Origin of the sequence: Clostridium sp. chh4-2, assembly GCF_002899675.1 — a bacterium.
In the GTDB taxonomy this organism is placed as follows: Bacteria; Bacillota; Clostridia; order Lachnospirales; family Lachnospiraceae; genus CHH4-2.
On sequence record NZ_PKUU01000034.1, the window covers coordinates 1 to 52,591 of the forward strand.

The following is a 52,591-nucleotide window of genomic DNA, read 5'->3' on the forward strand; positions in this document are numbered from 1 at the left end:
ACATAATTTAGATTATGTGGTTATTTTTGTGCCGCAGGCCCCGTAATTTTGTGATGGACCGGCCGGGGCAAATGCGGATACAGAAAAATGGGGGTTCAGGGGATGGCAGATTTAAAGAAATGCACGAGTTTCGGGGTAAGGGTCAAAATCGCTCTGATCGAGCGGAACATGTCAAATAAGGAGCTGGCAAAGAAGCTGGGATATTCCAATTCCACTATCAGCGATGTGATCTTTGGAAGGAACTGCAGCAGCAGGACCATGGAACTGATCGCAAAGGAGCTGGGGATCGAAGTGGAAGAACTGGTTTAGAGCCTGCTTCTCTTTTTGCGTGGGAATTTTTAGTTGTTCAGAAGGTCGCTGTTCGGAAGGTCGTTGTTCAGAAGGTCGCGTGTTTCCGGCGCTGAGTGTAAGGAAAAGGAATGGCAGATAAAATGTGTCGCGGTGCACTGTGAGAGGGTTGGCATGGATGATTATACGTGACTGTTCCGTTTGTGTCCGGCCTGGAATATCTGGAACAAAGAGTTTGGAGGGAAAGGAATATGGGAAAACGGAATATGGGAGAAATTATCGATGTCCATTCCCATATCCTGCCCGGCATCGATGACGGGTCGAGGCGTATGTGGGAGACAAGGGAATTACTGAAGCAGGCATATAGCCAGGGAATCCGCGGGGTGATAGCGACTCCGCATTACCACAGAGGAAAGCATTATATGGACCCGGACGGAATTCTGGAACTGGCGGGGAAGGTGCAGGCGGAGGCGGACAGGCTGTTTCCGGATATGAAGATCTATGCGGGGCAGGAGCTTATTTACTATCACGGGATATTTGATGCGGTAGCTGCGGGAAAGACGGTGCCGCTGGCCGGCTCTGACTGCCTGCTGATGGAATTTCAGCCGGACGTGACCTATGAAATCATCTATCTGGCGGTCCGCCAGATGGCACTGATGCGTTACCGGCCGGTGCTGGCTCATATTGAACGCTATCCGTGCCTGAGGGCGCCTGGGAGAATTGAGGAGTTAAAGAAGTCCGGGGCTTATATGCAGATGAATTTCAGCAGCCTGTGCGCGGGAAGCCTGCAGGTGCAGAAGGTGAAGGAAAGCCTTTGGTGCAGGAAGATGGTGCAGGAGGGGAAGATCCAGTTTTTTGGGACGGATATGCACCGGGTGAACTTCCGGCCGCCGGAGATTAAGAAGGCTGTGGAATGGATGAATAGGAAGTGCGGGGAGGAACAGGCGGAGCGGATGATGTATGGGAATCCGATGGGGATTCTGATTGGGGAAATGGCTGGGACGGGTTGATGAAAGCCAGAATACGTAAAGCGGAATATGGGAAGAGAAATATTTGAGATCGGTGAAAACGTTAAAGGGAACGAATCCTACCGGTACTAATTAAAGGGTTTTTCAGGGGAAGGAATGGAAAGGATGCGTTGGAATGAATCACGGAAGAATAAAGACGGCGGGCAGGAATGAAGGTTGGGAACAAAGTATAGAAATGAAGGCTGCGAACAAAGCATAGAGGTGAAGGCTGGAGATAAAGGCACAAAGATACAGGTACAAAGATAAAGACATAAAGACAAAGGCTGGATACCTGAGCTGGAATATAGATTAACTGGTACTGAATACAGAACGTTAGGTAAAGAAACGTTTAAAATACAGAACGATAGAAATTAAGTAAAGGAACTGGATCACTTATGGAAAAGAGATTTGACGAAGGTCAGGATGAGATTGAAATTGATTTACGGGAACTGTTGTTTGAATTCCGGCGGAAGTGGTGGGCGCTTCTGGCGGCGCTTGTGCTGGGCGGAGGTCTTGTGGGCGCTTACAGCTATTTTGTGATAACGCCCCAGTACACGTCCAGTGCCAGCTTATATGTGCTGTCGAAGGAAACCACCCTGACTTCTTTGGCAGACCTGCAGATCGGGAGCCAGCTGACCCAGGATTATAAGGTAATGATCAACAGCCGCCCGGTACTTCAGAGTGTGATCAGCAAAATGAACCTGGACATGAATTATAAGGAACTGCGTGAGAAAATCAACATCGATAATCCGAACAATACACGAATCCTCACCATCTCGGTACAAGATCCGGACCCTTATCTGGCAAAGGAGATCGTGGACAATGTTTCCGCAGAAGCTTCTGATTACATTGGGGAGATCATGGAAATGGTTCCGCCGAAACTGATTGAGGACGGCGTGGTGGCACTGGAAAAGACCAGCCCCAGCGTGAAGAAGAATGCGGCGATCGGCGGCCTGGCGGCCCTGTTTCTGGTGTGTGCGGCCATTACGCTGAGCGTGGTGCTGAATGATACGGTGAAGACCGAAGACGATATCAGGAAATATCTGGAGCTTCCTGTGCTGGCAGTGATCCCATCCAAGGAATCCGTCAGCGACAGTGGGGAGGTCCAGGGACAGAAGAAGAGAAAAACTTCAAGAAGAAAGGCAGGTAGTTCCAATGGAAAATAAAATCCGTCTCTCCCAGTATGAGGTGGCAGATTATAACTATGTGGAAGCGATCAAGACACTGCGGACCAATCTCCAGTTTTCCGGAAGCAATATCAAAGTTATCATGTTTACCAGTTCGATCCCCAATGAAGGGAAGAGTGAAACGTCCTTCCAGCTGGCAGCGTCATTGGCACAGCTTGGAAAAAATGTGCTGCTGATTGATGCGGACATCCGGAAATCGGTGACCGTGTCCAGATACCAGTTAGATAAGGAAGTTAACGGTTTGTCCCAGTACCTGAGCAGCCAGGTATCCAAGGAAGAAGCAATCTATGAGACCAATGTCAATGGACTGGAAGTAATGTTTGCAGGCCCGTATTCCCCGAATCCGGCAGAGCTTTTGGAAGAGGACATGTTCACAAAGCTGATCAAATGGGCCCGGGAATCTTACGATTACGTGGTGATTGATACGCCTCCGATGGGGAACCTGATCGATGGAGCGATTGTTGCACGTCAATGTGATGGGGCCGTACTGGTGATCGAGAGCGGCGCCATCAGCTTCCGTCTGCTTCAGAAGGTGAAAGCCCAGCTGGAGAAGAGCGGCTGCCGTATCTTGGGAACGGTGCTGAATAAGGTGACGGTGGACCACAGCGGGTATTACCGGTATTACGGGAAATATGGAAGATATGGGAAGTATGGGAAGCAGTATGAATATGTGAAGGAAACTTGAAAAGGATAAATGTACCTGTGCAGATCAGGTATAAAATGAAAAGCCCGGGAGAAATAAACGTGAATAAGCCGATATAAAAGGGAAAAGAAACAGCATGAGAATAGAAAACGGCCATGAGAAAACGAAAAGACAGAAGAAACATAGGATCACCTTAATCGTGATAGCGGCTGTGGCAGCAATTGGGCTACTGTACTGGTTTGGGAGCTTCAGCTACCGATCCTATCAGGTCAGCAGAGAGGCAAAACAAAAGCTGTTGGCACATCAGGAACAAAGTGAGGTTGGAGGGGCTGATACGGCACTGGCGGGAGAAGAAGGCCGGGATAACAGAAACGGGGAGATCCGTTACCAGGGAAAAAACTACCGGAGGAATACGGCGATGCGTGCCATCCTCTTAATCGGCGTGGATACCAAGGGAAAGATGGAATTCCATACGGTATCCGGCCAGGGAGGGCAGGCGGATGGAGTGTTCCTGGTTGCCCAGGACGCGGCCAGGGACCGGGTAAAGATCCTGATGATCCCAAGGGACAGCATGACGGAGATCACGTTGTTTGACCTGTCCGGCAATGAGTTGGGAAAGGACGTCCAGCATTTAACACTGGCTTATGCTTACGGGGACGGAAAAGAGAAAAGCTGTGAACTGATGACAGAGGCGGTTTCCAATTTACTTGGGAACTTAAAGATAGATGGGTATGCGGCAGTCAATATCAGCGCAATCCCGATTTTGAATGATGCGGTGGGAGGAGTAACCGTGACAGTCCGGGATGAAGGATTGGAAAAGCGGGATCCGGCGTTAAAGATGGGGGAAACGGTTACCCTTTGTGGAACCCAGGCGGAGACCTTTATCCGATACCGTGACATTACAAAATCCCAGACGGCAATCGGCCGTATGGAGAGACAGAAACAGTATATGCAGGGATATATGCAGGCGACAAAAGCGGCGGCAGCGAAGGACGACCGCCTGATTCCGGATCTGATGAACCAGTTACAGAGCTATATGGTGACAAATATGGCGAAGGATCAATACCTGGATATGGCGTTATCGGTGCTGAACAGCCAGGACAGCCTTGGGGACGGGGATATTTTAACGGTTCCGGGAGAGGCGGTGGAGACGGATCTGTATGATGAATACCATGTGGATCGGGAGGCATTGATGCCTATGGTGCTGGACCTGTTTTATGTGGAAAAGCACTAAGATGAGGGCAATAATCAGCAAACCAGCTGTTTATTGATAAAAAAGAAAAGAAAGGATAGGTGATGTAACATGAAAAAGAGATGGATCGGTATTCTTCTGACAGCAGCCCTGGTGGCAGCCCAGCCGGCAAGCGCATTTGCGGCCCAGAGCCCAAGTACGAATGTCAGCATTAGCGGAAGCGACAGTAACGGTTACTATGATGATTCCAAGTCCGGCAGTACAACAACTGGGAACAGTGCGGCAGCCAACACGAACACAGTCAGCACAGCCGGAACTACATCGGCAAACTCAGTGTCCGTAGAAGGTGCATCCGCATCAGGAACTGCAACGGTCGGGGATACCCAGGTAGGCTTTGCAACCGGAGCAGCTGCAACGGCAGGACTTCCGGAACAGACCGTAGCGGTGATCAATGCGATCAATGCAGGGAACACGTTGGCAGATGTGGTTAAGGATGTGGATCTGAGCGGATATTCCGCACTGACATCCGTGCAGGCGATTGTTACAAAGGATGTTAACACGAACCAGGCAAAAACTGGTGAAGTAACAGTATCTTTGTACGTGCCAAACCTGATTCAGGGTCTGAACAATGTTCAGGTGCTGTTCTATGACAATTCGACAGGATTGTGGAAGCTGATTAATCCGGCCAATGTGGATGCTGCAAACAAGAAGATTACTGTGAATATCAGTGGATCAGGATCATTCAGCGTTGTTTATAAGAAGTAATTCTGGAGTGAAGCAGATAAGAACCGGAATGTAAGCAAGAAATAGTTTGAAGAGGCCAGAGGAGGAGACAGTGAAATAGCCCCCTCTGGCTGATATAGAAGTATATGGAGTTGAATCCTTTTATGAGATTTTTGTTGGTTGCCCCAATAAAAGATATAAAAATCTGATAAGAAGGTTTAACTTGATTTTTTAGGGGGGAGAGGCTAAAAGCGATGAATGCGGATGAAAGAAAAGAAAATGATTTAAAAGCAGCCGCGGAAAACAGCAGGAAAGCTCCTGGAAAAAAGGGAGTGGAGCATTGGAAAATAATTGCATGTTATTTGTTTATCTTTGATGTGGCCGCAGTAAATGCATCATATTTTCTTGGACTATGGTTACGATTTGATTTACATTTTTCAAGTATTCCACGAGTGTATTTATATGCATTCCTTAAATTTGCACCGTTTTATACGGTGTTCACGGTCGCAGTGTTTTTCGCATTTCGTTTGTATAACAGTATATGGAGATTTGCAAGTTTTAATGAATTAAACCGTATATTGTGGGCATCAGTTTTGGCTACATTGTTTCAAATTGCGGGCATTACGGTATTTGTGCGGAGAATGCCGGTTTCCTATTATATTTTCGGTGCAATTGCACAATTCTGCCTGGTTACTGCCGTGAGATTTGCTTATCGCTATATTACGCTGCTGAGGTCACGGAGGGAAAGAAATCTTCAAGGGATACATAATGCAATGGTGATTGGCGCCGGTTCTGCGGGACAGATAATTCTAAAGGAATTGAAAAATTCTAAAGAATCAACTGCAAGACCGATGTGTGTCATAGATGACAACTCAAACAAATGGGGAAGAATGATGGAGGGCATCCCGATTGTGGGGGGCAGGGAGAGCATTCTGGAAGCGGTGAGGAAATATAATATTGATCAGATTATGTTTGCTATCCCGACAGCTTCCGCAGAAGCAAAAAGGGAGATTCTGAACATCTGCAAGGAGGCGAATTGCGACCTGACGAGTGTTCCGGGAATCTATCAGCTTGCCAATGGGGAAGTGTCTCTAAGCAAAATGAGACCTGTCGATTTAGAAGATTTGCTTGGCAGGGAGACTATTAAAGTCAACATGGAAGAAATCTTTCAGCAATTAAGAGGAAAGTCAATTCTGGTAACCGGGGGAGGCGGGTCTATTGGCAGTGAGCTTTGCAGACAGATTGCCCGGCACGAACCCAAGCAGCTTATTATTTTCGACATTTATGAGAATAATGCCTATGATATAGAACAGGAACTGAAAAGAAATTATCCGGATTTGAATTTAGTGGTATTGATCGGGTCAGTCAGGGACAGCAGGAGAATTAACTGGGTATTTGAACATTATAAACCGGATATCGTGTACCATGCAGCCGCCCATAAACATGTGCCGCTGATGGAAACAAGCCCGAATGAAGCAATTAAAAACAATGTTGTGGGCACCTATAAGACTGCATATGCCGCATTGAAATATGGAACAAAACGATTTGTTCTCATTAGTACGGATAAAGCAGTTAATCCTACAAATATTATGGGAGCCAGCAAGCGGCTTTGTGAGATGGTGATTCAAAGCATGGATGCCATTAGCAGGGAAGGCAGAATGGATTTACTTCCTTTCCTCCATGCACATATGGATAAAACGATAGACGGCCAGGCGGTATTTGATCCGGTGGATCACATGTCGGTAGAGGGAACAGGAAAAGAAGAAAAAAGTATCCAGATTGAGAGCGTGAAAAACAGGGAACGGAAAAGGACACAGTTTGTTGCAGTACGTTTTGGCAATGTGTTGGGAAGCAATGGTTCGGTTGTTCCTTTGTTTAGAAAACAGATTGAAGCGGGCGGGCCGGTTACAGTCACCCATCCGGATATCATCCGTTATTTTATGACGATACCTGAGGCGGTCAGCTTGGTACTGCAGGCAGGGACATATGCCCGGGGTGGGGAAATCTTTGTCTTTGATATGGGTGAACCGGTCAAAATCGATACATTGGCGAGAAATCTGATCAAGTTGTCCGGTTATAAACCTGATGTGGATATTAAAATCGAATATACGGGGCTACGGCCAGGTGAAAAGCTTTTTGAGGAAAAACTTATGCTTGAGGAAGGTATGAAGAAAACAGATAACAAGCTGATTCATATTGGCAAGCCAATACCATTTGATACAGAGGTATTTCTCAAACAGTTAGAAGAATTGGCACAGGCAAGTTATGGAAACTCTGAAAATATAGTTGAAATGGTTGCGCAGATTGTGACAACGTTTCATCCATCGGGAGCGAGAATGTTAGAAAACAGAACAGAGGAGGGTGGCAGGTTTTATATGAGGGAGGCATCCAATACATCACTTGGAATATGAATTCGGTTGCACACCGACGTTTCAGTAAAGTTTTAATCGAACCACTTACGGTGATGTAAACATTACGGCATTTTAGAAAACATATTGATTAACAACAGTGCAGCATCCACACATATTTATAGGAAGCAACTGTGGTTCAAATTTAGGATATATCAGGGAGAGGAACAGACAATGATCACGAAAGAGTTTACAGCGTTTCAAAATAAAGTATGGCTCAGTTCACCCACTATGCACGGGGATGAAATGAAATATATGACAGAAGCTTTTGAGACGAACTGGATGTCCACAGTCGGCAAAAACATTAAAGAAGTGGAACAGATTACAGCAGAAAAAATCGGTCGTAAATATGCAGTGGCTCTCTCTTGCGGAACAGCTGCGCTACATCTTGCCATGAAGCTGGTAGGCATCAAACAGGGCGATAAAGTATTCTGTTCTGATATGACGTTTGCTGCAACTGTTAATCCGGTTGTGTATGAGGGCGGCGTTCCTGTGTTTATTGATACAGAGTACGACACCTGGAATATGGATCCCGTTGCACTGGAAAAGGCATTTGAAATCTATCCCGATGTGAAAGTCGTGGTGGTGGCGCACCTCTATGGTACACCCGGTAAGATTGATGAGATCGGAGCAATCTGTGATAAATATGGTGCTGTGATCGTCGAGGACGCTGCGGAATCCTTCGGTGCTACATATAAAGGAAGACAGACCGGAACGTTCGGAAAATACAGTATAATTTCGTTCAATGGAAATAAAGTGATTACTGGATCGTCCGGTGGAATACTGCTGACGGATGATTTAGAAACAGCTAATAAAGTGCGCAAGTGGTCCACACAGAGCCGTGAGAATGCACCTTGGTATCAGCACGAGGAACTTGGCTACAACTACCGCATGAGTAATGTAATTGCAGGTGTCGTCCGTGGCCAATTGCCGTATTTGGAAGAACATATTGCTCAGAAAAAAGCAATCTACGAGCGGTATTGTGAGGGCTTCAAAGGTCTGCCGGTTAAGATGAATCCGCTGAACAAAGATGGAGTTGCCAATTACTGGCTAAGTTGTTTGATTATCGATGAGGATGCGATGTGTAAGCAGGCAAGGTCAGAGAACGAAGCCTTGTATATTGGAGAACACGGTAAGTCTTGCCCGACAGAGATTTTGGAGACGCTTGCAAAGTACAATGCGGAAGGGCGTCCGATTTGGAAGCCGATGCACATGCAGCCGATCTATCGGATGAATGGGTTTGTTACTAGGGAGGGTAATGGGCGCGGGAAGACGGATGCATATATAACTGGAAAAGGTCTTGATATAGGCATGGACATCTTTGAAAGAGGAGTATGTCTGCCATCGGATAATAAGATGACCGTCGAAGAACAGGAGAAGGCTATTGAGATTGTTAGGGGGTGTTTTGAGTGATGATGAGAAATAACTGGACAAACAATTTTGATCAACCGATTTACGAGGACAGAGAATATAAGGTTTTTAAGTTTCTTTCAACAAACACGAAGTTGTTTTATCAGAACTTAGAACCCCTCATGCTAAAAAAGGGTTCAGTTTCAGACTGAGCGATTGAAGTGATATACTGTGTACTATCTTACGGTCTCAAATGAGATTGTGGGGGCGTGAGTTGTATCACATGGAGGGAGGGCATTACTCCTTTGCTACGAAAGATGATATTGTTATTGGTCTATATTTTATTTGTGAAAGATACCGAGGAGAGGGAGATGCGAGGCTAATATAGTGGAAATTACCAGAAGGATAGTGCTGGCAGGTAAAGATCAAGGTGGATGCTATATCAACAAATATAGAAAGCAACCATGCGCACTAGTCGATGGTGATGATAGAATTTGCAAATTACATAAATTTAAAGATGCGAGTTTAAAGAAGGGGGTTCTATGAGAGATATAACGATTTTGATGTCGGCTTGCGGTTCTCCAACGATGCCAGGAGGATTATCGTGCTTCAGAAATAATGGAGAGCGATTAATAAGAGTCATTGGTGTTGACATGGTAGATGAACCGACGGCAAGACACATGCTTGATGGTTTTTATAAAGTGCCACCTGTGACAAGTCCTGATTATTTCGACATTATCCTAAATATATGCAAGAAGGAAAATGTGGATATTTATTTTCCAAATATTTCAGCCGAAGTTGGAGCAATGAAGATATATAAAGATAAATTTGAGACCATTGGTGTAAAGGTTTCCATTTCAAATTTGGATTCCATTGAAATTGGGAACGATAAGTTGCGCACGTATCAGACACTCCAAAAGGCAGGTATAGCTGTTCCTGAATTTTACGCTGTGAACTGTGTTGCGGATTTTGCCGAAGGTTGTAAAGTGCTAGGCTTTCCTGACAAGGCGGTATGTTTGAAAATTGTTAGCGGAAGCGGTAGCCGTGGTGTACGGATTATCGATAATAAGAAGTCAAGATATGATATTTTTGCGAATAGTAAGCCGAATACCTTTTTTACCTCATACGAGGACATGTTGCGTGTTTTGAACAGTGTGGAGACCATTGCTCCCATGATGTTAATGCCGTATCTGCCGGGCAATGAATATACCGTGGATTTGTTGGCTGAAAACGGAAAAGTGCTTTACATGGTTGGAAGAGATAATGTCAAGAGCTTGATGAGTATTGCTCAGGAAAGCATCTTGTTAAAGGATGATATCGCATATGATGTTGCTGAAAAACTGATAGCTCTTTTGAAGTACGATGGCAATATGGGCATTGACTTTATGAAGGATGAACAGGGAATTCCTGTTATTACGGATATTAACCCGCGTATTACAGCAACAATTGCACTTCCAGCTGCCGGTGGACTCAACTTGCCATATTTTAGAATAAAGCAGTTATTAGGTGAGAAATTGCCACCTGTAGATATTAGGTATGGTACAAAGATAAAACGGTATTACCTTGAAACCTTCTGTGACAAAGAAGGTAATCCGGTTAAGTACACTTGTACTGGAAGTCATACATAGTTAGATGCCGTTTTGACGTGAAAAGGAGAAGTAATGAGTACTACTAAAACAACGGTTAAGCCTCGGGTTAGTTTTTACACGCGCTTTGTGAAAAGATTTTTTGATATTTTTCTCTGTACATTGGCCTTGGTTGCACTGAGTCCGTTGCTTCTTTTCGTGAGTGTATTAGAGCTTATTTGTCATGGTAGACCCATTTTTTATGTTACCAAAAGACCAGGTCTAAACGGGAAGATCATAAAATTATTTAAATTTAGGAGTATGACAAACAAGAAGGGAGAAGATGGTCTTTTATTGCCGGAAGAGCAAAGGCTGACCAGATTTGGTTATTACCTCAGAAAATTATCGATAGATGAATTGCCGGAGTTGATTTCTATCATCAAGGGCGATATGAGCATTATTGGACCCAGACCGTTGTTGGTTGAATATTTGGATTTATATTCACCGCGCCACATGATGCGTCATGCTGTAAGACCGGGCTTAGCTTGTCCAAAGGTATTTAAAAAGGGTGAGCCACATGTGCATACAGGAACATGGCGAGAGCAGTTTGAGTCGGATATTTATTATGTAGAGCATGTAAGTTTTCTTTATGATTTAAAAGTCTTTTTAGCAGTAATACAAGAAATTTTTGCCCACGACGAATATAGAGCAGCAGATACAAGAGTACCTTTCGATGGCACTAACCTAGATGAGACAAGAAGTAAAAATGAAGTGGAGAATGCAGTTCGATACAATAGCGTAGCGAGGTAAAGCGTATGAATATATTAGTTTTTGCACCACACCCGGATGATGAGATTTTGGGCGTTGGTGGAACAATGGCAAGAGAAGTTGCAGCAGGAAATAAGGTATATGTTTGTATTATCACCAGAGGGAAAGCCCCTTTATATATTGAGGACGAGGAGACAAAAAAACTACCTCATAGTTTATATTATGAAATTAAAGCTGCACACGAGGCAATTGGTGTCACAAAGACCTTTTATCTGCAACACCCTGTAGTGATGTTAGAAACGGTGCCTCGTTACGAATTGAATAAAAGTATCGTGGATGTAATCAACGAGGTACATCCCGACACAGTTTATATACCGCATTTCGGCGATATGCAGAAAGATCATGAAGTAGCTGCCGAGGCGGTTATGGTGGCGGTTCGTCCAAGAGGCAAGCACATGGTTCGGGTTGTGTATGCGTATGAGACACTATCTGAAACGGAGTGGAACATTCCACACAGCAAAAATGCGTTTATACCAAATACCTTTGTGGAAATAAGCGATTATCTCGGAAAGAAGTTAGGCGCAATGGGATGTTTCAAGTCTCAGCTTAGTGACTTCCCGAACCCACGGTCTTTGGAGGCCGTGGAAAGCTTGGCCAAACTACGAGGTTCTACTGCAGGATTTAAAGCTGCAGAGGCATTTGCATTGGTGAGAGAATATAGAGATCTGAGTCGGTGGGGACTTCCTAACCCAAAACATCAGGAAAATTGACGGCAGTAGCTTGCACTCCTACCTCTTTTGTACGGATTGTGCTTGCTATCCCACTTCTTATCATAGACTTGCCTGTATTGATAGATGTTGGTTCTCCTGTGTTGTTCAAGCAGAAGAGGATAGCATTTAATAACAAGGAATTTTCGCTACTAAAGTTCTGCTCTATGAATAACAAATGTGGTGAGAATGGTGTTTGCCTTCCGGATGGCGAGCGTATTACGAAACTTGGCAATTTCCTGAGGAGGAGTTCCAGTGATGAATTTCCAAGTCTTCTGAGTATCAAAAAAGGAATGAAAATAGAGAACCAGACAGTACCTGAGAAATTGGCAGAGAACTTCTGGGAGCAGTTTTATAAGAATAGATAACTAGGAAAAATAGACAATTAGGAGTATGAAATGAAAAAAATAATTATTGTAGGAGCGGGTGGCTTTGGCCGTGAGCTTTTACAGTGGATTAAGGACATCAATGAAGAAAAACCTACATGGGAAATTTCCGGTTTTATCGATGATAATACCAGTGCCCTAGATGGCGTGGAGATTGATTATCCGATTATCGGAACAATTGAGGATTGGCAGCCGAAAGAGGATGAAGAGTTTGCTCTTGCATTAGGCTCTCCTGAATTGAAGAGAAAGATTGTAAGCGATTTTAAAGCGAAAGGTGCAAAATTCGCCACTGTGATTCATCCTACGGCAATTCTAACCCCTTTCAGTAAATATGGTGAAGGACTGATCATGTTTCCTTATTCAAAGCTTTCAGTCAATTCAGAGGTTGGTGATTTCGTGACCATTCTTGCCACACCGATTGGACATGACACTTATGTGGGGGATTATACGGTAATTAGCGGTGGTTGTAACATTGTCAGAAACGTGCATATCGGTAACGATGTATTCTTGGCGGCCGGTGTCTGTATCGCACAGGATGTAAAAATCGGTGACGGTGCCTACCTTGGACTTGGTGCCGTGATTTTGAGGGATGTTGATCCGGGAGCGACCATGTTCGGAAATCCGGCAAGGGTATTGCCGCAGAAATCGAATTAGTTGATAGTAGAAAAAAGCAGAAAAAAGCAGAAACATAGCTGTGAATAAGAAGTGTATAATCAGTCACTCATACACACGGTCTTTGTGTAGCTGGCTGTAAAAATAAAGAATCAATACAAAGAAAAATACAAACCTAACCGATGAAAGAATTATGTGGGAGGTATATTAATGAGAAGTAAACTGGCAGAAGCCTTTTATAAGAATGCCGCAAAGATGCCGGAAAAGATGGCGATTTGGTGCGATGGTGAATCTATGACATATGCAGAGATGGCAAACCTTGTGAGCCGCTATTCCAATCTTCTTCTGAAGAATGGCGTAGTATATGGTGATCATATTGCCATTCCTATGAACAACAGCATAGAGTCGGTGGCACTGCTCTTTTCCGCAGCAGATCTTGGAGTATGCCTTGTGCCGCTGAATCCTACGCTTCCTCTGGAGGCAATTGTTTCGGCTATGCGTTCAGGTGATATGAAGCATCTGATTGCAAGAAAAGCCTTTTTTGTAGAATGCGACAAGAAGGGCGGCATTCAGGTGGAAGGTGTATCCGTTTGCCTGGATGGTGAATATGGGGACACGGTTCCCTTTGCGCAGATTGAAACAATGCCGGATAGCCGTCCCGCCTGTGAGAAAATCACAGGTGACGAGAGCCTCATCCTGACTATGACATCTGGATCTACGGGTAAGCCGAAGCCGATTGATATTAGCCAGAACAATAAGTACGACCGGGCGATGGCGCATATCCGTGTGTACGGAATTACAAAGGATGACCGTATCCTTGCCGCCACGCCACTTTACCATTCTTTGGCAGAGCGCCTGGTGATTTTGCCGATGGTTCTAGGTGCTACATCCATTTTGTTGCCTCGATTTACACCGGCTCTTTGGCTGAACTGTGCCAAGGAGCAGAAGGCTACATTTACCATTGCTGTGTCTGCACAACTGGCACAGATTCTGGATGCGCTTTCCAAGCCGGATGCTCCTTCCATTGATAATTTTCACTGCATCGTATCCTCTTCGGCTCTGCTCGAGGAGAGTGTGAAGTATAAATTGATTGAGAAACTCAACTGTGAGTTCCACGAGATGTATGGAACATCCGAGACATCAACAATCACCAATATTTGCTTCCAGAAGACTGCGAACAAGCAGAAGTCCGTGGGACTTCCTTTTGATGAGGCATCTGTCCGTATCTGGGATGAGGATGATGCGAGGGACTGCATACCGGGAGTGGTAGGAGAGATTCTTTGCAAGTCCACATTGGCCTGCAAGGGATATTATAAGCAGGAGGCTCTGTTTGCGGCTTCTATCTATGACGGATATTTCAGAACTGGAGATCTTGGTTACATGGATGAGGACGGTTATTTGTACTTTGCTGGCCGTAAGAAGGAACTCATCATCACAGGTGCGGTTAATGTTTATCCGAACGATATTGACGAGATAGTCCGCCGTATTCCTGAGATCGAGGAGTGCGCCGCATTCCCATATCCGGATGACAAGCTGGGTGAAATCGTTGCATTGGCTATTGTGCCAAAGGAGCAGGAAGAGGTCAGAATCAGAAGTGTAAAAGCATACTGCGCAAGACATTTAGCCGATTTCCAACAGCCTCACAAAATTTTTATCGTGGACGCCCTGCCGAAGAATGCATTAGGTAAGCTCCTGCGAATGAATATCCTTGAGCATATCGGTGCTTTAGGTTTGGATAACTGATAGCATTTCAAATACTGAGAATTGAAATCAAATGATAGGAGCATACGAGCTGATGAGAGAATTTATTATTGACTATTTACAAAGAGAATACACCCTTCCTGATGGGATTGAGTTGGACACTTTTAACTACATTGAATCCGGCTATGTGGATTCTTTTGGGCTGATTCAGTTTATTGCAACCATTGAAGATGAGTATAACATTGAATTTACAGATGAGGATTTGCAGAACCCCGAATTGAAAACCGTTGGTGGTCTTATCAAAATCATGGAATCAAAACAGTAAATAGTTCAGGAGAGTAAAGGAGGCGAGATATGGAAGGAGAGATTTGTATCGGCATGACAGGTGCTGGAAGAGCAACAGAATTACATATGAATGCGCTGCTGCGGTTTAGTGAATTTCCGGTGCGTTATAAGAGAATCATCGCAAGGCGTGAAGAACAGGTAGAGGCGATGAGAAAACGTTATGGCTTTGAAATCAGCTCTACAGATTTTGAAGACCTTTTGAATGATGAAGAGATTGATGTGATTGACATCTGCACGCCGCCGTATGTGCATGAGGAAATGATTGAAAAAGCACTGAAGGCGGGTAAGCATGTTATCTGCGAGAAGCCGCTGACCGGTTATTTCGGTATGCCGGGGGATGTTGCACCAATTGGGGATATGGTTTCCAAAGCGTTTATGTATGAGAATATTCTGAAATCCCTGGAACGTCTGCGTACCATTGTGAACGAATCTGGAAAGAAATTTATGTATGCCGAGAACTTTATTTACGCTCCAGCGATTGTAAAAGCAGCAGAGATTATCAAGGCGAAAAAGAGCAGGATACTATTTGCCAAAGGTGAAGAGAGCCTAAAGGGTTCAAGTTCTCCAGTTGCAGGTGAGTGGTGCAAAACAGGCGGCGGCACATTTATCCGTACCGGTGCACATCCGTTGAGTGCGATCCTTTGGCTGAAGCAGCAGGAAGCAGAGGCTTTCGGCAAGAAAATCCGGGTTACTTCTGTCCTTGCAGATATGGGGCGTGTGACGCCTACTCTAACCGATTACGAACACAGACACATTGCCGCTAGACCGCGAGATGTTGAAGATTTAGGGACTGTTATACTTACATTTTCGGACAAATCCAAGGCAGTTATTATGGCCAATGATACACTTCTTGGTGGCAGTAAAAATTATGTAGAGCTTTATTGCAATGATACTGCCATCAACTGTACCCTGACGATGGCGGATATGATGGAGACATATTTTCTGGATGAGCATGGATTGGATGATGTTTATATTTCCGAAATGTTGCCCAGCAAGACAGGATGGAATAAACCTTTCCTTATGGATGAGATTATGCGTGGCTACACGGACGAGATTAAGGATTTTATGGAATGCATCCAGTACGATCGTGAACCGAAATCCGGTTTTGATATGGCATATCTTACTGCAAAGGTCATTTATGCGGCATATATGTCCGCTGAGGTGGGACATATTGTTGAACTGTAAATACTTAAATTTAGAGAGGAACACGATATGAGAAACATTGACGGGATTCGCCTTATAGATGCGACCCTCCGAGATGGAGGGATTGTAAACGATTTCTATTTCACGGATGAATGCGCTCGGGCAATCTACGAAGCAAATGTCGCGACGGGCATTGACTATATGGAGTTTGGATATCGGGCAGATAAGAAGATGTTCGATGTAAACGAATTTGGAAAGTGGAAGTTTACGACAGATGAGGATATACGTTCTATCGTAGACGAAAACAATACACGGATGAAAATCTCAATTATGTGTGATGTGGGACGCTGTGACTATAAGAACGACTTTCATAAAAAGAACGAAAGCCCCGTGGATTTAATTCGTGTGGCAACCTATATTGACACAATCTCCGAGTGTATTGAAATGATCGAGTTTGCAGTAAAGCAGGGGTATGAGGCTACCTGTAACCTGATGGCGGTCTCCAAGTGCAGCACTTCACAGTTGGTTAAGGCACTAGATATGCTTGCCGCTTCTCCTGCAATGGGTGTGTATGTGGTAGACAGTTATGGCGCACTTTATCCCGAGCAGATAAGACGTCTGACTACATTGTTTTACGATATGCTGACTCCCGCTGGGAAACTCGTGGGTATTCACGCTCATAACAACCAGCAGTGTGGCTTTGCCAACACGCTGGAGGCATACAACAATGGGGCAAAACTTCTGGATGCCACAGCCTATGGCATGGGTCGAGGCGCTGGCAATGCCCATATGGAGGCATTGGTAGGTTATTTCAATGGCAGGAAGTACCATATAGGGCCACTGCTTGATTTAGTTGAGAAACATATGCTTGACCTTAATAAGCAGACGGTCTGGGGGTATAACACATCTTATATGCTCACTGGGCTTACGGATAACCACCCGAGAAGTGCAATTGCTGCGACCAAGAAGAAGGAAGTCAACTTCAGAGAGCAGTTTGATGCGCTGGAGTATAAGTAAACAGTGTGTATAAATAAGAGGACAGAAAGAAATAGGAAGTATATTTAAAATGGATGCAACGATAAGAAAAAGATGCCCAATGATTGATATATGTAAGTTCTTTTTTTAGACGGATGTTGTTACGGAGGATGAAACTGTTGTAGGCATTCGGATGATTCTGCTTTCCGAGATTTGGAAAGCGGAGAGTGTAATGATGGGGAAACAAGAACTGTTGGAGACATGATATCTTCTTAATGTGAGTGTGTAAATTCAAGAAGGAAAGGGGTGGAGGAAGTATATGAGAATTTTAGTATATGGAATGGTAGGTTCTCAAAGAGGCGGAATTGAATCCTTTCTCTTAAACATGAACGCATATATGAGTAAAGAAACGATATTCGATTATGTGATTGAAGAAGACCATTGTATTCATGAGAAAGAAATACGAGCACGTGGTGGTAATATTTATTATATAATGGCTCGTGCCAAAAATCCAATCAAAAACATTTCTGACAATAAGAAGCTTCTGAAAAAATTGAGGGGAACAACGGATGCAATATATTTCAATTTATCGTCGTTAAGTTGGATTGAACCGATTAGATTGGCTTTATCAGAAAAATACAGGGTGTATGTACATGCACACAATTCACAGTTTATTTCACAAAATTCAACATTAGCTTATCGAATTGTGAACTATATCAATAAATATCGACTTGGAAATTATCAGATTCAACGATTGACATGCTCAAAACCCTGTTCGGAATTTCTTTATCGAACTTGTGATAAAGTGCAAATGATTTATAATGCGGTTGATATGGAGCGATTTATCTACAATGAAGAAAAAAGGGTATACTATCGAAAACTTCTTAATGCTGATGAGAATGTTGCTTTGTTGGGATTTGTTGGAAGAATCCAGGGTGAAAAAAATCCGAGCTATCTTCTGAAAATAATAAAGGCTATCTCCAAACAGGGAGAGAAGGTTAAAATGATTATTGTTGGTGAAGGTGATTTGAAGAAAGCACTTGAGGAGGAAGTTGATAAAGAACATTTGCAAGAATGTGTCGAGTTTCTTGGGAAAAGAGATGATGTCAATTGTTTAATGCAAGCCATGGATGTTCTCCTTCTTCCATCTTTTCATGAGGGACTTCCTTATGTTGTTGTCGAAGCTCAGGCAGCAGGTTTAAGATGTTTGGTGTCAGAAAATGTAACAAGAGAGGTTGATTATACTGGTACTGTCCATTTTTTAAAATTAGAGCCAAATGCAGAAAACTGGACAGAAGCGTTTGCGGAGAAACACAGCACAGATTATGACAGATTAGCTATATCTAAGATGGCAGCGGAATCGAATTTTAATATAAATGTTGAGGCACACAGATTGGAACAGATATTACGGAATTAGGTTAAGTACCAAAGCTGAATTCTGTTGTGTCCCTAAGGTCGGTGGTAGAGTATACCGATGGATATATCTTAAAGATTTTGACCTGGGTTTGATACATATGAGGGGGCATCTGGGAGAAGCTAAAGTATAGCTGCCTGACTTGCCAATAAATTGTAGGGTAGCACCGAAATATTAGATGAATATTTTTGTGAGATGGGAGTTTGGAATGCTTGGAGGAATACGAATGAGAAAATCCTTGACATATAAAATAACAGTTATTGAGCTTATGATTGCCATAGGATTGCTGTCTTTTTTCAGACCGCCAATTTTTGAAAAATATAGCATAACAAATTTACTATTCAATCTGATGCTTGTTGCGTCATTTACATATGTCTCTCTTTTTTCGTTTGCTTCCATAAAAATTCAAAAAAACAGAGGCAAATTCACTTTCCTGTCGATTGCCTTTTATACAATCATGTGCTATTCAACCATTTGGAACGGTGCATCGCTCACACGAATGCTAATGTATGTAGGTATTGGCATTCTGACAGTTTTGTTTGTAAACCACATTGCCAGATATGAGTTGGATTTTACATGTGCTTTTGTTAGAAAGATGTTTCTAATCTTTTTGATTATTAATATACTCAGCATGGTCTTCTTCACGGGTGGAATAACGACGACTGGGCGCAGTATGGCGCCGGTTTGGTTTCTTGGGCAAAGTACGAGATTTGCATATTTTTATGTACCCTGTGTGTTGCTCTGCTTTATAGAGGATGTAAAAGTGTATGGAAAGATTCAGAAAAGAACGATTATACCTTACTGTATATGTGTCATTACGTTGATTATAAAGTGGGCAGTAGGAGCGACATTGGCGATGCTGCTCTTTATCCCATTCTTCTTTTTTAATCGTATTAAAAAAATATTTAATAATATTGTGTATTTTGTGATACAAGTGGTGGGATTTTTTGGTCTTACGTTTTTTTCTGTTCAGGAGTACTTTGCTGTATTGATTGAGAATTATTTGCATAAGGATATGACTTTAAGCTCCAGAACTTTGATTTGGAGGTATGCAATCGAGGCAATTGAAAGCAGTCCGTGGTGGGGGTGCGGTATTTTTGATAATACAGCAATGCAAAATATGTTGGGCTTTGTTCATTGCCATAATCATTTACTCCAGGTGATGTTGACTACTGGATACATTGGATTTGTAATTTTTTTACTGATGATCTGTGTGGTGTATTTGTTGCTTGCCAGAGAGAAGGATTTTTTTCCGGCCAAGGTGATTGCTTTTGCAGTATTTGTAATGGGGATTATGCTCTTAGTGGATACGATAGATGGAGTTAGAAATTATTATCTTTTTGTATTAGCTTTTGGTGCTAATATAGGAGCGATAAGAAGAACTATGGAGGGATATAAGGCATGAAGGTTGGGCTAATAACGTTACAGAATTCATATAGTTACGGTGCAAGTCTGCAAGCACTTGCAACATACGAGGTGTATAAGCGGTTGGGATGTGATGTAACATTTGTGAATTATGTGAATTGTCATGAGCAAAATCAAAATCATCTGATATCAAGGCGTTCGGATATAAGCCCGATAAAAAATATTATATACACTATCGAAAATATTTTTATGGGGCAGTTAAGGAATCGGAAGAGAGCATTTGATGATTTCCATGAAACCCTTGTTAAGACAAGACCCTATACGAATATAAATGAAATGTCAGAATTAGAGTATGATGTGATGGTATCTGGGAGTGATCAGTTGTGGAATCCTGCTATTTTTGGAGAAATCGATACAGCATATTTTTTAAATTTTGGCCATGCGGGACTTAGGATGGCATATGCGGCCAGTTGTGGAAGCCATGTCTACAGTGAAGAAGAGTGGGGAAAGATTTTGCCTTTATTGGAAAGATATGATGCTATAAGTACACGGGAAGACTTTTTGCGTGGGCAATTGCAGAAAAGATTTCCAGAGAAGAGAATCATGAAGGTTCTGGATCCAACATTACTCCTTTCAAAAGATGAATGGATAAGTGAATTTGGTAAAGTTGGTTGCTCAGCATCCAACCTGCGAGAGCATTATATTCTAGTGTATATGATAAATGTTCCATATAAGGAATATAAAAGGCGGTATGCACACATTGTTAAATACTGCAAGGAAAAACTTGGCTTAAAGGCTTATGCAATTTCCTTTAATTCGATGTTTATATTTTATGGTTGTGACAGAAATATTACGTGTGCAACTCCATATGATCTCATACAGTTGATAAACAATGCAGATTTGGTTATAACCAGTTCGTTTCATGGGGTGGCATTTTCTATTAATTTGAATACAAAATTCATTGCGCTGCAAACAAGCAATCCTAAAAGAGTTGAGGAGTTGCTGGACGTTACCGGTCTGTTAAATAGGCTAGTGGACAAGTTTGATGCACGTCAATGCAAGGAATTATTGGAAAACATTGATTTTACTTTTGCAAATTTAAGCTTGAAAAGAAAAAGACATGGGAGTTTGCAGTGGATAATGGATCAGATTTCCACTAAAGCAAATATGACAATATGATGACTTTTAGGATTGCTGAATCTCTCTTTGGGATATTGCTGAAGTAAGAGCGACGAAAGAGGAGCATAAGAAGATGAATATTATGGATGACGTTTCGGAACATTGTATTGGCTGTGGTGCTTGCGCATGCAGTTGCCCAAAACAAGCAATAAATATGGTTTTTAAAGATGGTTTTTTATATCCGACAGTTGATAAGAATAAATGTGTTGAATGTGGCATCTGCTTGAAGGAATGTCCGGCTGTGAATAGAAATGAGTGTTATGAAATATCTGAAGCATATGTTGCCGTCACGAAGAATGACAAAGTATATGAGTCTAGCACATCGGGGGGAGTCTTTGCAGAAATTGCCATTTATTTTCTCCGGAAGTATAGTGCTGTGATATGCGGTGCGGCATGGACTAGCGACTATATGGTGGAACATATTCTGATTGACAAGGAGGAAGAACTTAATAAAATTCAAGGCTCGAAATATGTCCAAAGTAGAACAGACAAGGTGTTTCCTGAAATTAAGGAACTGTTAAAATTCGGAAAGCATGTCTTGTTTTCTGGAACACCATGCCAGATAGCCGCTCTAAAAGATTTTTTAAAGGAAAGCTATTGCAACCTGTTATGCGTTGATATAGTTTGCCACGGAGTTCCAAGCCCTCAAATGCTGCAGAACCATATTAAAAAATTGACAAAGTCAGAAGGGGGTTATAATGTTACGTTTAGAACCAAAGACAAGTATGACAGATATGGCTTTAATTTGGTTTTGTCACAGGGGACGAAAGAAAAAATGTTAATTTCCGGCAATATAGATCCCTATTTTCGCCTTTTCATTAATAATTACATCTTTAGAGAGGCGTGCTACTCCTGTAAATATGCTTGTTCTATGCGTATCGGTGATATTACTATAGGGGACTGTGGAAATTCAGAAATATACATAGAGCGATTACCTTATCGTACATTGTCAACGGTTTATCCCATTACTGATAGAGGGAAAAAAGTTTGGGAGGAGATAAAGGTTAGTTTTGATTTCCTAACAGTTAACAAAGATATAGAGATTGCAGCGAATAGCCAATTGACAAGGCCATCGGTTAGGCCCAAAGAACGTGATTTTATTTATTCAAGTAATGAAGACATTAGTTTACTTGCACAAAGGTGTTTGGGTAAGGTAACTAACAGAATTAAAATGAAAGAGCGGGTAAAGAGAATCATACCGGAGAAAAAGAGAAAGAGATTGGTTCGCACGTTAAAGCGTGTCATAGGAAAATAAATGTTTAATCTGTTTTTTGAAAGATTATGCATTCGGCTAGTGGGATGTAGGGGTTGAAATATTATGGCAAGTAGTGAAAAAACAAAGTATCTGATGAAAAACACAGGCATATTGACCGTAACGAATTTTTCTTCCAAAATTCTGATATTTCTTTTGGTGCCGTTATATACGAGCGTATTGTCTACGGAAGATTATGGGATATATGAACTTGTAATTGCAACGATTCATCTTCTGTTTCCGGTATTGACATTGAATATCTGCGATGCAACTATGCGCTTTGCAATGGACAAAGGGGAAGATAAGGAAAGTATAGTAAGCTGTTCTTTCAAAATTATTGTATGCGGTTCTGCTGTCATGGGGTTGTTACTCCTTGGAAACCATTATCTGGGACTTTGGCGGGACATATTAAACTATGAGATATTTATATTTTTATATTATGTGTCCTATGTATTTAACCAGTTTACTGTTCAACTTGCAAAAGGATTAGAAAAAGTTAAGCAGATGGGAATTGCCGGGGTAGTTGGAACTATTGCAACGATTGTCTTTAATGTTCTTTTTTTATTAGTGTTTGATTTTGAGCTGCCCGGTTTTTTTCTTGCCTACACTATTGGACAAATGATTCCAACAATCTATTTAGCAATAGTAACGCGGGTCTGGAAAAACATCTCGTTTACGGTAAGCAAAGAAACTCAGCATAAAATGGTTGTGTATGCTGTGCCGTTAATCGCCACCTATTTAGGATGGTGGGTGAATAGTGGTTCAGATAAGTATGTGGTTGCGTTAATTTGCGGTGTGGCATCCAGTGGATTGCTTTCTGTTGCATATAAGATTCCTCAAATAATAAATACTTTACATCAAATATTTATTCAGGCATGGCAGTTATCAGCGATAAAAGAAATGGATAGCAAGGATTCAGACAAGTTCTATCAGAAAACTTTTATTTATCTGAATGCTATTATGTGCGGAGTATGCAGTTTGCTGATTCTTGGGAACAGAATGATAGCCCATTTTCTGTTTGCCAAAGGCTTTTTTGAAGCGTGGCAATATGTTCCCTTTCTATTAGTTAGCAGCGTCATTAACTCTTCCGCAGGACATATTGGTGCTATACTAATAGCTAAGAAAGATTCCAAATCATTAGGAAAGTCTGCGTTAATCGGTGCCGTATGTAATATTGTGCTGAATGTATTTCTGGTTTATTTGATTGGAATTCAAGGGGCAACAATTGCTACTGTGATTTCAAGCGTAATTATATATGTATCAAGAAGACGATCTATAGGGGAGGTAATTATCTCAGTAGAATATCCTTATGTAATATTTTCGTGGTTGATACTTTTTGCTGAAGCAATAATAGATATATACTTTGGATCGTATTTATTCACAGGAATTTGTGTAATTGGTATCATAATAGTATATAGGAAAAGTTTTGTTGTACTATGTAAGAAGTGTATTGTATTTGCTTTGGAATTTTTAAAGCATCCACAATAAAACGAGACCATCTATATAACTGTGTATTGTCGTAGCGTGGTATGTATCCAGTTCCGTTTTTCGACATTTTATGACTTGTTTTTAGTTATGTTAGCATGACAATTTTTTCAAAATACGACGTTTGCCTATATGAATAGTATTGCCATCTTCCGGCAAGTACGAATATTCATAGTATCAGAAATTTACATATAATTTATTAAAGAAACAGAAAAACCATTAATACGATGTAATTTGTCAGGATATGACGGATATTCTGCCCATCAAGAAATATGGCACAGAGTCTGCTATGACAGATTTATGAGAGTTTACTATGTTGGAGCCGGGCATGCTTGAACCGTTCCCCGTCAAGTAGACAATTGAAAGAATATTAAGTTTTTTTGCCAGCGGGGAATTCCACTGGCAGTTTTTATGCTGCTTGTAAATATAGTTCGTGTTTTTTTCTATAGGCGCAAATACTCCAAGATTTCTTTGCAGTCTTTGCTTATTATAATACTCTATATAATTCTCTATCATTTCAACAATAGCTTCCCTGCTGGTAAACCGTTTTCCATAGTACCATTCACGCTTGATGATTCCCCACAACCCTTCCATTGGACCATTATCGATGCATTTTGCCACTTTGGACATGCTTTGTGTCATTCCGGTTGCTTCAAGCTTAGCACGAAAAACTCGGTTCGTATATTGGAATCCCCTGTCACTATGAAAAATCAGATGTGCATTGGGACTCGCTTCTAATGCTGCATCGAAGGTGTCAAATACCAGGGCATTGTTGTTATGGTCACGAATGACATAGGATACAATCCTTCTGTCATATAAATCCAGTATGGCACTCATAGAAATCTTGTGTTTTTCAATTCCCGCATAATAATGGAACTCGGTTACATCTGTTAGCCACTTCTTATTGGGGGTACCGGCGATGAATTCACGGTTGAGGATATTTTTAGCTATATACTGCGGATTGGCAGACTGCCTCGTACATCCGTTATTCGCATATTTAATCGTTGATTTAATATTTAACTTACGGCACAGGCGCAGCACTCTTTTATCATTTACATCCATTCCGTGATAACGTTCCAGCTCGTCCCTGATACGGCGGTACCCCTTGTCGGGGGAAGAGGCATGGATCCGCTCAATCTTTTCCGCGATTTTCTTATTCCTGCGTTCATTTTCCGGAATCTCCCTGTTCAGCTATTTATAGTATGCAGCCCTTGAAACACCTCCAAGACTGCAAAATGCACTGACAGGATAAAGATGCCTCCATTTCAGCATGTTCTTTTTCTGCCCTTAAAATTTTCACTTCGGCACGAAATTTCACCAGTTCACTCATCTCATCGGGGGCCTTTCGTTTCCCACGCTTGTCCCTTAAAGCATCCACTCTACCGGCCCTATATTTGATGGTATAATTCCATGCCTGTTGATAAGACACCTTATATTTTACAGATGCCTGCGTATAATTGCAGTCATTTGCAATACAATCCTGTACGATCTCTACTCTTTCTTCAAAAGTAGTTTTCTTTCCCTTGGTCATGATGATATGCCCTCCTGCTACAGAAGATTTCAGTTCCTCATGACCATTATACTTCTTTATCTACTTTTGTAGCTTACTTTTTGAACGGATGCCATACTTTTTGTAGATATCAATCTGAGAGCCTTTGTCCGACAGATAATCCAAAATCGCCTGCATTTTAAAATCAGCAGGATAACTTTTATAACAAACCATCAAGAAAGCGTCTTCGCCCATACTTTCATAATTAGTAATCCATTGTTGAACGGAAGTTTATGATATGCCAAACTCATTTGCAAGTATCCGCTGACTTGTCAGACCATCCAGATACCTTTTTACTGCAACTATCTTATCTTGTGCGGATATATTTCTTTTAGACATAAAATATGCCCCCTTCCAAGTAGCAAGTTTGTATTATTTTACTTGTCTACCTAGAAGGGAGCATATCACTTACTAATTAAAAAGCCACCCAATCTAAATATAATTCACAAACCCCAAATCCCCAGAAATCCTCTTCACCAACTCCATAAGCCGAAGCATCCATTCCGCCTGTACCTTCCTGTCGCTAAGCCTTTGCGAATGCAGACTGACCACATAAACCACATTCTTAGAAAAATTAAACACCGGAGCTGCGATAGCCGGCAGCCCATCTAAATCCTCACTGCTTTCCGCATACCCCTGCAACGCAATCTGCTTCATCTCATGCCTGAGCGCAGCATCTTCCCTGAATGAATTCGCATAGAGCATATTTCGCCCTTGCTGCCACAGCGCGGCGTTTGCCAAAAAAGTTTTTTGAATAATCTGCCCTTCTGATAAAATCTCACCCTCGTGCATAGCCGGCCCATGAGCCTGTCCCATGCAGATCCGATCCACAATCATGTATTCCTGATCCAATTCTTTAGTCACTAAAATAGTTCCCTCAAAATTTTCCAGCAGTTCGGAAACATATTTGCGCACAATTGCCCGTATATCCAGCTTTTCATACAGTGCGCTGGCAATGCTCAGGATCTTTAAGCCCAGCGAATATTTGCCGGAAGCATCATCCTGTTCCACAAATTCTTTTTCCATCAAAGAGGTCAACATGCGGTATACAGTTGTCTTATTCATTCCAACCTGGCTGCTGATATCAATTAATCCCATTCCATTGGGCTCTTTACTTAACTCTTCTAAAATTGTAAGCGCTTTGCTGACAGAAGCGACTTTATCTTCAAATCTATTGGCCACCTTTTTCACCTGCATTTATTCCATAATATCTTTAATCATACCCTAGACGCTTTATTATTGCAACTGCTAAATAGGAGGCGGACAGACTCCAGAGTATCAGTTCTGCCTTCCGATACCTGCGCCTGCTCCGGCAGTTTCCATGGGTGTTCCTATTCCGGTTTCGGGCATAAGCGATTCTGAATGTGCAGGATTTTTCTAAAAACCAAGGAAAATGTCCAAACTCGTTATACTCAAACAAGTAGACATTTTCCTTAAACGAAAAATTCTGCGCATTAAAAAACGCTAATACCCAGCAATGTCATAGGAACATTCATGGAAACTGCCGGAGCAGGCGCAGGTATCGGAAGACTGAACCGATACTCTCTGTATGACTGTTTAACGGCTCCTCCATCATCCTATAAATATCCAATATCTCTTCCTTCCATCCCTCACTTTCTCCTCATTATTGTAAAAACTCCACAATATATAAAAATACTATTGACATTATTTGTGCAGTATTGTATCCTGAGAATATAGAGTTTCGTAATACGAAACTAAGTTCCGAAAAAAGTTCAAAACACGAAAGGAGAAGGAGATGGCTATTTATTCAGGAGAAATTAAAAAGGTCAGCCAGGCCGATGTTGTCATCTGCGGCGGAGGAGTTGCAGGGGTTACGGCCGCTATCGCCAGCAGCCGCAACGGCGCAAGAACCATTTTGCTGGAGAAGACCTCAATTGTGGGAGGAACGGCGACCAACGGTCTTGTGGGGCCATTCATGAGTTGTTTCGATCCAAAAGGAGAGCGCCAGATTGTAAAAGGAATTTTTGACGAGATGATTCGGCGGATGGAAGAAAAAGGGGGTGCCATTCATCCGTCTAAAACAGGTCAGGTCAGTTCCTATGGCTGTTATATCAGGCTGCGTCACAATAATCTGACGCCATTTCATCCGGAGACGCTTAAAATGGTGATGATGGAGATGCTCTTGGAGGCTGGGGTTGAGGTCCATCTGGGAATCAGTATTCTGGATGTTGTGAAAGAGGGGAATTCGATTCGCTCTATCATCGCATTTGACGGAAATCAGCTGGTGCAGTTTGACGGAGCGGTTATAATCGACTGTACCGGAGATGCATTTGTCAGTATGAAGGCTGGAGTTCCATGCGATATGGAGGATCCTGATGAAGCATTGCAGCCCATGACCCTGTTTTTCTGGATTTATAATGCAGATGACAAGAAGATTGAGGAGTATTTAAGCCAGGATCCGGAAAATCAGTACCTTCCCTACCATACTCTGATCGAAGAAGCCAGAAAAAGAGGGGAATTTCCGGTAAACCGTAACAAAATCGGCCTTTATCACATGGTAAATGAAGGTGAATGGCGGCTGAATACCACCAGAATCCAGGGACTCAGTCCGGTCGAGGAAACTGATATGAGCCGTGCTTATGTGGAGGGATTAAAGCAGGTGGAATTCCTGATGGACTTTTTTAAAACACTGCCGGGCCTAGAGAATGCTCGGATTGCACAGAGCGGAGCCTGCGTGGGAATCAGGGAGTCCAGGAGAATCAAAGGTATTTATACGCTGACCGAACAGGATTTAGTCGAATGCACCAGATTTGAAGACGCCATCGCTCTTTGCAGTTATCCGGTAGATCTGCATCCGGCCAAAGGCGCTCTCACAGGAACCAGCCATAAGAAAGAAATGACCAATGTGGCTGAGGTTTATCCCATCCCTTACCGCATCCTTGTGCCGCAGAATGTGGATAATCTTCTGGTCGCAGGAAGATGTGTTTCCGCCACTCATGAGGCATTAGGAGCGATTCGTGTGATGCCTCCGGTATTTGCCATGGCCCAGGCGGCCGGAACAGCTGCGGCGCTTTGCATACAGAACGGATGGAAACCGGACACTGTAGATATGGAAGAATTACAGGAGACTTTAAGAAAGCAGGGCCAGTGCATAGACTTATAGGAAAAACAGGATAATAGCAGGTTAATATAATAGAAAAGCAATATAGCATCAAAATAATATAGCATCAAAATAATATAGCAGCAAAATAATATAGCAGTAAAGTAATATAATAGGAAAAAATAATAGAAAAACATTAAATAAAAAACAGTAAATAGTAAAAAAACAGAAAAAGAAAACCAGCACAATAAGAAGAATAGGAGAATGGGTATGAATCTGACAACAATTTTAATTATAGCGGCATTTATAATAATCGTCGGTTTAATGGTAAGCGACAAGATTAACGCAGTTGCAGCATTGCCGCTGATGGCGGTAGTCTTGTGTATTATTGTAAGAATTCCTGTTAAGACAATCATGAACGACGTGGTTGGAGGCGGTATTTCGGGACTTTCGGGGGCGATTTTTTCCACTTTAATAGCGGCTATCTTAGGTGAAGTGATCAGAAAGACGGGAATCGCAGAAAAACTGATCCGAAGCGCTGCGGAGCTGGGGGGAGATAATCCGTATATCATGGCGGTCATCTGTTTTTTGGCCTGCGCCTTCTGTTTCATCGGTTTAAGCGGAGTCGGTTCTAAAATTATGCTGGGACTGATTGTATTTCCAATTATGCTTTCCGTGGGAGTGCCCAAGGTAATCGCCGCATTTGTTATGCTGGCCGGAACTTCCGTAGGATATTTCATGAATGTGGCACGATGGACTTTTATCGGCAGCCTGGTAGGTTTGGAAGCGACCGATCCACTGGTGAAAAATACGGCGATTATGGTGATCATACCCGCAGTTATCATCAGTATTATTCTGATAGTAATCGGCATTAAGGTGAAGGGACCAGTATTTTCCTGGGCAGCTAAACGGGAACATACGGCAAAGGCAAATGACGTGCCGCTGTATGCCATTTTAGCTCCGGTTATCCCTTTGCTTCTGGTGTTATGCTTTAAATGGAATGTAAATGCAGCTCTGATAATCGGCATCATTTATGCGGTTTTAAGCACACAGTGGAAGAATAAGTTCCGCGGCGTTCTGGATTTGGTGAATAAATCCGCTTATGACGGCTTTGCTAATGTTTCAGTAACCGTAGTTTTGATGATGGGAATCGGTATGGTTTTGGCGGCTGCAAAGCAGGAAGCCCTGCTGGAACCGATTAAGGCCCTTCTCATGGGCATTGTCCCCGTTTCGCCTCTTCCGGTTATTCTGCTGTTCGGAGTTGTGGGACCGTTTTTGACCATGTACCGCGGACCGTTAAACCCATGGGGCTTGGGTGCGGCGCTGATTGGAATTTTGCTCACAACCAGCCTTCCGCTGGGACTGATCGTAACCTTGGCATGGCTGTATGACTATTATGTTGCTGTCAACGATCCTACCGCTTCTCAGGTCACATGGGCTTGCGGATATCTTCAGATCAGCGTAGGCAAATATACGAGAGGCACATTCCTTATCGATGCGCTGTACGTTCTGGTGGGCGTGATTATGGCCGTAGTATTTTTTATGATTTAACGGGTTTTGGAATATTTAAAAAGAGTTAAAAAATGCCGTTTATACGGCGGAATTGAGGTTAAAATGGCAGGAAAAATAAGGATTGGAATTGATGTGGGCGGAACCTTTACCGATGCCATCGCACTGGATAATGACACATACGAAATAATCGGAACGAAAAAAGTGCATACCACTCATGAGGCAAAAGAAGGGGTGACCCGGGGAGTTATCGATATCTTAAATCTTTTGCTGGAGGAGATCAAATGCGATGCTGACGATGTGGTGTTTATCGCCCACGGCACCACACAGGCTACCAATGCATTATTGGAAGGCGATGTGGCGGATATTGGTGTGATCGGCATGGGAAGCGGGATAGGAACGGCCAAGATTAAAGCGGACACGGATGTGGGAGACGTTTCCTTAGAAGATGGAAAAGCGATCAAAACCTCCTATCGCTTTTTAAATACTGCGGACGGAGTGCATGAGGAAAACGTGAACCGGATATTGGATGAATTTGATGCAGAGGGAAAGCGTGTGATTGTGGTCAGCGAGGCATTTTCGGTGGATGATCCGGCAAATGAAAAAGCAGTTGTGAAGACTGCGTCCGACCGGAATTTTATCACAACCGCCACCCATGAACTTTCCAAACTCTACGGGCTGCGCGCCAGAACGAAAACTGCGGTGATCAATGCATCTATTCTGCCTAAGATGATGCAGACCGCGTCTATGACGGAACAGGCGGTGAAAGATGCCAGAGTCCGGGCACCTCTTATGATCATGAGGAGCGACGGCGGCGTGATGCAGGTGGATGAAGTGAAGAAACGGCCGATTCTGACCGTTCTTTCCGGTCCGGCTGCCGGGGTGGCGGGAGCGCTGATGTATGAGAAGATATCGGACGGCATTTTCCTGGAGGTTGGAGGGACAAGCACCGACATTTCCGCAGTCCAAAATGGAAAGGTAATCACCAAATACTCGAAAATCGGCGGCCATAATACTTATGTCAGTTCTCTGGATATCCATACCATAGGGATCGGCGGCGGAAGCATGGTCCGGTTCAAAAACAGGAACATTATCGATGTGGGCCCGAGAAGCTCTCATATCGCCGGGCTGGGATATGCGTGTTTTGCAGACCCGGAAGAGTTAAAAGGGTCAAAAGTGGTCAGTGTGACAACGCCTAAGGATAAGACGGCGGACTTTCTGGCCTTAGAAACTCCGTGCGGAACCAGGTATGCCGTCACTCTGACCTGCGCGGCCAATTGCCTGGGCTATATGCCGGAAGGGGATTATGCGAGAGGAAATCAGGACAGTGTCAGAATCGCATTCGAAGCATTGGAACAAGAATTTGGAAAGCCGGCAAAAACCATTGCCCGGAACATTGTGGATATCGCAGTCAGCAAAGTGGCGCCTGCGGTGGATGAATTCATCAAGGAATATAACCTGTCACAGAATTATCTCAGCCTGACAGGCGGAGGCGGAGGCGCCAGCAGTGTGGTTCCGGCCGTGGCGGAAAAGATGAACCTAAAATTCAGGATTGCTAAAAATGCCCCCGTAATCGCCACCATCGGCGCTGCACTAGCCATGGTTCGGGACTCGGTGGAACGGACGATTGTAAACCCCACCCAGGAGGATATCTTAGAGATCAGAAATGAAGCAGAACTGGCCGTCATCCGGGCGGGCGCTTCCCCGGCCACCATTGAGGTAACCATTGATATTGACACGGCGAAAAACATTGTAAGAGCCGTGGCGGTAGGCGCCACTGATCTCAGTGCTAAAACCTCCATAGGCGAAGAGATGACAGGAGAACAGCTAAAGCAGGTGGTAAAAGATGCGTTCAGCCAGTATGAAAGCTGCCGTATTGAACCGGTATTTGATTCCAGCGTGCTTCACGCCTATCATGTGGAAGCCGGTAAAAAATCAAAGATCCCATTTTTAAAAAAGAAAATAAGCCTGATCTGCGTGGTGGACAGCAATGGAGTGATTAAACTGAGCGTGGACGGAGCCGACAGCTATGAGTTTTTAGGAAGAGAGAAAGATCTTTTAGAGCAGCGGATTGAAGAACATATGAAATTTGATGAATCGGGAAAGACGGCTCCCATGATCTATCTTCTGGTCAATGGAAAGATCGCCGATTTATCCGGTTTGGACAGTCTGGAACAGATCTCCTCGCTGGCAGAGCTGGAATTAAAACGGTTGGGGGAACAGGATTCATATCTGGCAGTGATTAAAAAAAGGTAGGGAACGCTTATGGCAGAGAACAGAACGGAAATGGAAGCAGGAATAGAACTCTTCCGGCAGTTTGTATTCGACAACAGGCTGACAAAAGAGGAAAAGGAAAAAATCACGGAAGAGGCTATTCTACTTGGCAGAAAACGGGCAAAAGAGATCGAAAATGAATTTGGCGGTAAAGGGCCGGAAGAGATTCTGGCTCGGATGGGCGTCAGGATTATCAGAGAACAGGCCGGAAAGAAGATAAATTCCGACTACGTCAAGTTTGCCGAATTCTACGCCAAATCCGGCGAGATCCATCTGAATGAAGATGTGGTCAGAGAGCTGGATAAAAAGATGAAGCCGGGTTTGGCAAAAGACATCATCCTATGTCACGAACTGTATCACTGTCTGGAGATTTCGCGCTGGGGAAAAACCGCCGATCTGTTTGTCAGGACGGTAAAACTGTTCGGCTGGATTCCGGCAAAGCGCAGAATGCTGCCGGCAGCGGAGATCGCTGCCGACAGCTTCACAAAAGCATATTTAAAGCTGGATTTTAATCCCAGAGAGATTGAATCCTATTATTTTGAATCCGGGAAATAGGAAGTGTCTTCCGTTGTGCCGTTTATATAAAGGTAATAAAGGCAGGAAATGTCTTTGCCTGCCTGGCGGAGGATGCGGCCAAGGCGCTGGCCGCTGGTAGACGCGGAGGACATGACGATGCCAATGTTGGCGGATGGAACATCAAAACCTTCATCCAGAGCCCGGCAGCACACCAGAATCCGAATTTCTCCTTGTACGATCCGCTCACTAAAAATAAGAATCCGATTCTTAGAGTCTAAAAGGCGGGGAGCGGAGGTTTTCCCGGTACTGGCTTGGAGATATCAGCTCATATTTTTTAAATACTTTACAAAAGTATTTTTCGTCGTTATAGCCAATAGCCGCTGCCACCTCATTTATTTTCGCATTGGGGAGCATCAGAAGCTGTTTGGCTTTTTCTATTCGCAGAAGGTTTAAGTAATGAATCATTCCCATGCCGGTTTCTTCTTTGAATTTATGTGAAAGATAATCCTTGCTGATAAAAAAACGGTCTGCCAGCAGGGACTGGTTGATTTCTTCCTTATAATGTTCCCTGATATACAGAATGATTTCTTGTATAACTGATGCTTCTTTTCTTTGATTTAGCTGGAACTGGTTCGCTAAATCCGTCAGGTCATCCTCCAGAAGCTGAGATAGAAGCTCGGGCTTAAACCATCCGTATGAATTGAATGGAAGCGTAATTTTATCTGTGCTTTTCCAATGATTTTGAAGGTTTCTGGAAAAATCGCTTCGGATGTCATTTAAAACCGAGAGTTTTATCGCCTCGTAACGTCTGAGCAGCAGCGTAATATCAGACAGTACACATGCTTCTTCGGACAAAAGAGCGGTCCATTTGCAGGCATGCTCCTGTATCATATGAGTGCTGCCTGAAAGAATGGCCGAAAACATTTCTTGGCGAAAGGATGCCGGAATTTTTAACTCTGCTCTTTTAGTACTTTTCGTCCATCTGGCCTGGCCGGCTTTGAACGCGATTCCTTCCGTGAGTGCAGTAAGAGGGGTCATATGCAGAAATTGAACCGCCTGTTCGTAGGCAGATGGCAGCCCTGTTGGAAAATCCGGGCAGGGGAAGAGGGCAAAGGGCAGGCAGCAGCCGATCTCTTGAATGAGCTGCTCACGGATTGATTCGCACAGGTGGGCGGCATTAAAATGAAATGGCAGCAAAATTACGCATTCGGTGAATGCTTTTTGATTAGCGTAGGTGATTCCCTGCACTTCTTGGCTTTTTAACAGTTCACGGATCACTTCTTCCACAGAAGTCTGGGTCAGAAGAGGAATCTGTCCGGTCTGATGCTGCAGGTGCGAAAAGGAGAGGAGAAGGAGCTGGCATCCGTTTTTAAACGAAACCATTTCCGCTCCACGCATCAGTTTTTCCAGTTCTTCCTGTCTGACCGAACCATAGAGCATACGGGAAAGTAAAACTCTTTGGTAGACAGCAGACAGCTGATCGACTTCGCGAGTATTAGCAATTACCTGTTCTCGCATCTTTGCCTCTTCGTTCCATGTGCGCACTGCCTTTGTTACTGCAGCCGCAATCTGTTCCCGTCCCAAAGGTTTTAACAGATAATCGATACTGCCCGCTCTTAAAGCGCTGCGTACATAGTGAAAATCGTTATGGCCGGATACAATGATTGTTTTCGTATACGGATGCGAGGCTTTTAACTGTTCAATGAGCTGAATTCCAGTCATTTCCGGCATAACCACATCAGAAATGATGATCTGTGGGTCTTCCCGTTCAATCAGCTCCAAAGCACGTCCGGCATCTGCAGCTTCGTAAAGCTGCGTGATGCCAAGATCTGCCTTTTCTATAATGAGATGAAGTGCTTTCCGTACATGTGCCTCGTCGTCAATGATTAAGAGTTTCATCTGTCTGTTCACCTCCCTGTCATAGATCAAGATAAGGAATTACCAGTTGAACCTGGACCCCGCCCAGGGGACTGAGGCCGATTTTAAGACTGCCTCCGCCATTGTAATACAGATGGACACGGGACAGTACATTAACCAGCCCGATGGTGTCACTGCCCGGCGGCGTTTCCTTGCAGCATTGCAGGTTCCTACGTATTTCTTCAAGCTTTTTTTCTGTAATCCCCTTTCCGCTGTCATCTACCAAAATTGTCAGTTGTTTTTCCTTTATGAATACTTCAATATGAATAAATGCCTCTGCCATAGAAAGAATAGCTCCATGTTTAAAACAATTTTCAATGATGGGCTGCAGAATCATTTTTGGCACTTTTATATCCAGCGCTTCCGGCGTAACATGGTAGCTGATATGAAGCTTTCCGGAACCCTCAAAACGGATCTGCTGAAGCCTCAAGTAGCTGTCCGTGTGATTCATCTCGCTGCGAAAGGGAACCAGTGTGACACCCGTTGTCATACTGTACTGCATCATCTGCCCAAGCATGGCGATTTCGTCATACACCTGAGGAGCGTCTGCTTCCAGGGCGGAGGTTGCGATACACTGCAGTGTGTTGTAGAGAAAATGTGGGTTGATTTGGGCCTGCAGCGCCTTCAGTTCATTCGTTTTATTGGTAATTTCTATTTTATACTGCTGAAGAATCATGTGATTAATCCGGTCTACCATGTTATGAATGCTGGATACAAGAATGCCGATTTCATCCGGATTTTTATAGTTAATATAGCTGTCCATAGGGATATCGAGGCCCTCTTTGTCTACGGCCTGAGCGTATTTTGTCAGCTTTTTCAGCGGGGTCATAATCTGAAGGACAGCCAGTATGACAAATGCCACCATGATTAAGGTACAGACACTGAACAGGAGAAAGTTGATTTGCAGAAGCTTTGTATCTGCGTTAATATAAGAATCCGGTGAGTATTTGATCAGATACCAATCCATGTATTTTGTCTGCATGGGAAGAGAAAATAAAATTCCCTGTTTAAAGCTGAATGCCGCCGCTTCTGCGGGGAAATCCGGGCCGTTCGCAAGAAGGGTTCCGATCTCATCCTGATTGGAGGAATAGATGATCCACCGGTCTTTGTCCACAATGTAGAAATCCTCCTCTTGGGAATATAGCGAACTGCACATTCGTTCAAATACATGAACGGGGATATCTAAGGAAATCTCTCCGAGCAGCCGGTCGACGGACGGAGGCTGGTAAATAGTCCAGTGAAAGGTAACAACAGGCTCCTCATCCGGATGACTTCTGGCGGAAACACCGTAGGTATGGGGAGGATGGGGCGGTTCCAAATAGGCGCTGTAAGGTTTTATATTTTGGGGAAGTTCGGAATTTTTTATGCCGGAACCACTGTAGGGAGCGGTCAGCTGTTCCACGGAGTTGACCAGAAAGCTGGTTTTTAAACGATAAGAATTTAAATAAATCTGCCGCGCACCTTTGCTGGTGGACAGAATGCTTCCAAGAAAGGACAGCATAGATGCCTCATCCTGATAGGAAAGGGAATCACCGGAGAGAATACGGGCGGTGTCCCGGTTTAAATACACATTTCTCAAGGAAAAGTTCAAGGTATCCATATAAGTCAGAACATTTTGACTGCTAGTATAAAGCAGGTCAGAGTTCTGAACGATAAATTTTTCACGATTATTTTTCTGGATATAAAGAGAGGAGAAAAGGGCTGCCAGAATTGTAGGAAGTACGATGACAATACACAGAATCAAGATCAGTCTGACTCTGATATTGCTTCTTAACCATCTCATAAAATTGTATCCTCCTAACTGACTTTTTTTGTTATTTGGTAATTTATCTGTTATGATACACGATTCCCTTTCAAATGTCAATTTTGGTTAAAATGTATAGGATAAACTGTAAAAACAGTTATTATCGATCAAAATCACAAAAAAGTACACCATGATCCCGGTTTTGTAGGTGTACTTTTTGGCTGTTTTTCGGCATGATAGAACTATCAAAACTGATAGGGGGAAAGCAGATGAAGGAAAGAGTTTCAGGGCTTCGGAATAGAAAAAAATTTGCGCTTGGCTGCAATTACCTGTTGTTTCTCGGGCCGGCGCTTCTCTATTTTTTTGTAATAAAGCTGACACCGTTTTTGCTGGGAATCGGATATTCCATGACGGATTGGAATGGGATCTCAAAAGAAATCAATTTTAGCGGATTCGCAAACTTCCGGAAAATATTTACCAATGATTCGCAATTTTGGCTGTCCATGTGGTTTACGATTAAATACAGCCTGGTGACCGTGGTACTTTCCAATCTGGCAGGCTTTACACTGGCATATTTTCTTTCGAAAAATATTCCATGCAGGAATGTGATGCGTTCCGGTTTTTATCTTCCTAATGTAATCGGGGGAATTGTATTAGGTTTTATCTGGCAGTTTATCTATCTGAACGTGTTTAAAAGTATAGGAGATACGACAGGACTCGGTTTCTTTCAAATGATGTGGCTGGGAACGCCCGGAACTGCTTTTTGGGGTCTGGCGATTGTAGAAGTATGGAAACTGTCGGGTTATTTGATGTTAATCTATATCGCGGGGCTTACCACTCTGGGAAAAGAGTATATCGAGGCTGCGACCATTGATGGGGCGAACGGGCGCCAGGTGCTGCGCCGTATCATTTTTCCGCTCTTGATGCCGTCTATTACTCAGTGTTTGTTTCTGAGTATTTTAAATACCTTTAAGGTATATGATGTGAATCTGGCGCTGACTGCCGGCGGTCCGTTCCGCTCTTCGGAAGCCATAACGATGAACGTTTACCAAACAGCATTTTTTGAAAACCAGATGGGGCTGGGATCGGCAAAAGCTTTGATTCTTGTCATATTTATTGTAGTTGTTACGCAGATTCAGGTCTATGTGACATCGAAAAGCGAGGTGCAGATGTAGTGGAACATGTGAATAAAAAGCAAAAGCTTATCATTACGGCGGTCATGTTTTGCGGAATGCTTCTGGTGCTTTCCCCTCTGTACTTTGTGGTGGTAAACTCATTAAAGACGCTGCCGGAAATCGCAAAAAGCGCGGTCAGCCTTCCGGTACGGCTTCATTTTGAAAATTATGGGAAAGCCTGGAAACAGTTGAACTTCATATCGGCTTTCAAAAATACGTTCCTGATCACCCTGTTTTCCAATGTTGGAGGAATTGTATTCGGGACGATGGCGGGATATTGGATCTGCCGAAATCCGAACCGTATGACAAAAATTCTCTATTCATTGATTATTTCCTCCATGGCAATTCCGTTCCAGGCAATCATGATTTCTCTTATGAGAGTGACGAAGTTTATGGGATTTAATGACAGCATTTTTGGAATTGTGATGTGCTATTGGGGGCTCAGTGTACCAATCTGTGTGTTTATGAGTTTCGGGGCGGTGAAAAGTGTGCCGATGGAGATAGAGGAATCAGCCTATATAGACGGATGTTCCAGCTTCCTTATGTTCTGGAAAATTGTATTTCCCCTGATCCGGCCTACGGTGCTGACATTTACTGTAATTAATACCTTCTGGTACTGGAATGATTATCTGATGAGTCAGCTGATCTTAACCTCCAAATCCCACCGGGTGATCCAGCAGGCAATCAGGACACTGTTTAACGAATCGATCTATCAATGGGACTTGGGGCTGGCAGCCCTGATATTGTCCATTATACCGATGACGATTTTTTTTATCGTCATGCAGAAAAATGTAGTAGCAGGAGTAACCGCGGGAGCGGTGAAAGGATAAATAATAAAAAAGGGAAGGTGGCATTATGAAAGTAAGAGAATTAGCAGCAATGGGGTTGGCGGCAGTATTGGCGGCGGGAAGCCTTACAGGGTGTTCCGGAGGCGGTGCCGTACAGACAGAGGCAGCTAAAATGGAGTCGGCAAAAACAGAGGCAGCCGGGAACGCTTCAGGTGAAGCTTCGTCTGAGGAAAGTTCACAACAGGCAGCCGGAGATACCGTGCTTAGGGTATACCTGATGAAAACCCAGTGGATTGACGCTATGGATCAGGTGAAAGCCATGTATCTGTCGGAAAACCCGCAGATTAAGGACATCGAGTTTGAAATTGTGCACAGCGGCAACTATTGGGATAATTTAAAGGGAAAGCTGGCATCTGAGGATATGCCTGACATTATTCAGATGAACCCGGGAAATGTGCTGAGAGACTGGTCTTTGCATCTTCTGGCGTTGGATGACATGGATGTCTTGGACGAACTGAATGAAAACAGTGTAAAGGATGGGAATATTGATGGCACACAGTATCTGGTTCCCATGGGTATCGAGGGGTTCGGCATCGCTTATAACATGAAGCTTTTAAATTCGGCCGGAGTCGAGGAGGTGCCAAAAACATGGGATGAATTGGTAACCGCATGCGAAATGCTTGAGAAAGCCGGTATCCAGCCGTTTGTCAACCACTATAAGGAAACGAACCTGACCTTTGTAAAGCATTTTTCCATGCTTCCGGCGCTGTATATGGATGACAGCAGGGCGTTTTTAGATGAGATGCTGGCAGGCAAGGATATGAATCTTCCCGAAAATGAGTATTATAACAAATATATGGATTTCCTGGATCTTACCATGAAGTACGGAAATCAGGATGCAATCAATGTGGACAGCAACACGGCACAGAATATCTTTTTCAGCGAACAGGCGGCTATGATCACTGATGAGGGTTCCTGGATGACACCGTCGATTAACAGCACGAACCAGGAGCTGGCCGGATATGTGGCTCAGGGGGCAATACCGTTGACAAATGAGCCGGAACGTAATCAATTATCTATTTTCGCAACCAATCTTTGCATTTCCGCTACCAGCAAACATGCAGAAGAAGCGAAGAAATTCATCTCCTGGTTTGTAAGTGATCCGGAATGTTTGGATTTCATGATGAAAGAGGTTGCCAATATGCCGGCTGCTAAATCCGTAACCGTGGATCCGGCTGTTTTGGGACTGCTTGCTGAGGATGTGAAGGAGTATATAGACGAAGATATGGCGGCCGTTTACCTCGGGCCATATATACCGGATGAAACCTACACAGACACAGGAGCACTTTTCCAGAAATATATAGCAGGCATGATTGACAGATCCGAATGCTTAACCGGTTTTAATAAGCTGTGGATGGAAGCGGCAAAATAAAGATTGGGTGATAACATGATAATGAATAAACCATTAAAAAGAAGTACCTGCGCTTTCCGACAGATGGAAAGCGCGGGCATCCGCGGATTTCTGGATGGGGCAGAACGGGAAGGAATTGAATTAAACAGCCTGATGGTTCTGATTAAGGGAGAAGTGGTATTTGAAACATGGTACGCGCCTTATGGGCCGGAAATACCACATTCCATGCATTCCTTTACGAAAGGCTTAACCTCCACAGCGATTGGATTTTTGGTAGAGGAGGGGAGGGTATCGCTCGAGGATAAGGTTATTTCCTTCTTTCCCGAACGTTTACCTGAACTCGTATCCGAAAATTTACGTCAGATGAATATAAGGCATCTGCTCACTATGACCTGTGGCCACGGACAGGAACCACCACGCTATAATGTGGGAGATTATATCAGAAGTTTTTTGAACTGGCCGGTACCATATGAACCGGGAACCCATTTTTATTATAATTCCATGGGAACCTATATGCTGACAGCCATTTTAAAGAAGATGACGGGACAAAACCTGACCCAGTATCTGCGCCCGCGCCTGTTCCTTCCTCTGGGAATCTATGATGTAACTTGTGACCAGTGTCCCATGGGCGTAGAAAATGGAGGAGGAGGAGCTTATCTTCGTACGGAGGATATGGCAAAGATCGCTCAGCTTTATCTGATGGAGGGGCGCTGGGAAGGCAGGCAGCTCATACCTTCCTGGTGGATTAAAGAAGCAGTTTCTATTCAGTTTAAGGATTCCTACGACCATATGTTTCCTGATAAAGAAGACTGGAAGTGCGGATATGGTTTCTTCTTCTGGCACTGCAGCGTTCCTGGAGTTTACCGTTTTGACGGATCATTCGGTCAGTTTGGAATTGTAATACCTGAAAAAGAAGCAGTTATCATTACGACGGCCTCTGAACCCATGCCGGAACGAATACTATCCCTTTGTTGGAACTATCTGCTCCCTGCTATCAAACCAAGTGACGATGAAAAAGGCTGGAAAGAGCTGTTAAAAAAAGCTGCCGGATTAAAGATGGAATGGTATAATGAGATTGGAATGATGCCGGTTGGCGAAAATGAGAGAGAAGAGGCGGTAAACGGGATCAGGTGGTATTTCCCGCAAAATGATGATTCCATGGTTCCGGTATGGAGAAGAACACAAAAACCAAAGCCAGTTTACACAGACAGCGAAATGGACGGAATCGGTTGGTGCGAACTGAAATTTGAGGGAAAGGCCTGCAGTCTGAGCTTTTTAGAATCCGGTCTGGTAAACACAATCCCCTTGGGGTGCGCAGAAGACGGAGAGTTTTCTCTGTTAAAAAGCAGTTATGCCGATTTCCCTGTCTGTGCCAAAGGAAAGTGGGTGGATCAGAATACCTTTCAGGCGGATATCCGTTTTTTGACTACAGCACATCATGGAAGATACCGTTTCTTCTTTGAAGCAGGGCAGGAGGCGGTCTGCTATATGGATGAAACTCCGTTTGATGCCAGGCTTGGGACACCAAAACCGAGATCATACCGATTGACTTGTGAAAAAAATCTTTGATATGGAAGGTGGACGCGATGGCTTTAGGCAGTTTATGATGAAGCGGTGCGGGATGGCTATACTGTTTTAAGCAATGCCATTGAAAGTCTTGATTTTTGGGAGAATGGAGTGAAATTTTTTATTATTGAAGGGCCGAACAAAGAAAGAATTGAATTCTGCCAGAGACTTTAGGAGAAGCATAAAGAAACGCTAACTGATAATAATCCCGTGCAGGGAAAAATCCAGCACGGGATTGTTTTTCATATTCCAGTTTCTTTGCTAATACGTAGATTTTTATGGCGCTTACTGTGTATTCTGACTTCTTTAATTCACTCCCCGCCGCGTATCCTGCAAGCCGCCCGTCCTTCCCTGGCATCCAGTATCAAACTGGCCCTGCACCGGCTCACATCATAAAGCTTAATAATATCCGCCAGTTCTTCCTCTTCCGGCCACAGCGTTTTCAGGATTTCCGGACATTTTTTCAGCAGTTCCGGCTGGTAAAGCCGCGTTTTGCTGTTGTCATTGATGGCACCGTAATAAACGTCGGCTTCCACCATATCCTGAAACATGTGGCTGCCATAGGATAACTCGGGGTGATAGCCGGCCTCTCCGTAAGCAACTTCGCAGATTGCGCTGAACTGGCTGATCTCCGCATATACCACGGGAATGCCCAGTTCCGGCGAGGAGGTGCCGATCCGGCCGGGAACCAAAAGCATCAGTTTTTTATCCGTTTCTTCAAAATGCTGGTTGATCTGGCTGATCAGACGGGCTACGTCCGGTTTTTTGGAATAGGGATATTCATAGTAGTTTTTCGGGTCAACCCAAACGATATAGTCGATCCGTTCTTCTTTCGAACGGCGCATGGAGGTGCGGCTCACGTCAAACAGCAGTTCTTCATCCACATCCGTAGGGATTTTCACCTGTTCGGATTTGGCGGACGGAAGAGGGCGGCACTGAAGCAGATTCAGCTTCCAGGCGCCTTCTTTTGGGCTTGTGACCGCGAATTCCACATCCACCGGGCGCTCATAAACGGCTTCCAGCATTTTTAACAGCGTGCGCATCATGAGGATGAAATCCCGGTTTTCCACCAGTCCCTGACAATCCGCGAAATAGACCTTCCGGTAGATCTGCCGTTCGGCTAAAAGATCCTCTGCCTCCGTATCCCTGCTCAACACCATCTTTTTCTGCCACAGCGGCAGGCGTTCGATGATCTCCTCCAGGGTTTTGGTGCATAGCTGCTTTTTATTGAAATCCAGAACGTCCACTTTGCGCTGGGAAAATTTATGGCGCTCCGCGATTGTGGTCCGCAGATTTGCCTTGGCTCTGTCTAAGCCCACCAGGCGGGGATAGTCGCCGGGAGTCCTCTCCACTGCTCTGGTGCCCAGACCCAGGACCATGCGCAGCATTCCGGCCTCGGGATTTAAGTGTTCCATCCATTTATATGGATTGTAAGAACAGCCCATTCCTGCGGCAGCAGGGAAATAGATTCCGTCATATTCCTGACCGGCCACCTGCTGAATCAGTAGGGCCATCTGTTCATCCGCATCCAGCAGATGAAATTTTCTGCGGTATTCGATGGCAGAATCGTTCATTACGCTGGAATAGACGCGCCGGATGGCGTCTTCCAGTTCAGCCATACGCTCTTCTTTGGTGCCTTGGTTAAGGCAGAATACGGATTCATATTTTCCGGAAAATGCATTACCGTATCCGTCTTCCATAATGCTGCTGGAGCGCACGATCAGAGGAACGGTTCCGTAGTGATCCAGCATCTTTCCAAGCTCTGTCCGGATGTCATCCGGCAAAACCCCATTTCTTAAACGGCGGGTCAGTTCTTCCGTTTCCTGAAAATGTTCCTTTTCCAGACGGTGTCTGGCCTTTAACTCCGCACAGCGGTTCAGCACCAGGTACTGATAGAATACGTCCGTGCCGATGAAAAAGGAATTGTGAGGCTCCATAAACAGCGCGTATTCCGGCATATTTAACGCAATCAGCTTCCGGGCCACCAAAAGGCCGCAGGCCTTGCCGCCGATGACTCCGCCTCCTATTTTCCGTTCCCATACCTTTGAAAAATCCTCATCGGAAAAATATTTCAGGATCAGCTGTTCCATATGAAATTCGGTGGTAATATGCCTGTTGCAGGCCAGCTTCCGTTCTTCTTTCGTCAGCGTTTTCTTTTCGAAAAACTCCTCCCATCCAGCCATCTCATTCATCCTCCCCATATAATTTTGCCAGTAACAGCCGACTGCTGATAACAGGCTCTTTCTGATATTTTATGTCATTTTTCGACTGAATGCAATAGAATCCACGATTGCATGAATCCGGCCGCAGACGCTTCGTTACAATTCACGGGTCCGGTGGTCTCTGCCATCCGGCCCGTCTTCGGCAGTTTATACTCCGTTTCTTGTTCCAGTTTCGGATATAAGCAGTACTAAACGTGCAGGATTTTTCTAAAAACCAGGGGAAATCCCCAAACTCGCTGCACTCAAACAGGTGGAGATTTCCCCTGAACGAAAAATTCTGCGCGTTAAGAACTGCTAATATCCTGCAAAGTCACAAAAAACAGAGTATAAACCGCCAAAGACGGCCCAGACGGCAGAGACCACCGGACCCGTGAACTGTAACGCCGCTTCCCTTGCCGTTACTATTCAATAAAATTATGCAAAATAGATAAAAAAATAAATATAAGTTCAGAAAAACAGACAATATTACCGAAAATTAGGTATTTCTATCCTTTTGTCTCTGTTATAATTACCTCATCACAAATCGAACGGAGGGAATAGATTATGAAGAAAAAACTGGCACTACTCTTAGCGTGTTCCATGGTAATGGGCCTCACCGCCTGCGGCGGCAAGACAGAAGCTCCAACCACAGCTGCGACAACGGCAGCGGAAACTAAGGCAGAGGCAAAAACAGAGGAAGCAAAAAAAGAGGAGACCAAAGCGGAGGAAACAAAAGCAGAAGAGGCAAAGAGCGAAGCGGCCTCAGGCGATTTAGACGCCCTGATTGAAGCGGCCAAAGCGGAAGGGGAGTTAACCGTATACGGTTCCTGCGAGGAAGAATATCTTTCCGCAGCCTGCAAGAACTTTGAAACCCTTTACGGCATTAAGACGAAATATCAGAGACTTTCCACTTCCGAAGTTTATACCAAGATTTCAGAAGAAGCCGGAAAACCGTCAGCTGACGTATGGTTCGGCGGCACCACAGATCCTTATAATGAAGCAGTTGCAAAAGATTTGTTAGAGCCGTACGAAGCGGTGAATGCGGTTAACCTGATTGGCGACCAGTATAAAGATGCCACAAACTGCTGGTATGGAATTTATAAAGGAATCCTGGGCTTTATGGTGAACACCGAAGAGCTCGACCGTTTAGGATTAGAAGCTCCTAAGACATGGGATGACCTGTTAAAAGAGGAATATAAAGGCTTAATCATGCTGTCCAACCCGAATACGGCAGGAACGGCAAAATTGGTTATCAACACCATGGTTCAGATGAAAGGCCATGACGAAGCTATGGAATACTTCAAGAAACTGGATCAGAATATCGCACAGTATACAAAATCAGGTTCCGGCCCATCCAAGATGGTAGGCCCTGGCGAATGTGTAATCGGTATCGGCTTCCTGCATGACGGCATCTATCAGATCCTTCAGGGATATGACAATATCGAACTGATCGTTCCGGAAGACGGAACTTCCTTCGAAGTCGGCGCAACCGCAATCTTTAAGGGATGCACACATCCAAACGCAGCAAAACTTTGGATCGAATATGCATTATCTCCTGACTGCGTGGATCATGCCAAAGAAAACGGCTCCTATCAGTTCCTGGTATTAAAGAATGCAACCCAGCCGGAAGAAGCAACCCAGTTCGGCCTGGATATGAACAATACCATCGACTATGACTTTGAAGATGCTAAGAATAACATCGCTAAGTATGTAGAAGATTTCTTCAACGCATTGGGAAGCTCTAATGATGACCGTTTCAAAACAGAATAATCAGGAAATATAAAGGTTCGTTTACAGTGAGAATCGCCTGAATGAGTGACAGAAGGTGCTGGGAAATGCGCAACGAAAACATTTCGCAGCACCTTTTGCCCTTAAAGATAAGAAAGGGGGGCTTTTCATGGCCAAAAACCAAAGCGCCCGTCTGGAGCGCAAGAAATTTTTTTCAGACCCCATATTGGTCAGTATGATCGCAGTTTTGCTGATTTTTTTGGCTTTATTCATTCTTTATCCCCTTCTGATGCTGTTGGTAGACAGCTTTGTTACAGAAGGAAAAGTTACGCTGGATATATTTAAACGGGTTCTGAGTCTGGAACGTTTCCGTACCGCATTTAAAAATACGTTAGTTTTAGGATTTATCTCCGGCCTGGCGTCCACCGCCATCGGCTTACTGTTCGCTTATGTAGAAGTCTATGTAAAACTCAAGAGAAGAGTGCTGGAGAAGCTGTTCGCACTGGTGTCCATGCTTCCCGTAGTATCTCCGCCATTTGTTTTGTCCTTATCCATGATTATGTTGTTTGGAAGAAGCGGAATTATCACCCGCTCCCTGCTTAAAATATATGATTCCAATGTTTACGGCCTGAAAGGGATTGCAATCGTACAGACGCTTACATTTTTCCCGGTCTGCTATCTGATGTTAAAGGGACTGCTTAAAAATATCGATCCGTCCCTGGAGGAAGCGACCAGAGATATGGGAGCGAGCAGATGGAAAGTGTTCACCAGCGTGACGTTCCCGCTTCTGCTTCCCGGCCTTGGCAATGCATTCTTAGTTACATTCATCGAATCTGTGGCGGATTTTGCCAACCCCATGCTGATCGGAGGTTCCTACGATACGCTGGCAACCACCATTTACCTGCAGGTTACGGGCGCTTATGACTCCACGGGAGCGGCGGCCATGTCCGTAGTTCTCCTGCTTTTGACCGTGGTTCTCTTCTTGATCCAGAAATATTATCTGGAGAAGAAGACGGCCGCCACCTTAACGGGTAAAGCGTCCAGAATGAGGATGCTGATCGAAGATAAGAGCGTTACCGTTCCGCTGACGTTATTCTGCGGCCTGGTTGCGGCATTTGTTCTTCTGATGTATATCATGGTGCCGTTTGGAGCATTGTTTACGCTCTGGGGCAGAGATTACAGCCTGAGCCTGAAATGGTTCCAGTATATGTTTAAAACAAGCGGGTTAAAAGCATTTAAGGACTCCTTTGTGCTGTCCCTGATTGCGGCTCCGCTGACTGCGTTTTTATCCATGGTTATCTCTTATCTGGTTGTGAAAAAGAAATTCCGTTCCAAGGGATTTATCGAGTTCGTATCCATGCTGGCCATGGCTGTGCCCGGAACCGTTTTGGGTATCGGATATATCAGAGGTTATGCCAACGGCCTGTTCCGCACCGGAATTATGAGCGGATTATATGGAACAGGGCTGATTTTAATCATTGTATTTATTGTAAGAAGCCTTCCAACCGGCACCAGAAGCGGTATTTCCGCCCTGCGCCAGATTGACAAATCCATTGAGGAATCGGCTTATGATATGGGGGCCAACTCGGCCAAGGTATTTATGACCGTGACACTGCCTTTAATTAAGGATTCATTTTTCAGCGGTCTGGTCACTTCCTTTGTAAGAAGCATTACGGCGATTTCAGCCATCATCCTGTTGGTAACACCTGATTTCCTGCTGATCACCTGCCAGATCAATGAACAGGCGGAAAAAGGAAATTACGGCGTGGCCTGCGCTTATGCCACCGTGCTGATCATCATCACATACGGCGCCGTACTGATTATGAATACCCTGATTAAATATTTCGGAGTCAGCAGAAAGATTAAGGAGGAGAACTGATGGATAAACAGAAAAAAGGTGTTCGTCTGGAACACATTTCCAAGATATATACCGATCCTAAGACGGGAAAGGAATTTTATGCGGTTCAGGATACTACGCTGGATATCGAACCGGGAACATTTGTCACGCTGTTAGGCCCTTCCGGATGCGGAAAAACAACCACGCTGCGCATGATCGCAGGTTTTGAGAGCCCGGACGAAGGGGAAATCTATCTGGGAGATGAGGCGATTAATGCGCTGACCCCCAATAAGAGGGATACGGCCATGGTATTTCAGAGCTACGCCCTCCTTCCCCATTACAACGTGTTTGACAACGTGGCTTACGGTTTAAAGATCCGCAAACTGCCGCAGGACGAGATCAAAGAGCGCGTTATGAACATCTTAAAACTGGTGGAAATGGATGGAATGGAATCCCGTATGACCAACCAGCTTTCCGGAGGGCAGCAGCAGCGTGTGGCCCTGGCCCGGGCTCTTGTTATCGAGCCGAGCGTTCTGCTGTTCGACGAACCTTTAAGCAACCTGGATGCAAAACTTCGTGTTACTATGAGAACGGAGATCAGGAAAATCCAGCAAAAGGTGGGAATTACAGCCATTTACGTTACCCATGACCAGTCGGAGGCCATGAGCATTTCCGATAAAATCATCATTATGAGCAAGGGAAAAGTGGAGCAGATCGGGACGCCGAGAGAGATTTACTATCATCCGTCGTCCAAATTCGTGGCGGATTTCATCGGCGAAGCCAACTTCCTGAAAGCCCATGTGGTATCCGCGAGCGGAGACAAAGCCATGATCGATGTGGTGGGACGGCGGTTTGAGGTCAACAATTTTGCCATGGCAAAGCAGGGTGACGACGCCACATTGGTGATCCGTCCTGAGGGAGCTACGCTGTCCGAAGAGGGGATTTTGGAAGGCAAGGTGGTGCTGTCCACATTTATGGGATCTTACCAGTATTATCAGATGATGGTGGGAGATATGGAGATTCAGATCACCGATTATAATCCGGTCAACAGGCGGATTTATGAAGTCGGAGAGAAGGCGTTCCTCAATTTCGATCCGAGAGGGGTTTACATTCTGTAGCCTGATTGTTAGAATGGTCAGTAAGAAAACACTGCGGGGTTAGAGTACCTATGAAAAAGAGATGGATAATAGGGTTAACGGCGATTTTTCTTATATCCGGCCTGACAGGATGCCAAAAAAACAAAGAGAATACCGAATGGAAAACAGATGCGGATGAGGTGCTGGTGGTATACTGCCCTCATCCGTTGGAGTTTATCAATCCGCTGGTATCGGAATTTGAAGAAAGGACAGGCATCCGGGTGCAGGTTCAGACGGGTGGAACCGGCCAGTTGTTACAGATGGCCGAGGACGGAGCGGAGCCAAAGTGCGACATTCTGTGGGGCGGTTCCCTGTCCACATCTTTGCCGAAAAAAGATCTTTTCGAGCCTTATACCAGCGTCAATGAGGACATGATTCAGGACGAATTTAAAAATGAAGAGGGAAATATGACCAGATTTACCGATCTTCCCAGCGTTCTGATGATAAATACCAATCTGACGGGAGACCTTTCGGTGGAAGGATATGAGGATCTGTTAAAGCCGGAATTAAAAGGAAAGATCGCCATGTGCGATCCGGCCACTTCCTCCTCAGCTTATGAACATCTGATCAATATGATCTATGCCATGGGAAAAGGGGAGCCGGAACAGGGCTGGGATTATACGGAGGCATTTTGCCGCAACCTGGATGGAATCCTTTTAAAGGGTTCCTCAGATGTATATCAGGGGGTGGCGGAAGGCCGTTTTGCGGTGGGGCTCACCTTTGAGGAGGCGGCCTCTCATTATGTGGCGGACTGGCCGGTAAAACTTGTTTATATGAAAGAGGGCGTGGTGTCAAAGCCCGATGTGGTCTGCATTATGAAGGGAACGGAGCATAAGGAGGCGGCAGAGGCTTTCGTCGATTTTGTGACGGGAAAGGATGCCCAGACGATGATCGCCACGACGCTGGACCGGAGGTCGGTGAGGACGGATGTCAGCCAGCCGGTCTATCTGCCGGATAAGAAAGAGATCCATATTATTTATGATGATAAAAATGTGGTGAGGGATAATAAGAGTCAATGGCTTTCCCATTTTTCCCGGATTTTTAATGAGGTGTCCAATGATGCAGCGGAGTGATGGGAACGGAGGTGGCTGTAAATGAAAAGAGAGCGGTATTTCAGGGACGAGCTGAGAAAACTGTTTATCGGTTACGCCATTGTGCCTGCGGTGTTGTTCACTCTGATCTGCGGCCTGGCATTTATCGGGATTCTTTTATATGGAAGAAACAGCAGCACCATTGAGCACAATAACTATGCGGCAATGGAGCTGGAACGGGTGCTGTCCGGCTATGAAGCGGGGCTGCAGGAGCTGGAACTTTGCCCGGAACATTTTTCAAAAGAGATGGACAGCCAAAGGCGCACTTCCGTTTTCGAGGAATTTTACCGGATTTCCAATAATCTCGGCTATGAGGCGGACCTCTATCTGTTCGACAGGGAACGGAACCCGGTGCTTGCGGGACGTCCGGGGATTCCGTCTTATTTTCAGGTGAAAGACGGCCTGGACTGGGGGATTTTCGGCTCCATGGACAGGAAAAAGGGAGAAACTGCGGTGCGACTGATGGAAGGGTGGAAGAGCGGGAATAAGGATATCGCCGTAGGGCGGGCGGTTTACGATGACGGCGGTCTGCTGGGGTATCTGGTGTTCACCATCAACAGCAGCCAGTTTCAGCCGGTATTAGACCGGTCGGACGCTCAGACGATTGTTGCAGATCGTTTCGGATGGGTTTATCTGAGCAATAATTATAATTTCCAGGACGGCAGCAGCCAGATCATTAAGAATTTGAAAAATGCCGCCAGATATATGGTATTTGACAATCATATGTATCTGGTGGCGTCAAAGCCGGTCTACCGGGGACTGTTTTTAGTCTATGCAGTTTCAGATATCCAGAATATCGTGGTTTCCTTAACCTTAGGCGGCGCGCTCATTATCACCGCACTGGCGTTGATGACCATATGGGTTTTGATAAAATCCAAAAAAGTTACGGAGAAAAAAACAGAGGATTTTTACCGCATTCTGGATGTGATGGAAAAGAACCGGAACGGTGATTTAAGCGGAACAATTCAAATCAAAAGCGACAATGAATTCCGCATCATCGCGGACACGTATAATGAGACGATCACCGGATTGAAACTGCAGATGGAAAACAATAAAAAGATGGCGGAGCTGGTGGCAGTCGCCCAGAACCGGCAGCTGGAATCCCAGTTTAACCCCCATTTCCTCTATAATACGCTGGAAAATATCCGCTACATGTGCAGAATTGAACCGGAAACGGCGGCCAGGATGATATTAAGCCTTTCCAACCTTCTGCGCTACAGCCTGGACAACAGCAAGATGGAGGTAACGCTTCAGGAGGATATGGAGCATCTGGAAAATTACCTGACCATTTTAAAATACCGGTTTAACCGCAGATTTTCCTATGAAATCGATGTGGAGCCCAGGGCATTGAAATGCAGAATCCCAAAACTGGTGCTTCAGCCCATGATTGAAAACTCTGTTAAATATGGCTTTGGAAATCAGGAAACGCTGAAAGCGGAACTGAAAGCCTATCTCTACGATGGAAAACTGATCATGATCTGCCGGGATGACGGAGTGGGAATCCCTCCCGGAATTCTGAGTGAGCTCAACGCTCTTATGGGACAGAAGGAAAATAAGAGCAGGCACTCAGGACTTTATAACATACACCGCAGAATCGAATTATTGTACGGACATCCCTATGGGGTGGAGATCCGAAGTACGGAAGGCCACGGAACCACGCTGATTGTGACGGTTCCGGCACATATGGAGGAAATGGAATGCTGAAAGTGTTGATAGCGGAAGACGAGGATATTATCAGAAAAGGTCTGGTCTATACGGTGGACTGGCTGGCCATGGACTGCGTGGTGGTTGCGGAAGCGGCCAACGGACAGGAAGGTCTTGAAAAGATTTTAGAAGTCCGGCCCGATGTGGTCATAGCCGACATCTGCATGCCGTTTCTGGACGGAATAGAAATGATAAAAAAAGCGTCCGAAACGGTTAAGTTCAAAGGGATTTTACTGACCAGCTATGCGGATTTCGAATATGCCAGAAGGGCCATAGACGCCAGAGTCTGCGAATATCTGCTAAAACCCGTAGACGAAGAAAAGCTGGCCGAAACCATGAAACGGCTGAACGAAGAGATCACAAGCAGCAAACAGATGGAATATGTGATGGAACAGGCCGAAATGGAGGGCGGTACGCTTAATTTAGACTATTATATGCAATTGGACGTTTCGGAAAATCGGTACATATCCAAGGCAATTGAAGAAATCCGTTCCCATTACGCGGAAAAACTGAGCGTGGAAACCATATCGGAAGAGTTAGGAATCAGCGCCAGCTACCTGAGCCGCAAATTCAAAGAGGTCACAGGCCAGACGTTTCTCGATTTCCTCAATAAATACCGGGTGCAGCAGGCAGTAGCCATGCTGAACACCAGACAGTACCGGATCAGCGAGATATCGGAAGCCACCGGATTTACAGACTATAAATACTTTTGCGCCGTATTCAAAAAATACACATTGAAATCACCTACAAAATTTATAAAAGGCATCTAAAATTTAGATTTAAATCTTTTATTTAGTTTCGGAAGAAACGCCGGAAAGAAGGGGAAACCTGGGCGGGCGGCGGAACTAGAGAAAGACAGAGGATTCGGGTTACGACCCTAAGTAATACTAGGCCGCCAAGAGCGGAAAAAGGCAGCGCGGCGCCATTCGCGATGAACTCCTGATGACTTCATCGCTCAAGGGCGCCTCAAATACTGATTCGGAATTCAGTATTTGTCTGCCTTTTTCCGCTCTTGCCGACCAAGTATCACTAAGGGTCTGCACACGATCCTCTGTCTTTCTCTAGTTCCGCCGCCCGCCCAGGTTTCCCCTTCTTTCCGGCTGTTGTTTGGCTAGCTAAGTAAAAAAAGATTTAGTGGATGGAAGAGTAAGTTTTACATCAAGGGTGAAGGCATTTCCGGAAAAGCCTTGAGGATTTAATGTAAAGGGTGAGGTCATTTTGCGAAATGCCTTGACGTTTAAAGTAAAACCTGAAGTCATTTCTAAAAATCCCTTCATGATCTATATAAATTTTGCTTTATGTAAATACTAATGCATAACATTGTTTTTAACCAGGCTAGCGAAAACCAGCACGGAATCGGGAGGCGGAGCCGGAAGACAAAGGTCGGAAGGGCTGTCCGGGCCGGGGAAGGAAGCTGCAGCCAAATGGGATCGTATGGAACCCCTGTAGTGCTACTTAGGCCCGTAAGGACAGAACGAGGCAGGTAGAAACTGAATTCCGAATCAGGTTCTAAAGCGTGCGCCTGGCATGGGCAGGTTCTAACGGGTGAAAGTCCCGAGTGCGGGTTGATTAGCGCCAAGCACACAGCCAAGGGCAAGGGTGTCCACCGCGAGGTGGAATCTGAAGGAA

General features: G+C 44.4%; 41 protein-coding genes and 1 pseudogene. 36 read left to right on the top strand and 6 right to left on the bottom strand.

The genetic code is table 11. The features are described 5' to 3' along the window. The first annotated feature begins 102 nt into the window (after positions 1-102). The 22 genes from C0033_RS24700 to C0033_RS24805 all read left to right on the top strand — a co-directional run bounded on the left by C0033_RS24700 (position 103) and on the right by C0033_RS24805 (position 23,758). Positions 103-309 (top strand): helix-turn-helix transcriptional regulator, encoded by a 207-nt coding sequence (locus tag C0033_RS24700; protein WP_103230520.1) that lies wholly within the window; start codon positions 103-105, stop codon positions 307-309. A 230-nt stretch (positions 310-539) separates the two neighbouring features. After that, positions 540-1,298 (top strand): CpsB/CapC family capsule biosynthesis tyrosine phosphatase, encoded by a 759-nt coding sequence (locus C0033_RS24705; protein WP_242984590.1) that lies wholly within the window; start codon positions 540-542, stop codon positions 1,296-1,298. Positions 1,299-1,690: 392 nt separating this feature from the next. Beyond that, positions 1,691-2,461: a Wzz/FepE/Etk N-terminal domain-containing protein gene (locus C0033_RS24710; RefSeq protein WP_103230521.1), complete on the top strand. Its 771-nt coding sequence runs from the start codon at positions 1,691-1,693 to the stop codon at positions 2,459-2,461. Beyond that, positions 2,451-3,167, top strand: a complete 717-nt coding sequence (locus C0033_RS24715) for a CpsD/CapB family tyrosine-protein kinase (protein ID WP_103230522.1) — start codon at positions 2,451-2,453, stop codon at positions 3,165-3,167. The genes C0033_RS24710 and C0033_RS24715 overlap by 11 nt, the downstream gene beginning before the upstream one ends. Positions 3,168-3,261: 94 nt before the next feature. Further along, the gene (locus C0033_RS24720; RefSeq protein WP_103230523.1) at positions 3,262-4,359 is read left to right on the top strand and encodes an LCP family protein; all 1,098 of its coding nucleotides are present in this window, start codon (positions 3,262-3,264) and stop codon (positions 4,357-4,359) included. A 69-nt stretch (positions 4,360-4,428) separates the two neighbouring features. Then, the gene (locus C0033_RS24725) at positions 4,429-5,082 is read left to right on the top strand and encodes a hypothetical protein (protein WP_103230524.1); all 654 of its coding nucleotides are present in this window, start codon (positions 4,429-4,431) and stop codon (positions 5,080-5,082) included. A gap of 335 nt (positions 5,083-5,417) precedes the next feature. Beyond that, the gene (locus tag C0033_RS24730; RefSeq protein ID WP_347501224.1) at positions 5,418-7,451 is read left to right on the top strand and encodes a nucleoside-diphosphate sugar epimerase/dehydratase; all 2,034 of its coding nucleotides are present in this window, start codon (positions 5,418-5,420) and stop codon (positions 7,449-7,451) included. A gap of 171 nt (positions 7,452-7,622) precedes the next feature. Next, the gene (locus C0033_RS24735; RefSeq protein ID WP_103230526.1) at positions 7,623-8,861 is read left to right on the top strand and encodes an aminotransferase class I/II-fold pyridoxal phosphate-dependent enzyme; all 1,239 of its coding nucleotides are present in this window, start codon (positions 7,623-7,625) and stop codon (positions 8,859-8,861) included. Between the two features lie 479 nt (positions 8,862-9,340). Next, complete coding sequence (locus tag C0033_RS24740) at positions 9,341-10,426, top strand: ATP-grasp domain-containing protein (protein WP_103230527.1); 1,086 nt, start codon at positions 9,341-9,343, stop codon at positions 10,424-10,426. Between the two features lie 33 nt (positions 10,427-10,459). Next, positions 10,460-11,173 carry a sugar transferase gene (locus tag C0033_RS24745; protein ID WP_103230528.1) on the top strand — a complete coding sequence of 238 codons (714 nt, stop codon included), beginning with the start codon at positions 10,460-10,462 and terminating at the stop codon, positions 11,171-11,173. Between the two features lie 5 nt (positions 11,174-11,178). After that, positions 11,179-11,901: a PIG-L deacetylase family protein gene (locus C0033_RS24750; protein WP_103230529.1), complete on the top strand. Its 723-nt coding sequence runs from the start codon at positions 11,179-11,181 to the stop codon at positions 11,899-11,901. After that, positions 11,898-12,266 (top strand): sugar transferase, encoded by a 369-nt coding sequence (locus tag C0033_RS24755; RefSeq protein WP_103230530.1) that lies wholly within the window; start codon positions 11,898-11,900, stop codon positions 12,264-12,266. The genes C0033_RS24750 and C0033_RS24755 overlap by 4 nt, the downstream gene beginning before the upstream one ends. A 30-nt stretch (positions 12,267-12,296) precedes the next feature. Beyond that, the gene (locus C0033_RS24760) at positions 12,297-12,938 is read left to right on the top strand and encodes an acetyltransferase (protein ID WP_103230531.1); all 642 of its coding nucleotides are present in this window, start codon (positions 12,297-12,299) and stop codon (positions 12,936-12,938) included. A 168-nt stretch (positions 12,939-13,106) separates the two neighbouring features. Next, entirely contained in the window at positions 13,107-14,639 is a 1,533-nt protein-coding gene (locus tag C0033_RS24765; protein ID WP_103230532.1) for a class I adenylate-forming enzyme family protein, read from the top strand. A 31-nt stretch (positions 14,640-14,670) separates the two neighbouring features. Continuing rightward, positions 14,671-14,922 (top strand): acyl carrier protein, encoded by a 252-nt coding sequence (locus tag C0033_RS24770; RefSeq protein WP_207656892.1) that lies wholly within the window; start codon positions 14,671-14,673, stop codon positions 14,920-14,922. A 29-nt stretch (positions 14,923-14,951) separates the two neighbouring features. Continuing rightward, a complete protein-coding gene (locus C0033_RS24775; RefSeq protein ID WP_103230534.1) occupies positions 14,952-16,127 on the top strand; it encodes a Gfo/Idh/MocA family oxidoreductase in 1,176 nt (391 codons plus the stop codon). 27 nt (positions 16,128-16,154) lie between these two features. Then, the gene (locus tag C0033_RS24780; RefSeq protein WP_103230535.1) at positions 16,155-17,102 is read left to right on the top strand and encodes an aldolase catalytic domain-containing protein; all 948 of its coding nucleotides are present in this window, start codon (positions 16,155-16,157) and stop codon (positions 17,100-17,102) included. A 277-nt stretch (positions 17,103-17,379) separates the two neighbouring features. After that, positions 17,380-18,477: a glycosyltransferase gene (locus C0033_RS24785; RefSeq protein ID WP_103230536.1), complete on the top strand. Its 1,098-nt coding sequence runs from the start codon at positions 17,380-17,382 to the stop codon at positions 18,475-18,477. Positions 18,478-18,700: 223 nt separating this feature from the next. Next, the gene (locus C0033_RS24790) at positions 18,701-19,879 is read left to right on the top strand and encodes an O-antigen ligase family protein (protein ID WP_180994889.1); all 1,179 of its coding nucleotides are present in this window, start codon (positions 18,701-18,703) and stop codon (positions 19,877-19,879) included. Further along, entirely contained in the window at positions 19,876-21,018 is a 1,143-nt protein-coding gene (locus C0033_RS24795; RefSeq protein ID WP_103230538.1) for a polysaccharide pyruvyl transferase family protein, read from the top strand. Before C0033_RS24790 ends, C0033_RS24795 begins: the two co-directional genes overlap by 4 nt. 73 nt (positions 21,019-21,091) lie before the next feature. Further along, on the top strand, positions 21,092-22,273 hold the full coding sequence (locus tag C0033_RS24800; protein ID WP_103230539.1) for a Coenzyme F420 hydrogenase/dehydrogenase, beta subunit C-terminal domain: 1,182 nt from the start codon (positions 21,092-21,094) through the stop codon (positions 22,271-22,273). Positions 22,274-22,336: 63 nt separating this feature from the next. Further along, on the top strand, positions 22,337-23,758 hold the full coding sequence (locus C0033_RS24805; RefSeq protein ID WP_103230540.1) for an oligosaccharide flippase family protein: 1,422 nt from the start codon (positions 22,337-22,339) through the stop codon (positions 23,756-23,758). A gap of 234 nt (positions 23,759-23,992) precedes the next feature. Here C0033_RS24805 and C0033_RS24810 read toward each other — a convergent pair whose 3' ends face one another. The 3 genes from C0033_RS24810 to C0033_RS24820 form a co-directional block, all read right to left on the bottom strand. Continuing rightward, a complete protein-coding gene (locus C0033_RS24810; RefSeq protein ID WP_146043812.1) occupies positions 23,993-24,946 on the bottom strand; it encodes an IS3 family transposase in 954 nt (317 codons plus the stop codon). A gap of 4 nt (positions 24,947-24,950) precedes the next feature. Next, on the bottom strand, positions 24,951-25,286 hold the full coding sequence (locus C0033_RS24815; protein WP_103230542.1) for a helix-turn-helix domain-containing protein: 336 nt from the start codon (positions 25,284-25,286) through the stop codon (positions 24,951-24,953). 450 nt (positions 25,287-25,736) lie between these two features. Further along, positions 25,737-26,501: an IclR family transcriptional regulator gene (locus tag C0033_RS24820; protein ID WP_103230543.1), complete on the bottom strand. Its 765-nt coding sequence runs from the start codon at positions 26,499-26,501 to the stop codon at positions 25,737-25,739. Positions 26,502-27,057: 556 nt separating this feature from the next. Here C0033_RS24820 and C0033_RS24825 point away from each other — a divergent pair. From C0033_RS24825 to C0033_RS24840, 4 genes and pseudogenes are all read left to right on the top strand, one after another. Then, positions 27,058-28,428, top strand: a pseudogene (locus C0033_RS24825) (FAD-dependent oxidoreductase); the annotation flags it as partial. A gap of 207 nt (positions 28,429-28,635) precedes the next feature. Then, positions 28,636-29,916, top strand: a complete 1,281-nt coding sequence (locus C0033_RS24830) for a hypothetical protein (protein ID WP_103230545.1) — start codon at positions 28,636-28,638, stop codon at positions 29,914-29,916. 63 nt (positions 29,917-29,979) lie between these two features. Continuing rightward, positions 29,980-32,130: a hydantoinase/oxoprolinase family protein gene (locus C0033_RS24835; RefSeq protein ID WP_103230546.1), complete on the top strand. Its 2,151-nt coding sequence runs from the start codon at positions 29,980-29,982 to the stop codon at positions 32,128-32,130. A 9-nt stretch (positions 32,131-32,139) separates the two neighbouring features. After that, positions 32,140-32,703 (top strand): hypothetical protein, encoded by a 564-nt coding sequence (locus C0033_RS24840; RefSeq protein WP_103230547.1) that lies wholly within the window; start codon positions 32,140-32,142, stop codon positions 32,701-32,703. 228 nt (positions 32,704-32,931) lie between these two features. Here C0033_RS24840 and C0033_RS24850 read toward each other — a convergent pair whose 3' ends face one another. Together C0033_RS24850 and C0033_RS24855 are read right to left on the bottom strand one after the other, a co-directional pair. After that, entirely contained in the window at positions 32,932-34,563 is a 1,632-nt protein-coding gene (locus tag C0033_RS24850) for a response regulator (RefSeq protein ID WP_103230549.1), read from the bottom strand. Positions 34,564-34,582: 19 nt separating this feature from the next. After that, complete coding sequence (locus tag C0033_RS24855; protein ID WP_103230550.1) at positions 34,583-36,364, bottom strand: histidine kinase; 1,782 nt, start codon at positions 36,362-36,364, stop codon at positions 34,583-34,585. A 230-nt stretch (positions 36,365-36,594) separates the two neighbouring features. Between C0033_RS24855 and C0033_RS24860 the strand changes: the two genes are divergently transcribed. Genes C0033_RS24860 through C0033_RS24875 form a run of 4 tightly spaced genes read left to right on the top strand, consistent with a single transcriptional unit; the run spans position 36,595 to position 41,268 of the window. Then, complete coding sequence (locus C0033_RS24860) at positions 36,595-37,500, top strand: sugar ABC transporter permease (RefSeq protein ID WP_103230551.1); 906 nt, start codon at positions 36,595-36,597, stop codon at positions 37,498-37,500. An 8-nt stretch (positions 37,501-37,508) separates the two neighbouring features. Continuing rightward, entirely contained in the window at positions 37,509-38,330 is an 822-nt protein-coding gene (locus C0033_RS24865; protein ID WP_242984591.1) for a carbohydrate ABC transporter permease, read from the top strand. Positions 38,331-38,355: 25 nt separating this feature from the next. Then, complete coding sequence (locus C0033_RS24870) at positions 38,356-39,720, top strand: extracellular solute-binding protein (protein ID WP_103230552.1); 1,365 nt, start codon at positions 38,356-38,358, stop codon at positions 39,718-39,720. A 15-nt stretch (positions 39,721-39,735) separates the two neighbouring features. Continuing rightward, positions 39,736-41,268: a serine hydrolase gene (locus C0033_RS24875; protein WP_103230553.1), complete on the top strand. Its 1,533-nt coding sequence runs from the start codon at positions 39,736-39,738 to the stop codon at positions 41,266-41,268. A 308-nt stretch (positions 41,269-41,576) separates the two neighbouring features. Here C0033_RS24875 and C0033_RS24885 read toward each other — a convergent pair whose 3' ends face one another. Continuing rightward, a complete protein-coding gene (locus C0033_RS24885) occupies positions 41,577-43,448 on the bottom strand; it encodes a PEP/pyruvate-binding domain-containing protein (protein WP_103230554.1) in 1,872 nt (623 codons plus the stop codon). Positions 43,449-44,030: 582 nt separating this feature from the next. Between C0033_RS24885 and C0033_RS24890 the strand changes: the two genes are divergently transcribed. From C0033_RS24890 to C0033_RS24915, 6 genes are all read left to right on the top strand, one after another. Then, positions 44,031-45,236: an ABC transporter substrate-binding protein gene (locus tag C0033_RS24890; RefSeq protein ID WP_103230555.1), complete on the top strand. Its 1,206-nt coding sequence runs from the start codon at positions 44,031-44,033 to the stop codon at positions 45,234-45,236. 127 nt (positions 45,237-45,363) lie between these two features. Further along, positions 45,364-47,073: an iron ABC transporter permease gene (locus C0033_RS24895; RefSeq protein WP_103230556.1), complete on the top strand. Its 1,710-nt coding sequence runs from the start codon at positions 45,364-45,366 to the stop codon at positions 47,071-47,073. Next, on the top strand, positions 47,073-48,149 hold the full coding sequence (locus tag C0033_RS24900) for an ABC transporter ATP-binding protein (RefSeq protein WP_103230557.1): 1,077 nt from the start codon (positions 47,073-47,075) through the stop codon (positions 48,147-48,149). Before C0033_RS24895 ends, C0033_RS24900 begins: the two co-directional genes overlap by 1 nt. A 50-nt stretch (positions 48,150-48,199) precedes the next feature. Next, positions 48,200-49,240 (top strand): extracellular solute-binding protein, encoded by a 1,041-nt coding sequence (locus tag C0033_RS24905; RefSeq protein WP_103230558.1) that lies wholly within the window; start codon positions 48,200-48,202, stop codon positions 49,238-49,240. 21 nt (positions 49,241-49,261) lie between these two features. Further along, positions 49,262-50,962, top strand: coding sequence for a histidine kinase (locus C0033_RS24910; RefSeq protein WP_103230559.1), 1,701 nt, complete (start codon positions 49,262-49,264; stop codon positions 50,960-50,962). Beyond that, the gene (locus C0033_RS24915; protein WP_103230560.1) at positions 50,956-51,732 is read left to right on the top strand and encodes a response regulator; all 777 of its coding nucleotides are present in this window, start codon (positions 50,956-50,958) and stop codon (positions 51,730-51,732) included. The genes C0033_RS24910 and C0033_RS24915 overlap by 7 nt, the downstream gene beginning before the upstream one ends. Positions 51,733-52,591: the final 859 nt, after the last annotated feature.

Excerpts from the sequence above, each read along its gene's own strand:
- C0033_RS24700 (WP_103230520.1), top strand. The coding sequence starts at position 103 with ATGGCAGATTTAAAGAAATGCACGAGTTTCGGGGTAAGGGTCAAAATC.
- C0033_RS24705 (WP_242984590.1), top strand. The coding sequence starts at position 540 with ATGGGAAAACGGAATATGGGAGAAATTATCGATGTCCATTCCCATATC.
- C0033_RS24710 (WP_103230521.1), top strand. The coding sequence starts at position 1,691 with ATGGAAAAGAGATTTGACGAAGGTCAGGATGAGATTGAAATTGATTTA.
- C0033_RS24715 (WP_103230522.1), top strand. The coding sequence starts at position 2,451 with ATGGAAAATAAAATCCGTCTCTCCCAGTATGAGGTGGCAGATTATAAC.
- C0033_RS24720 (WP_103230523.1), top strand. The coding sequence starts at position 3,262 with ATGAGAATAGAAAACGGCCATGAGAAAACGAAAAGACAGAAGAAACAT.
- C0033_RS24725 (WP_103230524.1), top strand. The coding sequence starts at position 4,429 with ATGAAAAAGAGATGGATCGGTATTCTTCTGACAGCAGCCCTGGTGGCA.
- C0033_RS24735 (WP_103230526.1), top strand. The coding sequence starts at position 7,623 with ATGATCACGAAAGAGTTTACAGCGTTTCAAAATAAAGTATGGCTCAGT.
- C0033_RS24740 (WP_103230527.1), top strand. The coding sequence starts at position 9,341 with ATGAGAGATATAACGATTTTGATGTCGGCTTGCGGTTCTCCAACGATG.
- C0033_RS24745 (WP_103230528.1), top strand. The coding sequence starts at position 10,460 with ATGAGTACTACTAAAACAACGGTTAAGCCTCGGGTTAGTTTTTACACG.
- C0033_RS24750 (WP_103230529.1), top strand. The coding sequence starts at position 11,179 with ATGAATATATTAGTTTTTGCACCACACCCGGATGATGAGATTTTGGGC.
- C0033_RS24760 (WP_103230531.1), top strand. The coding sequence starts at position 12,297 with ATGAAAAAAATAATTATTGTAGGAGCGGGTGGCTTTGGCCGTGAGCTT.
- C0033_RS24765 (WP_103230532.1), top strand. The coding sequence starts at position 13,107 with ATGAGAAGTAAACTGGCAGAAGCCTTTTATAAGAATGCCGCAAAGATG.
- C0033_RS24770 (WP_207656892.1), top strand. The coding sequence starts at position 14,671 with ATGATAGGAGCATACGAGCTGATGAGAGAATTTATTATTGACTATTTA.
- C0033_RS24775 (WP_103230534.1), top strand. The coding sequence starts at position 14,952 with ATGGAAGGAGAGATTTGTATCGGCATGACAGGTGCTGGAAGAGCAACA.
- C0033_RS24780 (WP_103230535.1), top strand. The coding sequence starts at position 16,155 with ATGAGAAACATTGACGGGATTCGCCTTATAGATGCGACCCTCCGAGAT.
- C0033_RS24785 (WP_103230536.1), top strand. The coding sequence starts at position 17,380 with ATGAGAATTTTAGTATATGGAATGGTAGGTTCTCAAAGAGGCGGAATT.
- C0033_RS24790 (WP_180994889.1), top strand. The coding sequence starts at position 18,701 with ATGAGAAAATCCTTGACATATAAAATAACAGTTATTGAGCTTATGATT.
- C0033_RS24795 (WP_103230538.1), top strand. The coding sequence starts at position 19,876 with ATGAAGGTTGGGCTAATAACGTTACAGAATTCATATAGTTACGGTGCA.
- C0033_RS24800 (WP_103230539.1), top strand. The coding sequence starts at position 21,092 with ATGAATATTATGGATGACGTTTCGGAACATTGTATTGGCTGTGGTGCT.
- C0033_RS24805 (WP_103230540.1), top strand. The coding sequence starts at position 22,337 with ATGGCAAGTAGTGAAAAAACAAAGTATCTGATGAAAAACACAGGCATA.
- C0033_RS24815 (WP_103230542.1), bottom strand. The coding sequence starts at position 25,286 with ATGACCAAGGGAAAGAAAACTACTTTTGAAGAAAGAGTAGAGATCGTA.
- C0033_RS24820 (WP_103230543.1), bottom strand. The coding sequence starts at position 26,501 with ATGCAGGTGAAAAAGGTGGCCAATAGATTTGAAGATAAAGTCGCTTCT.
- C0033_RS24830 (WP_103230545.1), top strand. The coding sequence starts at position 28,636 with ATGAATCTGACAACAATTTTAATTATAGCGGCATTTATAATAATCGTC.
- C0033_RS24835 (WP_103230546.1), top strand. The coding sequence starts at position 29,980 with ATGGCAGGAAAAATAAGGATTGGAATTGATGTGGGCGGAACCTTTACC.
- C0033_RS24840 (WP_103230547.1), top strand. The coding sequence starts at position 32,140 with ATGGCAGAGAACAGAACGGAAATGGAAGCAGGAATAGAACTCTTCCGG.
- C0033_RS24850 (WP_103230549.1), bottom strand. The coding sequence starts at position 34,563 with ATGAAACTCTTAATCATTGACGACGAGGCACATGTACGGAAAGCACTT.
- C0033_RS24855 (WP_103230550.1), bottom strand. The coding sequence starts at position 36,364 with ATGAGATGGTTAAGAAGCAATATCAGAGTCAGACTGATCTTGATTCTG.
- C0033_RS24860 (WP_103230551.1), top strand. The coding sequence starts at position 36,595 with ATGAAGGAAAGAGTTTCAGGGCTTCGGAATAGAAAAAAATTTGCGCTT.
- C0033_RS24870 (WP_103230552.1), top strand. The coding sequence starts at position 38,356 with ATGAAAGTAAGAGAATTAGCAGCAATGGGGTTGGCGGCAGTATTGGCG.
- C0033_RS24875 (WP_103230553.1), top strand. The coding sequence starts at position 39,736 with ATGATAATGAATAAACCATTAAAAAGAAGTACCTGCGCTTTCCGACAG.
- C0033_RS24885 (WP_103230554.1), bottom strand. The coding sequence starts at position 43,448 with ATGGCTGGATGGGAGGAGTTTTTCGAAAAGAAAACGCTGACGAAAGAA.
- C0033_RS24890 (WP_103230555.1), top strand. The coding sequence starts at position 44,031 with ATGAAGAAAAAACTGGCACTACTCTTAGCGTGTTCCATGGTAATGGGC.
- C0033_RS24895 (WP_103230556.1), top strand. The coding sequence starts at position 45,364 with ATGGCCAAAAACCAAAGCGCCCGTCTGGAGCGCAAGAAATTTTTTTCA.
- C0033_RS24900 (WP_103230557.1), top strand. The coding sequence starts at position 47,073 with ATGGATAAACAGAAAAAAGGTGTTCGTCTGGAACACATTTCCAAGATA.
- C0033_RS24905 (WP_103230558.1), top strand. The coding sequence starts at position 48,200 with ATGAAAAAGAGATGGATAATAGGGTTAACGGCGATTTTTCTTATATCC.
- C0033_RS24910 (WP_103230559.1), top strand. The coding sequence starts at position 49,262 with ATGAAAAGAGAGCGGTATTTCAGGGACGAGCTGAGAAAACTGTTTATC.
- C0033_RS24915 (WP_103230560.1), top strand. The coding sequence starts at position 50,956 with ATGCTGAAAGTGTTGATAGCGGAAGACGAGGATATTATCAGAAAAGGT.